The following is a 57671-nucleotide window of genomic DNA, read 5'->3' as shown; positions in this document are numbered from 1 at the left end:
GCTTATCTGTTTCTTCTGCAAAAGCTTGGAATGGAGATGCGATAAGTCCAATAAGTAAAACGGTAATAAATCCGATCACCGGAAAGCGTGTAAGCTTAGCCAATAGTATTCCACTCCTCTTTTAAAACTGTCAGACGTGGCGGCGTCTGTTGTTCCTTTTCTAATGCTACGGAAACAGCAGAGGGAAGGGAATAGACGAAACTGTTTGTTTCTTATGCAGGGGTTTTCCAGCCTAATACCCTAACAAAAGGGTATAACTAGGAAAAGTACAGTGCTAAAAACGGGCATTTGTAATCGTGCCGTAATGGGAATATATTCTTTCGGGTTCCTAAGCCTACATTTTGGGTAATTCTGGCGTTGATACACTGTCTGCCTATATGTACCCATTTATATCGTCATTTTAGATAATATTTTTATTTCATTAGCAGACATTAAGGTTTGACTACATATAGTTTAGGGTATAAACTGAATTGGTATAGGGGGTAAACCATTTTGGATAAATTGAAAGAAGCAATTGATCTCTTCAATGAGGTGTCATTCATGGCAACCGAATTGTTCCATAAGAAAGGCTCTGCATATGACGTGTTCAAGGAGGTATCGCCACAGCAGGTTGGTTTGATAAAAATCTTGAGCTTGTATGGAGCTTCTTCGCCTGGTCACTTGGCTATCGTGCAGCAAGTACATAAGAGTGCGATTTCCAATCGTCTGAAAAAACTGCATGAGAAGGGCTGGGTAGAATGGGTCGATTCAGAAGGGGATAAGCGGACGAAGCTTGTGCAAATTACAGAGAATGGGGAAGAGATCCTGAAACAAGCGGAGGAAGCCATCTATGATAGGTTCTGCGGGCTTTTCGAGCATATTAAGGATGAAGATGTAGAAGCATTCATCCGGATTTTTACAGATGTAAAAGAACAGCTTAAAAAAGGGGAGAAGGAAAATTGAGGACAATCATTCGTTTCAAATGGGTCATCGCGATTGCAGTTATCCTGCTCGCGGTTGGATTGACGATTTTTTCGCCGAATCTGACCCAGCTGGCATCAGATAAAGGGCAGACACAGCTTCCGGAAGATGCGGTTTCCATACGCGCTAGCGATATATTAGAAGATGCCGGGGAAAATAGTAATTCCATAAGTGTCGTGTTCGAGCTTGACGAGGCCTTGGATCAAGATAGCGAGGACATGATTCAGGGAGTCATCGACAAAGTCGAACAAATCGACGGTGTCAGGGAGATTACTACACCGCTGACAGATAATCAAGAGATACAGGATCAAATGACATCCGAAGACAAAAAGACGGTCATGATGCCGGTAACGGTCGAAGGATCGGATGAAGAAGTGGAAAGGATAGCAGATGAGATTTATGAGGCGGTACCTGAAGATGCTACGGCATATGTAACGGGTGCATCACTGATCAACCAAGATTTTGCCAATACATCTGAAGAAGGTTTGAAGAAGACAGAGCTGATTACAGTTTTCATTATCGTAGCTTTGCTCTTGATCGTGTTCCGTTCGATCGTGACTCCATTCGTTCCATTGATCACAGTAGGTATTACATACTTGATCAGCCAGGGAATTCTGGCTATTTTAGTGGACACGTTGGACTTCCCGATTTCAACGTTCACCCAGACGTTCCTGGTTGCGATTTTATTCGGTATCGGTACTGACTATTGCATTCTGCTGCTCAGCCGTTTCCGGGAGGAGCTTGCTAATGGGCATGATAAAGTCGAAGCTACCATTACGGCATATCGGACAGCTGGACGTACACTATTCATCAGTGCTATTGCAGTGTTTGTAGGATTTGCATCTATCTTCTTTGCGAAGTTTGCTATCTTCCAATCTGCAGTGGGAGTTGCTGTAGGGGTCGCGGTTTTATTGATCGTCCTTGTGACAGTACTGCCGCTGTTCATGGTAACGCTTGGTGAGAAATTATTTTGGCCTTCCAAAAAAGCTGCCTCTCACGGAGACAACAAACTATGGCATTTCCTTGGACGCCACTCTGTTGCAAGACCGGTGCTGTTCCTGGCAATCACAGCAGCAATCACAGTGCCGTTCGTGCTCACGTATGATGAACAAGTTTCCTTTAACTCAACGGAAGAAATCAGCAGTGATTATAGTTCCATCAAAGGGCTTAATGCTATCGGAGACGCTATCGGAAAAGGAGAAGCTATGCCGATACAGGTTGTCATCAATGATGATGAAAACCTGACAACAGCAAACACGCTGCCATACCTTGATAATTTGAGTGATGCAATCAGCAAGATTGATGGTGTGGAAAAGGTCCGCACAGCAACACAGCCAACGGGTGAGAAGATCGATGATTTGTATGTAGATTCCCAAACTGGTCAAATTGCGGATGGCATCAATGATGCTGTTGATGGAATCGGAGAAGTGCAGGATGGCCTGACGCAGGTACAGGATGGACTGAACCAAATTTCTGGGCAGGCAGGCGGTGCTGGTTCATCCAGCGGTGGCGGCCTATCTGATGCAACAGAAGGTCTTGGCCAAATCAATACTGCATTGCAGCAAGTAACTGGCCAATTACAGCAAACAGGCAATATCCAGCAAGCATCTGCTCAGCTCGCAGGTATCAGCGAGCAGCTCGCACAGATACAATCAGGTCTGGAACAAGCTGATACGCAGCTGCAAGGTCAGCAGGAGCAGGTTGGTACATTGACTGAAACGCTGCAGCAGCTTGCAGATGGCGTCGGCTCTGCAAACGAAGGGCTGACACAAGTATCAGATGGACTGACAACTGCATCTGATACATTGCGTGATATCAGCGACAGCGAGACAGTCCGCGAGACTGGTATGTATATTCCGGAGGATGCCTTGGAGGGTGACTTCCAGGAAAGTATCGATACGTATGCCTTCCGTGATGGAGAAGGTGTAACACTTGATGTTGTATTGGATGCAGATCCATATTCCGAGGAAGCGATTCAAACATTGCAAACAATCAAGGACCGTGTCGATGCAGAAGTGAAGGACACACCTTATGAAAATGCAGAGATCGTTTATGGAGGAGTGACAAGCACCAACGCCGACCTGGAGGGTCTATCTACCTCCGACCTTTCACGGACAATGGTCATCATGATGATCGGATTATTCATCATCCTGACTATACTGTTCCGTTCTATGGTCATTCCGGCTTACATGATTGGATCCTTGCTGCTAACCTATTATACAGCTATCTCTATTACTGAATTGATCTTTGTCAACGGTTTGGATTATGCGGGTGTGAGTTGGGCTGTCCCATTCTTCAGCTTCGTTATCTTGATATCGCTTGGAGTGGATTACTCGATCTTCCTGCTCGACCGCTTCACAGAAGAAGCGCGTGGTGATTTGCAGGCAGGCATGATTCACTCGATGAAGAAAATGGGTGGAGTTATCATTACCGCAGCTATAATCCTGGCGGGTACATTCGCTGCCATGATGCCATCTGGTGTCTTGACGCTTCTGGAAGTTGCGACAGTCATAATCATCGGTCTGTTATTGTATGGACTTGTGATACTGCCGCTGCTTATCCCGGCAGTAGCTACGACACTTGGTGAGCTGAACTGGTGGCCGTTCAAACGGAGACGCAGAGAAGAAGATAAATAATTAATGAAAGGAGTGCGCTTGGAGGCGTACTCCTTTTTCTATGGACAAGTTTCCATAGCCTGCTGCATATAGTAGCAAGGAATGGAGGTATGCTGATGAAACGAAGCCTTGGATTGCGTCTCGCTCTGGCGGGGACAATGGTGATAGCTGGCCTGCTCTTTTTCTTCACTGACCGATCCACCCACCCTGTCCCCTATAATGATGTCCACGAAGAGATGATTCGTCATGCATTGGAGGAAGTGAACGATACAGCAGTTGAGGAGCTGGCTGTTTATGATACGTACGAAGTGCTTGGAGTTGGTTTTCAGCCGGAAGGCATTATCACCTTGCGCATCCAGAACGAGGGAGAGGAAGTTGATCACGGAATGCATTCTGTTTGGGAAGATGTGAAGGGAGAAGCTGCGGAGGTCGTGGAGGCTCATGACTTAGAGGATGATATCAACCGGGAAATTGAATTGGAGATCAGCTTGATAGGACCGGAAGGCACTGTTTTGCACACACATTAAGCATGCACGGGAGGCATGCTTTTTTCTTTTGCTTAAAACTGGCAGCTAATGGGTATATAAAAGCAAGAACATAAAACATAAGTTGGAAGGAGTGAGATGTATGAAGATAGCAGGCTATTTTGGATTTTTCATCCTGGCGCTTGTCTTCCTACTAATCTTTGCATTTACAACCAATACGCTATTTCTTCTGCTCACTATTCTTTCAGGTGTAGTTGGGGCATTTTTCTTATTCCGTGAATTGAGAACAAGAGAAAAGAAAGAACCAAGAGAACGAGACTATAACCGCAAGGGGAGATAACAATGGGACATGTCATCAAAACAGAATCAGGATATAACATTTTCGCAGAAGATATTGGCGCAGGCATCCCAGTTGTCTTTCTTCATGGTTGGCCGGTAAATCACAAGATGTTCGAGTATCAAATGAATGAGCTGCCGAAGCACGGTTATCGGTTTATTGGTATAGATTTGCTTGGATTCGGCAAATCAGACAAACCATGGAACACCTATACGTATGATGCACAAGCTGAAGCGGTGCACGCAGTAATTGAGCATCTTGGACTGGATCGCTTTGTTTTGGCCGGCTTTTCGATGGGAGGTCCGATTGCTGTCCGTTATATGAATAAATACGGTCTTGCCAAAGTGGACAAATTGCTGCTATTGTCGGCTGCATTACCAGTGTTCACACAGCGCGATGCTTATCCGTTTGGCATGAAGAAAGAAGAAGCGGATGACATGATTGCGCAGCTGCAAGCAGATCGCCCGAAAACGCTGGAGGACTTCAGTGATATGTTCTTCGCACAGGAACATTCTGATCCATTCCTGGAATGGTTCTTCCACCTTGGTCTGGAAGCTAGCAGTCATGGTACGATTCAAGCAATGGAGGCGCTTCGTGATGAAGATCTGCGCGATGAGCTTGTTCATATCAGCACTCCGACATATATCTTCCATGGCCAAAGGGATAAAATCTGTCCATTCGATTTTGCTAATGAAACAATAGGCGGAATTGTTAATTCAACAATTATTCCTTTTGAAAACAGTGGTCATGGCTTGATGTTCGATGAGAAAGAAAAATTCAATCAAGAGCTGCTGCGTGTATTGCAAAGCTAAAGGAACCATAATAGAGCTGACGAATGAGTCAGCTCTATTTGTCATGGGCAGGAGGAGAAGCTAATGGATGGATTGGTTACGGTTATAGGGCTGGCAGTTGTGATTATTCTTGTTGGAATAGCTATTTTCTACAATACGGGGGCACGTAAACGTCCCATGCAGAATTCAGATCGCCACCGGGAGCAGCTGAAGCTGCAGTATGACACATTAAAAGTGCGCCCGACAGAAATAGTGGATAAAGAGCATTTCAACAGGATGAAACGAGCATTGGATTTTGACTATTTAGAAAAAGTTAACGATGCCTTTCGGAAAGAACATTACGATTGGAGCCAGAAAAAAATCAATATGCATTTCCGGGGATTATTCCGGTTCTTTATGCTTGCATCCATTTTTCGCAGCAAAGAATTATTTGGTAAGGAAATCCATCGTTTATGGGAAGTAATGCGCCAGTTTGAAGACGAATACAAACAGTTTTGTATGGATTTCTTTGAAGGGGAAATTACCGAAGATGCTTCTGAACGAGGTGAGCGGCACGCTGAAGAAAGAGAACGTTTCGAGATCAAATATTTACTGCTGTTCCAATTGGGGGAGCAGACGCCAACCATCTGGGGAGAATTCTTCCAATATGGTGATGGGAAGGAGTTTATCGATTATATCCGGACGCATACCCTCGAGCAAGTAAAACAAGAGTATATGGCGGAAAATATAACGCCTGATGCAGAAAGGACATTCGAAAACTTATATAACCATATTAAATGGGGGATGGAGGCGGATGTGGAGGAACTTCGTCAGCATCAGCCGGAGCCAGAAGGCAAAGCAGAGGACAAGGAGATGGATGTGAGTTTCCTTTACTTCCTCAGTTTAAGAGGGGAAACGACAGAAGAGGAGGAAGAGGATTTGTCGGTGTATACCGGTAAAGGCAGTGGCTTTTATGCTACGAATGAATCCTTCGGTAAGATGCAAAAGCAATAATCCCGGGCATATATTTAGAATCCAAACTCACGCAAAATCTTTCCTTAACAATTTTGTGCAGGTTTGGATTCTTTGCTGAGTAAACGCTTTTATCGCCATCATTCTTTCATACTACCTTCTGCCGATCGTGAATAAGCTAGTCCTGAAGGGGGCTTGGTTTATGCATCATTACCGGAGAATCAAACGAAAGCAACTGATAGCCATATGCCTGCTTATTATGCTGCTGCTTTGTCTGTTTGCTCTTTTACTGAAAAACGCTTCGCCCAATCAGGCGAAAAAGACTGTGGAAGACTTTTATACATTGGAACAGAAGGGCGAATTTTCTGCCTCATGGGGTTTGCTGCATAAGGATTTGCAGGCACGTTTTCCGCTTAAGGATTATGTAACGGATCGTTCCCATGTATTTATGAGTCATTTTGGTGCAGATACTTTTTCGTTTGAAATAGAAAAGGGGGAAAAGCAGAAGAAATTGCGGGCAGAACCGAAAGGCCATACCTATAAGGATGTCTATTCCTATACAGTCCAACAGAATTATCAAGGAAAGTACGGGCGATTTTCCTTTGTGCAGTATGTCTACGTGACAAAGGAAAAGGGAGAATGGCGTATTCTATGGGATTATCGAAATCAAAGTTGATAATCTGCCAGTTTTTGACGCAGCAGATGGTTGAATAACAGAGGCTGCTCCACTGGAAAACCATGTCCGATGTCGGCGATTAGAAGGCTGGTGCAATAGGGATTTTCATTTGTTAGTTTAGCTGCAGATCTTTTCATGATTTTTTTCTCCTTTTCACCTACTGTTACAAGAATGTCGGTTTTAATATTAGGGAAATTTTCAGGAATGGAAAACTGCATATTTTCTTCAAGCATTTTAATAACAGCCATGATCTTTCTCATCTCTTATTGTAAGCATAGCGCAGTACTGACAATCTTTCTCGAAAGGCGTATGATGGAGAAAAAAGAGAAACGGAGAGACAGGATGAAAGCAATACTTTTTGACTTGGATGGGACAATTCATGACAGGCATACTACATTACGGCGGTTTTTAACAGATCAATTCCAGCGTTTTCAATCTGAGCTGCATGGTGTCAGTGAATCAGATTTTACAGCAGCTTTTCTGAAATTGGATGAAAACGGTTATGTGGAGAAACCGATTGTGTATAAAGAGCTGTTAAGCCGCTTTTCCTTGAATCCAAACATGGAGCCTGTATTGACAGCTGATTACTTTGATAGGGTAGCGCAGTTCGCAGTCGCATTTCCGGATGCGCTTGAGACTTTGCAGGAATTGAGTATGTCTTATACATTGGGTGTCGTCACGAACGGACCAGCTCTGCTTCAGCAGCAGGTGATCGAACAGCTTGGCCTGTACTGGCATTGCCAAAGCTTGATCATTTCCGAAGCGGTCGGCTTGCGAAAGCCGGATCCGGCAATCTTTGAGATGGCGCTGCTCGAGGTTGAGGCAGCAGCATCAGAAGCTGTTTTTGTTGGTGATCATGCAGAAGTGGATATTGCAGGCAGCAAAAATGCAGGCTTGCAGCCGGTTTTCTTTGGCGGGAAGCTGGAAGGTGTGCCTAGTTTTTCAGATTGGCGTGTGCTCCCAGCTCTGCTTGCTAACTGGAATCGGTCTGAAAGGAAAATTAATGGGGACTATACTATAATGGACATGGACTAAGCATTTACATAAAGGGGAGATTGGATGGCTGAGAACGTAATACAAAAGGATTACAAACTGATCGCACTGGATATGGATGGTACAATGCTCAACCCGAGCGAAGAGGTATCGGATGCGAATAGACAGGCGATACAACGAGCACAGGAGGAAGGCGTCCATGTCATCTTGAGCACAGGCCGAGGCATTCGGACATGTAAGCCTTATGCGGATGATCTTGGGCTGCAATCCTTTCTGGTGACAGTAAACGGCAGTGAAATCTGGACTGCTGATGGCGAGCTGCTCGAGCGTGTGTTGATCGAGGATGATCTGATCAAAAAAATGAAACGCCTGGCTGATGAGTATGACACGCATTATTGGGCAGTCAGCACAGAGCATGTATTCCGCGGTAATTTCCCTGCCAATATGGAAGAATACGATTGGCTGAAATTCGGCTTTGATACATTCGATGATGAAAAGCGGGAAGCGATTGTCAAAGCACTTTCGGATAAAAATGAACTGGAGCTTTCCAACTCCAGTCCGACAAATATCGAGGTCAATGCAGTGGGAATAAACAAAGCAGAAGCAGTGCAAAAGGTATGCGACAGGCTAGGTATCAAAATGGAGCAGGTAATTGCCATGGGCGACAGCCTCAATGACATTAAGATGATCGAAGCTGTTGGTTGCGGCGTGGCGATGGGCAATGCCCAGGATGCAGTCAAGGAAGTCGCAAACTATCAGACTGATACAAATGAAGCTGATGGGGTAGCAAAAGCGATCCATCATCTGCTAGGATGGTCATAAGCCCGGTATCCCGGGCTTCTTACATAAGGGGGGATTCTGAATGAAGACAGATCATTTGTATTACCCATATCATTCTCAGCGAATGACGACTATTGCAAGACAGGGAATGGTAGCCACATCGCAGCCGCTTGCTGCACAAGCAGGACTGGATATGCTGAAAAAGGGCGGCAATGCAGTCGATGCCGCGATTGCAACAGCAGCCATGCTGACAGTTGTGGAGCCGACTTCAAATGGAATAGGCGGTGATGCTTTTGCACTCGTTTGGATCAAGGACAAGCTGTATGGTCTTAATGCCAGCGGTCCAGCACCCCAATCCATTAGTATCGAAAAAGTGAGAGAACTTGGATACGAAGAAATGCCATTGCATGGCTTCCTCCCAGTAACTGTACCAGGCGCACCAGGCGGGTGGGCTGCCCTCAGCAAGCGCTTCGGGAAGCTCCCTTTGATCGAAGTGCTGCAGCCAGCAATCTACTATGCTGAAAACGGATTTGCGGTAACGCCGACAGTTGCGAAGCTATGGGAACGCGCATACCAAAAGTTCAGCACATCATGTACAGAAGCTATGTACACTGGCTGGTTTGATACATTCGCTCCAAATGGAGAGTATCCGAAAATAGGTGACATATGGCGATCTCCTGATCATGCTGAAACACTGCGCCAAATAGCACGTACAGATGCTGCTGCTTTTTATGAAGGAGAGCTAGCTGCTAAAATGACGGAATTTTCTGCTGATAATGGCGGCTTCCTGACGAAAGAGGATTTGGCAGCTTACGAGCCGGAATGGGTTGAACCAATTTCGGTGAATTACCGTGGTTACGATGTGTGGGAAATTCCACCGAACGGCCAAGGGCTGGTTGCTCTTTCTGCTTTAAATATTTTGAAAGGATTCTCTTTCCAGGAAAAAGAATCGATTGATACGTATCATAAGCAAATGGAAGCGATGAAGCTCGCATTCGCTGATGGTCATGCATACATAACGGAAGAGCAGCATATGCCTGTCACTGTGGAGGAATTGCTGTCAGATGCTTATGCGGCCAAAAGACGGGCCGAAATCGGAGAGACAGCACAAGAACCAGAGGCGGGCGAACCGAAAGCAGGCGGAACAGTGTATTTGGCAACGGCAGACAGCGATGGAAATATGGTTTCCTTCATTCAAAGCAACTACCATGGCTTCGGTTCCGGACTTGTTGTACCAGGTACAGGTATAGCGCTGCAAAACCGCGGACATAATTTCAGTCTCGATCCTGAGCACGCCAATAGTTTGCAAGGCGGGAAGAAGACTTTCCACACAATCATCCCAGGCTTTTTGACAAAAGACGATCAAGCGATCGGTCCGTTTGGTGTAATGGGTGGATTCATGCAGCCGCAGGGGCATGCCCAGGTGGTCATGAATATGCTTGATTTCGGGCTCAACCCACAAACAGCTCTGGATGCTCCACGCTGGCAGTGGATCAAAGGCAGAACATTCCACGTGGAAGCCGATTTCCCGAAGCATATTGCAGAGGCACTGATACGAAAAGGGCATGATATCGAGGTCAAAGCGGATAGATCCACATTCGGACGCGGACAAGTCATTTGGCGCGACCCGGAGAACGGAACATTATATGGAGGAACAGAAGCGAGAGCTGATGGCAGTATCGCTTCGTATTAGAGAGGTTGAACAACATGATCTACTGGCAATTATTTATGGCATTTTTCCGTGTCGGCATCCTTGGTTACGGCGGGGGACCTGCATCGATCCCGCTTGTGGAAAAGGAAGTCGTCAAACAGTATAAGTGGATGGACGATGAGGAATTCGGTAACACTCTGGCACTTGGCAACAGTTTGCCTGGTCCGATAGCAACGAAGCTTGCAGGCTACATCGGCTATCGAGTGGGCGGCTGGATCGGTATGATCAGCGCATTAATCGCAACCGTCATTCCGACAGTCGTGCTGCTCATCGCTTTATTTTATTTTGTCGATGCATTGAGCGACCAGCCTTGGCTCAGCGGAATGACAACAGCCGTTATCCCTGTAGTTGGGGTCATGCTGGCAGTGATGACATTGGATTTTCTGAAAAAATCCCGTAATGGGTTGAAGAGCTGGCAGATCGTTGCGTTGTTAGCTGCATCCGTCGTGCTGATTGAACTGCTTCATATCCATCCAGCTTTCCTTATCCTGGCGCTTCTCCTGTTTGCACTTGTCAAACCGGAGAAAAGGAAGGAGGAGGATAAAGCATGATTTATTGGCAAATATTCCTTGCCTTCTTCATTCCTGGAATCGTCGGATATGGCGGCGGTCCAGCTACCATTCCCCTCATCGAAAATGAAGTAGTGGACAGATATGGCTGGATGACAACAGCTGATTACAGCCAGATGCTGGCACTGGCCAACGCACTTCCCGGTCCGATTGCCACGAAGCTGGCAGGGGTGATCGGCTTCCAGCAAGCCGGGGTCCTGGGTGCGGCAATTGGCTTATTCGCTACAGTAGCGCCTTCGCTCATCTTAATGATTGGATTGTTAAGTATTTTAGCGAAGTTCAAGGATTCTCCCCGTGTTAAGCGAATGACAGCATATATCCGGCCGACAATCGCTGTGCTGCTGGCAGGGATGGCAATCAGCTTTTTCCGCACATCCTATGAAAGTGCAGGCTGGATACATACAATCATTTTGGTTGTGTTAAGCTATTTGCTCATGGAGAGATGGAAGGTGCATCCTGCCTTTGTGATCCTTGGCGCTTTGGTGTATGGTGCCCTGCTTCTCGGATGAGATCCTGCAGATTTTTTGCAGGATCTTTTTCTCTGGGCAGGAGATGGAAGGAAAAGGGCTAATGTAATTAGTAAAATAAAATTCACTGCATAATCTAGTAGGGAACCGGGTAGCTACTTAACAAGGGAATAGGATAAAAAAACAAGAAGGAGCATCTTATGCGCGTTACCATTTGGAACGAATACCGTCATGAGAAGGAAAACGACCAGGTGAGAAGCATCTATCCCCGAGGCATTCATGGAGCAATTGCCGAATTCCTGGAGGAAGCAGGCTTTGCTGTACAAACCAGGACACTTGATGATTCGGAGCAAGGATTGGACCAAGCGACGCTGGAAAAAACGGATGTCCTTATCTGGTGGGCTCATAAGGCGCATGATGAAGTAAATGACGATGCTATCGAGCGAGTGAAGCAGCGTGTTCTGGCAGGTATGGGACTGATTGTCCTTCATTCCGGCCACTTCTCCAAAATATTCCGTAACCTGATGGGCACAACATGTGACCTGAAATGGAGACAGGATGGCGAGAAGGAACGCATTTGGGTGGTTCAGCCAAGTCACCCGATCACGAGGGGACTTGGGGAGTATTTCGAGCTTCCGGAAGAAGAAATGTACGGCGAGCATTTCGATATACCAGAACCAGACCATACGCTGTTCATCAGCTGGTTTGAAGGCGGCGAAGTTTTCCGCAGCGGCTGCACGTATAATCGAGGAAAAGGGAAAATCTTCTATTTCCGACCCGGTCATGAAACGTACCCGACTTACCATGATAAAAATGTGCAGACTGTTATCCGAAATGCTTGCGAGTGGGCAGCAGCACCATCAGCTGTCGTCCCGCACTATGGAAAGTCAGAAGCCTTGGAGCCGATACTGCGCCTAGCGAAGAAGTGAGTATAAAGCCGTCTTAAGTCGACGGCTTTTACATAAAACAGATACAAAATAGAGGAGGAGAAATAGATGCGTGCAATCGGAATATACAAAAACAAATCCGTGGATCAGTCTGACAGCTTTATTGAAGAACAGGTGGATAAGCCCACTGCATCAGGTGGGGATGTGCTTGTCCAAGTGAAGGCTGTCAGCGTCAATCCAGTTGATACAAAACAGCGCAAGCTGAAAGAGGACGATGGTACATTCCGCATTCTTGGCTTCGATGCAGCAGGAATCATCGAGGAAGTCGGAGAGGATGTAGAGGGGTTCCAGCCTGGAGATGAAGTCTATTATGCTGGATCTGTTGCCCGTCAAGGATCCAATAGTGAGTACCAGCTTGTCGACCATAAAGTCATTGCCAAAAAACCGGCAAATCTTAGCTTTGCAGAAGCAGCGGCTTTGCCATTGACAGCACTGACAGCGTGGGAAGCTATGTTTGAGAAGATGCATATCCCGCTGGACGTGGAAGCGAATAAAGACAAAACGATCTTGCTGGTCAATGCAGCCGGCGGTGTTGGGTCGATTGCTTCACAGTTCGCACAATTATATGGATTGAATGTAGTCGGAACTGCTTCACGGGAAGAGACGATTACATGGGCCAAGCAGCATGGTACCGAACGGGTGATCAATCATCATGAACGCTTCCATCCGCAGCTGGAAAAGTTGGGAATAGATAGTGTCGACTATGTTTTTTGTATGCATCAGCTGGACAAGGCATGGGATGATATTATCGAAGTCGTGAAACCAGAAGGTATCATCTGTGCCATCACAGGCCCGGTTGAGGATATCAAACTGACGGATCTTACGTCCAAGAGCCTGACACTTGTCTGGGAGTATATGTTCACACGCACGCTCCATCAAACACCTAGCAGATATAAACAAGGAGAAATATTGTCCAAAGTGGCAGAACTGATCGAGGACGAACGCATACGTACAACGAAGGCACAAGAGCTCGATGGCCTTACCGTCGAAAATCTGCAGGAAGCGCATAAACGATTGGAAGATGGCAGTATGATCGGAAAACTCGTCATTTCTGTATGACAGAGGCAGGCTTCATGCCTGTCTTTGTTCTGTTTCCTGCCAAACTTGTTGTATAATACTACTAAGACATATATGGTGGAGAGGTGAACCGATGTTACATAAAGTGGCTGTTATAACTAGCGGTGGAGATTCACCGGGTATGAATGCCGCTATAAGGGCAATCGTCAAGGCGGCAAACTATCATGATATTGAAGTTTATGGTGTGGAAGGCGGTTACCAAGGTCTGATTGAAGACAAATTATCTATCATCCGCACACCTGATGTAGAGACGATCGCCAATAAAGGCGGAACGATCCTGAAAACGTCACGCTCGCTTGCTTTCATGGATGAGTCTGGCAGAAAGCAGGCAGTGGAAGTGCTTCGCAACTATGGTATTGCTGATGTAATCGTCATCGGCGGGGAAGGTTCACTTCAAGGTGCACAAAAGCTGCATGAATTGGGCATCCGAGTCATCGGCATTCCGGGAACGATTGACAATGATCTGGATTACACCGACTACTCTATCGGTTTCGATACAACATTGAATACAGTGCTCAGCTCCATCGGACGAATCAAGGATACTGGTCTATCGCATAACAAGACGACCATCGTGGAAGTAATGGGCAGACATTGCGGCGATCTGGCATTGTTCACTGCTGTAGCAGGAGAAGGAGATATCATTTCCACGCCTGAATATAAACTTAGCTTCGAACAGATTTGTGAGAAGCTCCAAGACAAAATTTCCAAGGGCAGGAATGATAATATCATTGTTGTCACGGAACGGATGTATGATTTGGATGAACTCCAGAAATTCATCGAAGAACAGATGAATATCGAAGTACGTACAACAGTCCTTGGATTCATTCAGCGCGGCGGTGAGCCTTCTGCATTTGACAGGATTCTTGCAAACAAAATGGGTGTCAAAGCGGTGAATATGCTGATGGAAGGGCAGTCTGGCTATGCAATCGGAATCAAAGCCAATCAGCTGATCGAGAAGGATTTGCGTACGATGCTCGATGAGAAAACTGATAAACAAGCAAATTATGATTTGCTTGATATGCTATTGCATACGATATAAGTAAGCCAAACGGAACACGCCTGAGACAGGCGTGTTTTTTCTTTGGCGAAACTTGTATATACAATATTATTGAAAGCGTTTGCAATATTATGATAAACTTTTTATAACTTCTGCAGAAAAGACAAAATTTAGGGGGATAGGCTTAATCTTACAAAAAGGAGGGAATGAGATAACCGCACTAAAGAAAGCGTTTACCAAAATGCGAGGAGGAGCTGTGATGAAGCGAAGCTTTCTGATGGTTGCCTTACTTGCCGGCATTGGGCTGGCAGGCTGCTCGGCCGTGACGAGCGGAGATGGTGCGAGTGATGACAGAGTCCAGATTACATACGCGAGGGGGACGGACACGACTGGTGCCACGGATATACTGGTCGAAGCATTCGAAAAGGAGCACCCGGACATTGATGTGGTGGTGAGGGAAATGCCATCTGATACTGGGGAATCCCATAACCAGTATGTGACAATGTTCAGCGGCAGAAGCCCGGAGATTGATGTATTTGATGCAGACATTGTCTGGTCTGCAGAGTTCGGCCAGGCAAACTATGTGCTGCCGCTCGACCGATTGATTGAACGGGATCAGGTGGATATGGACGCTTACTTCCCGGCTACGGTAGAGGCAGGCAGATATAACGGCAGACAGTATGCTATGCCTGGTTATGCAGATGCAGGATTGCTTTATTATCGGACGGACATAACCGATCAAGTGCCTAAAACCTGGGATGAGCTGGAACAATTAGCCCAAGAGAATATGGGGAAGGAAGGTACCGAATTCGGCTATCTTATGCAAGCAGCTCAGTATGAGGGCATCGTGACCAATGCCATTGAGTATATTTACTCCTACGGCGGTCAGGTATTGGATGCTAATGGAAACGTTGTTATTAACAGCCCTGAAGCAATTGAAGGCTTGCAGAAGATGATCGACATAACGAATAGTGATTTTGTTCCGAACAATATACTTAACTTCCAGGAAATCGACACAGAGTCTTCTTTCAATGAAGGAAATGCCGTCTATGCAAGGAACTGGCCATATTTGAATGATACTGCGAATGATCCGGAGATATCAAAGGTGGCAGGGAATGTCGGCATTGCTACGCTTCCGGCCGGAAGTGAAGGAGCTGCGTCATCACTTGGAGGATGGATGCGGATGATCAACCGCTACTCCGATGAAGTAGAAGCGTCTTGGACTTTCGTGAAATGGATGAGCGGAGAAGAAGGGCAGAAGATCAGCGCACTCGAAGGGGGTAAAGCTCCGACATTGGAAGCTTTGTATGACGATAAAGAGATCACGGATGTCAGTGCCGTCCTTGCAAGCGAGGATTTCTACGATTCGCTTCAGAATGCGATACCGCGTCCGATTACGCCAATTTATCCAGAAATCTCCGATATCATGCAAATCGAGCTTTCCCGTGCGATGGCAGGAGATATTACTGCTGAGGAAGCGGTAGAGCGTATGGAGACGAAAATGCAAGCTGCGTTGGAATCCGTAACCAATTAAAGGAGCTGAGTGTATGAAGCAACCGAAAAAAAGACGGTTTCAGCTGAGTGAACGGCAGCTTGGTTACGCGATGGTCGCACCGTCTATCATCCTTATTGCCGTCATCATCATTTGGCCGATTATGTTGTCAGCATGGAACAGCTTGTTCGATTACCGCTTGAATGACCCAGCCAAAGCAGAGCGGATTTCATCCTTGAGCATCAATCTCGAGACCTATGCCGATAACCGATATCTCGTTTACGACACCATGGAAGATGTCAGAGAAGCGATGCCGGATGCGGGCGGGGTATTGGATGATATCACAACAGCATTGGATGAACAGCATGAAACATTATTGAATACCGATGAAGGACTTGCAGACCGGTATGAAGAAGTCAACACTATGCTGGAAAATTTCCAGCCTGTAAACGATGAGGAGCTCCGGCTGACAGAGGTGCCCGAGGAGTGGGCGGATGGCTTTGCCAACATGTTGGATGAGCAGACAGCCGCTGTCCAGGCTTTGCGGGAAGGTGCTCCTCAGGAAGCTGTCCAGCCGCTGACGGACCTGGAATCCCAGCTTTCGAATACGCAAGGTTCGATTCTTGAGCCGAACTTTGTCGGGTTAAAGAATTATACAACTTACCTTGGTGATGGACGTACATGGACGGCGATGCTTAACACGTTATTGTTCACCGTCGTTACTGTAGGTGTCGAACTTGCCATTGGGTTAGCTGTGGCTTTACTGATCAACCGTGTGTTCATTGGGCGTGGGCTTGTCCGCGCTGCTGTACTCGTGCCATGGGCGATTCCGACAGCGGTAGCGGCAATGATGTGGACCTTCCTGTTTGATGGCCAGTCCGGTATCATGGCTCATTATATGGCTCAGTTCGGTCTCATTGATGACCCAGGTGCACTGCTTTCGACTGGGGCGGGCGGTATGTTCTCAATCATGTTTGCAGACATTTGGAAAACGACACCGTATATGGCACTTTTACTTTTAGCTGGCTTGCAGACCATTCCTCGCTCGCTCTATGAAGCAGCGGAAGTGGACGGGGCAAATAAATTCCAGCAGTTCATCTCCATTACTCTGCCGATGATCCGTTCGGCAATCCTGGTTGCAGTCTTATTCCGCGCATTGGATGCTTTCCGTGTGTTCGACCTTATCTACGTCCTTACTGGCGGAGGTCCAGCCAACTCGACGGAATCCATCAGCGTCTATGCTTACAAACTGCTGTTTGAACAGCAGAATTTCGGTGCAGGTTCTGCTTTGAGTGTAATTGTATTCTTGAGTGTCGCATTGCTCAGTACGATTTTCATCAAGCTGATCGGCTCGGATTTGTTCAGCGGAAGGCTAAAACAATAGGACGGAGGAGGAGAATAGTATGGTAAAACGTGCTGGCGTCGGCTTCTACATTTTTTTGATTATCTTTGTATTCCTGGTCATGTTCCCGTTTATTTGGGTGTTCCTGACATCAATTAAACCACAGGGAGAAATTTTTTCCTCCTTCCAATGGTTCTCAAGCAATATGACATTGGATAACTATGCATCGGCATTGGAAACCAGGCCGTTGCTTATGTACATGCTGAATAGCTTTGTTGTGGCAACGCTCACCACGATCATCTCCATCATTGTCGCATCATTCACAGCCTATGCGGTCACACGGCTGCCGATCCGCTTCAAAGGATTAATTCTAGGGTTGGTACTTGCTGCATCCATGTTTCCGCAAATCGCAGTCCTATCACCGATCTTCAACTTTGTCACCGATGCAGGCTTGCGCAACAGCTATCTTGGTCTGGTAATCCCGTACATTACGATCAGTTTGCCACTGGCAATCTGGATTCTATCGACATTTTTCATCAAAATTCCGCTTGCATTGGAAGAATCAGCGAAGCTGGATGGAGCTACTCCGTTCCAGACATTCCGCAAAATCATCTTCCCGCTGGCAGCACCAGGCGTGTTTACGACAGCCATTCTTGTCTTTATTGCTGCCTGGAATGAATATCTATTTGCCTTGACGATCAACACCGATGATCGCTGGCGCACGATACCAGTCGGTATCTCTTTCTATCAAAGTCAATACACCGTTCCGTGGGGAGATATCACTGCTGCAACCGTTATCGTGACGATCCCGATCGTTGTTCTCGTACTCTTGTTCCAGCGTCGTATCGTCGCTGGTCTTACAAGCGGATCTGTCAAAGAATAATAAACTTGGAGGTACTGCTGGATAATGAAAACCTTACGCGTAGGAGTAGTCGGACTAGGAAGTATTGCACGTAATCGCCATTTGCCGGAGCTTGAAAACAACCCAAATACTGAAATCACTGCTGTTTGTGATGTGGTGCCGAGCCGGTCGGAGGAAATCGCCAAAGAATATAACGCAACAGCATATACCGAATATGAAGAGCTGATCGAGGATCCGCGAATCGATGCCGTTATCGTTTGTGCTGCCAACCATTTGCACGCACCGGTATCGATCGCTGCTCTGCAAGCGGGGAAACATGTGCTTTGTGAAAAGCCGATGGCAACGACATTGGAGGAAGCGGATGACATGATCGCAGCACAAAAGGCAAGCGGCAAGCTTCTGCTCATAGCACATAATCAGTGCTTTGTCCCATCTCATCAAAAGGCGCGGGAGATGATTCAAAACGGCGAGCTTGGCAAGATCTACAGCTTCCGGACGACATTCGGTCACGGAGGCCCGGAACAGTGGAGTATTGATGGAAAAAACAGCTGGTTCTTTGATAAAGACAAAGCTTATATCGGAGCGCTTGGTGATCTGGGCGTGCATAAATCCCATTTGATTGAATTCCTTCTCGATGAACCGATTCACGAAGTAGCGGCATTTGTCGATACGTTGGCAAAGCCTTATGCAGACGTGGATGATAATGCAGTTGCGGTATTACGTACAAAGTCAGGAATCATCGGGACACTTACGGCCAGCTGGTCGTATGTAGCGGAAGAAGACAATTCTACGATTATTTATGGCGAGAAAGGGGTCATCCGACTCGAGGAAAGCCCTGAATACAGTTTGGTTGTCGAGTATCATAACGGAAATCGCAGTAATCATTCACTTGGAGCCATTCAAACGAATGATTCCCAGACGCAATCGAATTCTGGCGTCGTGGACGCGTTTGCCAGCTGTGTACTCGAAAACAATTCCACATGCCCAATTACGGCAGAAAAAGGCCGATCCGCGCTAGCTGTCATCTTGGCAGCCTTGGATTCCAATGGCACGAAAAAAATAATTTCGCTTGCACCAGAGGCAGTAGAGAAAGGGGAACAAGCATGAAACTAGGCGTTTTTACGGTTCTGTTCCAGGAGCTTTCACTCGAGGATATGCTTGCGCGCGTGAAACAAGCAGGATTGGATACAGTGGAAATAGGCACCGGCGGCTATCCGGGAAATGCGCATTGCCCGATTGATGAGCTGCTGCAGAGTGAGGATGCGTTGAAGCAATACCAAGCAGCATTTGAGAAATACGGCGTTACGATCGGAGCTTTCAGCTGCCATGGCAACCCTATATCACCAGACAAGACATTTGCCGAAGAATCAGATTGGACTCTGCGCAAGACGATCAAGCTTGCTGCAAAAATGGGTGTTCCGGTTGTAAACTGTTTTTCCGGCGTGGCAGGTTCTGAAGAGAGTGCAACGAAGCCGAATTGGCCGGTCACCGCTTGGCCGACTGAATATGGCGATGTGCTGAACTGGCAATGGGAACAGAAGCTTGTTCCTTACTGGAAGGAGCTTGGCTCATTTGCAGAGGAGCATCAAGTCAAAATTGCGCTGGAATTGCACGGCGGCTTCCTCGTTCACACACCGTATACAATGCTCAAGCTTCGAGAGCTGACGAGTGATGCTATCGGAGCAAACTTTGATCCAAGTCATATGTGGTGGCAGGGAATCGACCCAACCGCTGCCATTAAGATACTCGGAAAAGCCGGCGCAATCCATCATTTCCATGCCAAAGATACGTATATCGACCCTGAAAATGTGAACATGTATGGCCTGACTGACATGCAGCCGTACAGCAATATCAAACAGCGGGCATGGAACTTCCGCACAGTCGGGCTCGGACACGGTCAAGAGGAATGGAATAAGATGATCAGTGCGCTGCGCACATATGACTATGACTATGTCATCAGCATTGAGCATGAAGACTCGTTGATGTCGATTGAAGAAGGCTTCCAGCGAGCTGTCGATAATTTGAAAAATGTCGTGATAAATGAACCTGCCACTACGATGTGGTGGTCGTAAGATTTGAGAGCACCTGCCATATTGGCAGGTGCTCTTTTTTTTTGTTAGATACGCTAACATCTCCTAAAAACCGCGGTTTGTCAGGGTTTCTAACAAATATACATAATATTAATAATTTTCTAAAAACTATCTTGACTTGCTTCTTCAGCCTGTATATTATTAGACCTAACTTCGAGGCGGCACGTACATAATCTTACAAACGCTGAAGGAAGCAAAGGGGGAAGACAGATGAGGAAGCAAGTAATAGCTTTAGCTATGACAAGTACATTGGCACTTGGTTTTTTGGCGGCATGCGGTAATACGGATTCGGCATCGGGCGGAGGAAGCAGCGAGACGGTGAAGATTGCGCTTCAAGCACCAATGTCCGGCGGCAGTGCGACATTAGGAGAAGCGATCAAAAATGGAGCTGCTATGGCGGTGGAAGAGGAAAAAGCTGCTTTCGAGGAAGCAGGTTTCAGTCTGGAACTAGTGGAATACGATGACCAAGGTGATCCGCAGAAAGGGGTTTCCAACGCGCAGATCATCGGTTCCGATCAAGATGTGTACGGTGTCGTGGCTCATTTGAACTCTGGAGTTTTCATACCTTCAAGCGAAGTGTATGAACGTTATAATATCCCTTCTGTATCGCCGGCTTCAACAGCAACGGATGTAACCGATCGTGGATTGAAATCGGTCAACCGGATTGTAGCGCGAGATGATTTCCAAGGACCAGCTGGTGCTGAATATGCAGTCCAGGAAATCGGTGCAAAGAAAATCTTTGTCATCAATGATAAGACAGCTTATGGGCAAGGCTTGGCAACTGCTTTTGCTGAGGCAGCTGCAGAAGAGGGTGCCGAAATCGTCGGGGAGGCCGGAATCACTGTCGGAGAGAAAGATTTCAATGGTGTGCTGAATCAAGTATCAGCGGCTGATCCGGATCTTGTCTATTTTGGCGGCCTGTACTCAGAGGGTGGATTGCTGATCAAGCAGGCACGTGATAACGGTATCGATGCAGCCTTTATGGGTGGTGACGGAATGGATTCTTCCACACTTGTCGAGATTGCTGGGGACACAGTCAGCAATGTTTATCTGACTTCGGTAGCCGGCGATTCAAGTGCGACTGAATTTGCTAAAAACTATGAAGAAGAATATGGAGCCAAACCGGAATCCTTCTCCATCTATGGCTATGATTCAGCCAAGGTGCTGATGGAAGGCATACTGGATGCAGCTGAGGAGAACGGAGGCAAGCTTCCTGCCAAAGATAAAGTCGCAGCTGCTGTACGTGCAGTCGATGATTATGAAGGGGAGATGACTCAGGTCAGCTTTGACGATAAAGGCGATAACGAATTCGCAAAAATATTCATTTACAAATTCGATGAAGCAAGCTATCCAGCCAAAATCCAAGGCGAAATTTCACAGTAAGAAGTGAAAAGGATATGGTCACGGAACCATATCCTTTTTCATTACAGAAAGAAAGGAGTTGGGATGATGACACAGGTTTGGGATACACTTCCGCAAGTGCTGATTGATGGCCTGACGCTTGGCGCTATCTACGCGATCATAGCTCTCGGGTATACGATGGTTTACGGCATTTTGGAACTTATCAACTTTGCTCACGGAGAAATCTTCATGGCAGGAGCTTTTATCGGAACAGCCGTACTGATCGGCTTGACTGGTCTTGGCTGGGTTGCTGTCATGCCAGCGATATTCGTTTTGCTTCTTGTTTTAGTAATTACAGGAGGGCTAACCGGTATGCTCGGCATGGGTATCGAACGACTTGCATACCGCCCGCTCCGAAAAGCATCGAAACTGATTACATTGATTACAGCAATCGGCGTTTCCTTTCTGCTGCAGGACATTGTCCGCTTTATCACAGAGACACAGCAGAATAACTATATCGTCAATACACCATCGCTATTCCCAGGCAGTTTATCGCTTGGCGGCTTGAACATTCGCTATTCTTTCCTCGTCGTCATCGTCGTTGCGATTTTGATGATGATCGCATTGGAGTTTTTCGTTAATCGGACAAAGTGGGGACTGGCCATGCGTGCTGTAGCGCAGGATCAGGATACCGCTTCCCTGATGAGTGTGAATGTAAATAAAGTTATCAGCGTCACCTTCTTTGTCGGATCAGCTTTAGGCGGTGCAACGGGAGTATTGTTCGCCATTCATTATGGCACGATCGACCCGTATATCGGCTTTATCCTTGGATTGAAGGCCTTCACTGCGGCGGTTTTGGGCGGAATCGGAAATATCCGCGGTGCCATGGCTGGCGGTATGCTGCTTGGACTATTGGAAATGTTCGCAGCTGCAAATCTTTCAGCAATAACTGCGGGCGTCCTTAGCTCCGAGTACAAAGATGTGTTTGCTTTCGCCATCCTTATCCTCGTATTGATATTCCGGCCAGAAGGCTTGTTCGGCAGAGCCGCAATCGAGAAAGTGTAGGTGACATATGAAAAAAATCCTGGAACAAATTCGTGGGAAAAAGTGGCTGCAGCTCGGGCTCTTAGTCGGCTATATCGCACTCACTTCCCTTAGCTTGATCTTGGCACAGCGTTCGGTCGCGGCATTTTTGCTGCTGCTGTTATCGTTTTTGCTCTTGTACTATACCAAGCTGCCGAACTGGTCAAAGTGGGCAATCGGTCTTGCCATCATGTTCTTCATCCTGCCATTTTCTGCGATGCAGGGACCTGCTTATCAGGAATACATGGATGTAGCAACGCTTGTCGGTATATATGTCAGCATGGCACTTGGTTTGAATATCGTCGTCGGAATGGCGGGTTTATTGGATCTTGGTTTTGTGGCCTTCTTTGCCGTCGGGGCTTATACATACGGTATTTTCGCCACAGCACAGGCGTCCAACTTCATGCCGTTCGGTACGTATCCGTTATCGGGGAACAGCTTCTGGATCTTCATCATCATCGGCTGTTTCGTTGCTGCGCTGTTCGGTGTGCTGCTTGGAATCCCGGTGCTGCGGGTGAAAGGTGATTATCTGGCCATTGTTACACTGGGGTTCGGGGAAATCATCCGGATCGTTTTCAATAACATGGACCAGCCAGTCAATATTACGAATGGTGCACTAGGTTTGTCTTCGATCGCACCACCTAAGATTTTCGGTATCGAGCTGCTTTATTCCAACCAGATTTATTTTGTCGTTTTGTTCATTTTGCTTTTCGTCATTTTCGCAGTCCGGAGTCTGGAGCATTCTAAGCTGGGCCGTTCCTGGAAAGCTGTTCGTGAAAATGAAATTGCAGCTCAAGCGATGGGCATCCCGCTTGTAAAAACGAAGCTGATGGCTTTCGCAATCGGCGCATCATTCTCTGGTATGATGGGCGTGGTTTTTGCTGCCAAGCAAGCATTCATTGACCCAACCAGTTTCACGATGCTGCAATCGATCAATATTCTTGTCATGGTTCTGCTCGGAGGGATGGGGAGTGTGCCCGGTGTCATCCTCGGTGCTGCCGTCGTGACCATCCTGAATGCCCAAGTGCTGAATGAACTGACGATGTGGTTCAACAGCTTAAGCACCGCAGGCATCATCACCTTGCCGGATGCCATGTCACCGGTGAAAATGCAGCGCTTCTTCTTTGGCGCATTGCTCATATTGTTTGCATTGTATCGATCGAAAGGCCTGATACCGGCAAAGAATGTCGTATATGATAAACGCAAATTTTTATCTGAGAAGGGCATGAAGAAACGACTGCAATCCGTTGGTGCACCAAAGGAGGATGAACATGGCAATACTGGAAGTTGAAAAACTGACCAAAACATTCGGAGGATTGACTGCCAATAAGGAAATCAGCCTACGGGCCGAAGCCAATAAGATAACAGCTGTAATCGGTCCGAACGGCGCTGGCAAGACAACTTTTTTTAATATGATTACTGGTGTTTATAAACCAACATCCGGTAGCATCAAGCTGCGCGGGGAGTCAATCGGTGGTCTAAAACCACATGCGGTTGCTAAAAAAGGAATCTCCCGCACATTCCAGAATATCCGCCTGTTCGGCCCAATCACGGTTTTGGAAAATGTACTAGTCGGTATGCATACACATTTAAGGGCAGGTATTTTCGGGACGATCTTTCATTTGCCAGGAGTGGATAAGGAAGAACGAATAGCCGAACGGGAAGCATATCGGCTGCTGGAATATGTCGGACTGGAAGAGCATTACAATGATGAAGCTGCCAGCTTGTCATATGGCAGTCAGCGACGTTTGGAAATTGCCAGGGCGCTTGCGACGAAGCCGTCCGTCCTGCTGCTCGATGAACCTGCTGCCGGTATGAACCCAAAAGAGACGGCGGACTTGACAGGTCTTATCCAAAAAATCAAACAAGAGATGGATATGACGATCATCTTGATTGAGCATGATATGAAGCTCGTCATGGAAATCTCGGATTATATTTATGTACTGGACCATGGAGAATTGATTGCAGAAGGACTGCCAGCCCAAGTACGTCATGATAAAAAGGTCATCGAGGCGTATTTGGGTAAGGGAGCGGCCGAGGAACAGGAGGCGGAAGGATGAGCTATCTGGAGCTGAAACAAGTGACTGCTTTTTACGGCGCAATCCAAGCACTGAAGCAAATTGACCTGACGGTAGAGGAAGGGGAAATCGTTACGCTGATCGGCAGTAACGGAGCCGGCAAATCTACTACTCTGAAAACTATCAGCGGACTCATGCCAGTAAAGGAAGGTTCTGTCATGTATAAGGGCCAAGATATCACCTCCCGAAAAGCCCACCAGACGACGAAGCTTGGTGTAGCGCATGTACCGGAAGGAAGAAGGATCTTCCCGAAGCTGACGGTGAAGGAAAATCTGCAGATTGGCGCATTCGGGATAAAAGATAAAAAGCTGATTGAACAAAGGATGGAGAAGGTATTCGGCTATTTCCCGCGAGTAAAGGAACGGCTTCATCAGCTCGGCGGTACGATGAGCGGCGGCGAGCAGCAAATGCTAGCCATCGGCCGGGCGCTGATGATGGAACCTGACCTGCTCATGCTCGACGAACCATCGATGGGCTTAGCCCCAATCATTGTCGAACAGATTTTCCACATCATCAAAGAGCTCAACGACGACGGTATGACCATCCTGCTCGTCGAACAAAACGCCTTCCAAGCACTCAAAGTCGCCCACCGCGGCTACGTCCTCCAAACCGGCAGCATCTGGCGCAGCGGCAAAGGCCAGACACTGCTGGCGGATCCGACGATTACGGAAGCGTATTTGGCATAGGAAAGACTCGCCGGGAGGCGGGTCTTTTGTTATGAATTTATTGTCTTTTACACTATAGGATTTAAACTTCACTTTTATGACCACGTAGATTTATACTTCATAAATTATGTAACTATTTATATATACTAACCACACAATCTACTGAAGATAATTATTGTTCCTTATTATTTATCTTCTTCATACTGAAAAATTTTGAACGTACAAATAATGCAATGGCGCAAGTCCCATAAAGATACACAGCCATCATTACGAGGGGTTCAATTAAATAAGGTAAATCTTCCTGTGGAATCACGAAGAAGATAGCGGTTATGAAACAGATAGTACTGGCTAATCCTATTAAAGTGCTGTATAAAAGCAATGAAAAGCGTACTGCTTTATTTAAATCTTTCTTATTTAAAGGCATAATTTGAAAGCTCCTGATCTAAAGGGATCCTTTTCTGCAGACTTAGTAGATTACAACAGTCTGTCATTCGATGTACCGAACCATACAGAGGAAATTTAACATTACTATAAGGATGGTAACAAATAGTGGACGCTGTTATAAACAGGAAAAAGTTACTAAAGATTGAAAAGTCTAAATTATGTAAGCGACTTTCAATATCCACATTATCTATTCCCTTAACCATGCGCAGGAAAAAATATGTAAATAATTCTCACAAAACACTTCATGAAATTTTATTTTAGTAATATAATCTAAATATGAATTAAAATTTTAAATGTGAAAGCAGGTGATCCTGACAGTGAAGGGCGGTTTAACACTGCTTCGAGAAAGCTTACCTTCGATCAAGCCCTCTGAAAAGAATGCAGCCAACTACATACTTGCTCATCCATCTGAAGTGGTAAAGCTTTCAGTGCAGGAACTGGCAGGGAAAAGCGGGTCCAGTGAGGCGGCCGTTATCCGTCTTTGTAAATCAATCGGTGTGACAGGATACCGGGAACTGAAGCTGAAGATTGCGGGAGATTTGCAAAATGAAAGCGGTAACAAAAATGTGTTTGGTGAGATCAAGCCGAATGATTCTGTTGCACACTTAATTGAGGCGATTGCCGAGAAGCATACACAATCGATTAGCCAGACGATGCAGGTAAATGAAGCAGCAGCAATCGAGCAAGCAGTATCTATGATTTCCAGAGCAAGGAAAATTGATTTTTATGGAGTTGGAGCTTCCTATCTTGTCGCACAGGATGGTGAGCAGAAATTTGGCCGGATTGGCAAATGGTGCACGGCTTACAGTGATGCACATCAGCAGTTGGCTTCAGCAGCAAATCTGACGTATGGAGATGTTGCTTTTGCAATCAGTTACTCCGGAGAAACAGAACAGCTGCTACCTGTCTTAAAACAGGCGAAGGAAGCAGGAGCTACGACAATTGTAATGACAAAGTTAGGTCCTAACCGTCTGCAGGAGCTGGCTGACCTTCAGCTGTTCACAGTGGCAAAAGAAGCCCGCATCCGCAGTGCGGCTACTAGCTCTCGGATCGTGCAAATGTACTTGATGGATATCATTTACACAGCAGTGGCGGGACAAGATTATGATCATACGATCGAGGCATTGGAAAAATCACGGCAGGCAATTCAGCAAGCATTCCAAACAGAGCAAAAGTGAGGGGAAACAATGCTAGATAAACTGACGACAGAAAAGCGCAACGAAAGTACGATGAAGCTGGATCAGCTTTCCACTAAGGAAGTACTGCAGCTGATGAATAAGGAAGATAGAACAGTACCGGACGCGGTCGAGGCAGCGCTGCCGGAAATTGAAGCAGCAGTGAAACAAGTGATCTCTACATTTCAGGCTGGCGGCAGGCTCATTTACACTGGTGCAGGTACAAGCGGCAGGCTTGGTATTTTGGATGCAGTAGAGTGTCCGCCGACTTTCAGTACACCCGATGACATGGTGCAAGGTCTGCTGGCAGGAGGAATGTCCGCTTTTCGAAAGGCAAAAGAGGGAGCGGAGGATAATCCAGAGCTTGGTGCAAGAGAGCTGGAGGAGATTGGATTAACAGCAAAAGATACCGTAATAGGGATTGCTGCAAGCGGCAGAACACCGTATGTGATCGGGGCGCTGGATTATGCTGCCGCCGTAGGTGCAGCAACCGTCAGCATTGCTTGTAATAAAAATGCAGCTATTTCTAAACATGCGAAAATCAGCATTGAGGTAGAAACAGGGCCGGAAATACTGACAGGCTCGACAAGACTGAAGGCTGGAACAGCGCAAAAGCTGGTGCTCAATATGATTTCCACTGCCAGTATGGTAGGTGTCGGAAAAGTATATAAAAATTTGATGGTCGATGTGAAGCCGACGAATGACAAACTGCAGGAGCGTGCCAAACGTATCATCATGGAAGCAACTGGTGCGAACTATGATGCAGCTGAGAAGATTTTTGATCTAGCAGACGGTCAGGTGAAGACAGCGATTGTCATGCTGCTGCTTGATGTAACAAAAGAGGAGGCAGAGTCGAAGCTTCTTAATGCAGAGGGATTTGTCCGTTCAGCGATAAAAGCGTAAAGGGGAGAATCAGAATGGCGAAGATGAAGCAATTGGCAGAAGACATTCTCCGCGAAGTTGGCGGAGAGCAGAACGTCGTTTCATTGACACATTGTATGACACGAGTGCGTTTACGGGTTAAGAATGATAACAAGGTGAATTTTGATGCTCTGAAACGAATTGACGGCGTCATGGGCGTAGTGGCAGATGATACGATTCAAATCGTAGTCGGACCAGGTACTGTAAACAAAGTCTCTGATGAAATCAGCCGAATCACCGGTCTCGGTGTCGGGGAAGAAGCTGCGGAAATTGACAATCTAACTTTCGAGGAAAAGGCCCAACTCAAACGGGAGAACATGAAGGAAAAGAATAAAACGCCGATCAAATTCCTATTAAAGCGTATCGGTAATATATTCATTCCGCTTATCCCTGGGTTGATTGCTTCCGGTATCATCAATGGAGGCGTCAGCTTCGCTGTCAATGCTGGTGCGGATCCTACGCTTAGTATCATCCAGATCCTGCAGCTGATTGGCGGCAGTTTGTTCAGTTTCCTAGCGATACTAGTCGGTTGGAATACAGCGAAGGAATTCGGCGGATCTCCGGTACTAGGTGCCATTGCCGGTATGATTTTGTTCAACCCAGCGCTGGCGAATATTACCTTATTCGGTGAAGCGCTCGTTCCGGGCCGAGGCGGATTATTCGGCGTCATCTTTGCAGCTTGGCTGATGAGTTTCATTGAGAAACGTGTAAGAAAATTCATGCCTAATAGTATTGATATTATTTTTACCCCTATCTTAACTGTTCTGTTTGTCGGCGTTGCATCTTTGCTAGTCATTATGCCGGTTGCCGGTGTGCTGTCAGATGGCATTACTACCGGAATCAACGCTATCCTTGATGTTGGTGGTGTCGTAGCAGGTGCCTTGCTGGCTGGATTCTTCCTCCCGCTCGTCATGGTTGGTTTGCATCATGGATTGACACCGATTCATATGGAGCTGATCCAGACGTTCACCTTTACAGCATTGCTTCCAGTATTGGCGATGGCTGGCGGTGGACAGGTCGGAGCTTCTATTGCTGTCTTCGTCAAAACGCGCAATAAACGTCTGCGGAATATTATCAAAGGTGCCTTGCCAGCCGGATTCCTTGGTATCGGTGAACCGCTATTGTACGGGGTAACCTTGCCGCTCGGACGTCCGTTCTTAACAGCTTGTCTTGGTGCCGCTGTCGGTGGAGCTACGCAGGCATTGTTTGCGACAGGGGCGACTTCAATCGGTGTTTCCGGACTTTCTTTAACGCCGCTCATCGCAGAAGGAAAGTACCTGCAGTATTTGATTGGTATATTTGTCGCTTATATTGCCGGTTTCGTGTTTACGTACTTCTTCGGGTTTAAGGAAGACATGGCAAAGGATATATAACTATAAAAGGGCGTCTTTAGGACGCCTTTTTTGTACATAGGAGGGATAAGGGTGTTAGGGATATCTGTGTATTTGCAGGAACGGATAGAGGAAGAAAAAATCAGGCGATTTCATGCAGCTGGCTTCCGGAGTTTGTTTACATCGCTTCACATCCCGGAGGAAGATGCCTCCGCTTATCGAACAAAACTGCAGCTTCTTGGTTCCATTGCTTCTGCCCTGGATATGGAGTTGATTGCGGATATTTCAACGGCTTCGATGGAAAAGCTCGATTTGGACTGGGATACTGCAGAAACGGTATTGGATTGGGGACTGACAGGTTTACGGATAGATTACGGGATTGAGGATGATGTTATTGTCCGCTTATCTCAAAAGATGAAGGTCGCTTTGAATGCTAGTACACTTACAAAAGGCCAGCTAGAGCGACTTATTCAACTGGGGCTGCGTACTACCCACACAGAAGTTTGGCATAATTTTTATCCTCGGCCGGAAACAGGGCTTGCACTCGGTGATTTTCTGACGAAGAATCAGCTGTTTCAATCATATGGCTTGAAGGTGCAAGCATTCGTACCAGGCGACCGTAATCTTCGAGGACCGCTTCATTTAGGATTGCCAACATTGGAACAGCATCGTATGTATGGAACGTATGCAGCCTTCACCGAACTGAAAGTGTACAATGTGGACAAAATCCTGATTGGAGATCCAGATGTGACAGATGGGGCTTTGATGCAGCTGAAGGATGCATCAACTACGATTACACTTCGTGCGCAACCTTATGGGGAATTAACGGAAGCGCATCATTTACTGGAAAAAGGGACACATAATCGTCCGGATCGGGCTCGGGATGTAATCCGATCAGAGGAGTCCCGGATGAGCGGGATGTTCGAGGATGCAGATGTGCCACCTTTCAACTGTATCGAACGAAACGAAGGCAGCATAACCATCGATAACGATCTGTATATGCGTTACAAAGGTGAAATCCAAATCACTAGGAGAAGCTTGCCGCAAGACGATAAAGTCAATGTGATCGGACAGGTTGTATCAGAGGATGTGCCGCTTTTGAATTATATTGAAGGCAGCAGGCATTTTAAGATCATATGGGTATAAAAAAAGTAGGCGAGGAAAATCCTCAGCCTACTTTTACTTCTTCAGAACCGCCATTGTTCAAGTACTCTTTATTCAAATTGAATTTGCCTTCCCATTTGGAAACGACGATAACAGCAAGACTGTTACCCACAACGTTTACCACAGTACGTCCCATATCAAGGATACGGTCGATACCAGCGATGAAAGCAAGTCCTTCGACTGGCAATCCTACAGAGCTCAATGTTGCAAGCAATACGACAAAGCTTGTCCCAGGTACCGCTGCGATACCTTTGGATGTAACGATCAGCAATGCCATGATTCCGAGCTGCTCCCAGATAGTCAAATCGATACCATACATCTGTGCGATGAATAGAGACGCAAGTGCCTGGTACATGGTTGATCCATCCAAGTTGAATGTGTAACCAGTCGGCAGTACGAAGGAAACAATGGATTTTGGTGCACCCATGCGTTCCATTTTATACATGACACGAGGCAATACTGTTTCACCACTGGAAGTGGAGAATGCAAGCAATAGCTCATCTTTCAATACTTTCAGCATCTTGAACAAGTTGATGCCTACAATCTTAGCAATGATAGTGAAAATGACAAGGATGAAGAATGCCATCGCACCATATGTTACAAGTGCAAGTTTACCTAATGGAACTAAAGACGAAATACCAAATTTCGAAACGGTAACACCGATAAGTCCGAATACACCGATTGGCGCTAATTTCATAACAAGGTTCGTTACCCAGAACATGGTCTGACTGACGCCTTCGAAGAAGTTCAGTACAGGCTGTCCTTTTTGACCGATGGCTGCTACACCAAGGCCGAATAGAGCGGAGAAGAATACGATAGCGAGCATATCGCCCTCACCGATTGCTTGGAAGACGTTCGTCGGGATGATTTCAAGAATCGTATCCACGATAGTTCGATCTTCTTGTGTCTCGGCAGTCTCTTCATACTGAGAAATGCTTGTTGTTTCTAGCTCGGAACGGTTGATACCTTCGCCGGGCTGGAAGACATTCGCAAAAGTAAGGCCGATTGCTAATGCAATGATTGTAACGATTTCGAAGTAGACGAGTGTTTTAAATCCAAGTCTACCAACCGATTTACCATCACCAGTACCTGCAACACCAACAATGATAGAGGCGATAACGATTGGTATAACAATCATCTTGATCGCGCGTAAGAATAAATCGCCAAGAGGCTGTAGAATACTAACGGCAGTTTCATTGCCGTAGAAGATTGAACCAACAATAACACCTAGCACTAAACCAATTAAAATCTGGTAGGCTAGTCCAATTTTAAAACGCTTCATGTTGTACCCCCACGTTGTAAGATTAATAAATCCATAAGTGTAATAATAGCATAGCTTACTAGAATCATGTCAACTTTCCTGACAAGGAAAGGAAGGACACAGATGTGCCCTCCCCTGGCGAATCAGAATAAATTGATTAATTCGTTGACCATTAATGCACCGAATAACAAAATACTGATCCCCAATACGCCATTTGTGATCCAGCCATTCCTGTAATCTGGTTCAACGCGCTTCGAGTTGAGCAGCCATATGAGTGTAATTGCCAGGAACGGCATGAGCAATGCTCCCAGTGCTCCTTGAATCAATACAAGTCCGACCGGTTCGCCGAAGAATAACAACAGCATTGGCGGAAATGTAAGCCAAACAAGATAAAAACGATAAGCAGGATCTTTTTCGGAGACAGGTTTGTCTTCTGACTGCCCTTTTTTTCGAATGGTACGGATGAAATCCGCAAACAAGTATGGAACGCCATTCCATACACCGATTAACGAGGAGAATGCAGCTGACCATGCACCGATCATAAACATCCAGGAAACAACCCCGTTGAATTCCTCTCCAAGCATGCCGGACAGTGTGATTAAGCCTTCTTCTCCATTAATCTGGATATTGGAGCTGTGCAAGAACTCTGCCCCGATGACCATCAAGGAAAGTGTGAAGATGGCAGTTACGATGTAGGCGACGCTGTTGTCGACGCGCATCATAGAAACCCAAGCTTTTCCTTGCCACTTCTTCTCCTGCAGCCAGTAGCCATAGGAAGCCATCGTAATCGTTCCTCCGACGCCGCCTATCAGACCCATGACAAGCAAGAAGCTTCCAGCATCCATTTTCGGTATGACAATACCTTGAACGATATTCCCGATATCAGGAAGCAAGATAACTGCAGTTCCTACTACTGTGACAAACATGATACCGATGAAGAAGAGCATCACTTTCTCGAACAGCATGTATTTACCTGTCCAGATCAAGGCAAATCCTGCGAGAAGATGGACGATGGCCCATGCCCAAAGCGGCATGATCGGAAACATCGAACGCATCATCAATGCACTCGTGGATCCTGCTGCGGCACCATAAAGGATGCCCCAGATAATTGCGTAGACACCGAAATAGCCGGTTGCCCATTTACCAAGGGAGTGCCAGCCTTGCAGGATGGTCTTGCCAGTTGCGAGATGCCATCTGCCGACCCCCTCGGTGAGGAAATATTTGATGATAGAACCTAAAATGATTGCCCAGCCGAGCATCATGCCGAAGCCTGATCCGGCTACAAGAGCTGCGATAAGATCGCCTGTTCCGACGCCCGTTGCTGCGGTGACGAAGCCAGGTCCGACATTGCGGAGCTTCTGGCCGAAGGTTTTCGGAGGAGTAGGACTGGCGGGCGCCAACGATTTGTTTTCGTTTTCCATACACGTACCCCCTTCGCTACTGTGATTGTAAACATAAAAGACAGGTGTTGGCAAGATAAATTTGTAAGGCAAAAAATCCTTGATGATTACAAAAGGAATGATAGAATAATGATTGAGTCAGAGAAACCTAGATATATCAACAATTTTGAGTCAACAAACAGGATGGAAAAAGAGATTTTGTGATTTTTATAGGTTAGTACTTGTCAGACAAAAAAGGAGAAGAAGTATACAACATGAAAAAGGAGAAGGTGGCGCATCGTATTGCGGCTGAAATATTGGAACAAATAGTGGAAGGAGATATCAAACCGGGACACAAACTGCCAACGGAGAAGAAGCTCTGTGAAAAATATGGCGTTAGCCGTGCTTCCATACGGGAAGCATTGAGCGAGTTGAAAGCACAAGGTGCCGTTACATCAAAGCAAGGCGGCGGCACGTACGTGGAACAAGCATTTCATGGTGAATTCTTCCACCAAGTGATGGTAGATGAATCGAATCTTGCCAGCTTCCGCTATCTTTTCGAAATGCGGAAGATTCTTGAGCCGGAAGCAGCCATGCTGGCAGCAGAACGACGTACGGAGAAAGAATTGGATGAAATGCGCTCTGCACTTGAACTAATGAAGCAAGTCGATGTTGACAGTGTTGGATCTACTAAAGGGAGAAATGCTGATTTTGCTTTCCACCTTGCTGTGATGAAAGCGACACATAACCCGGTCATGATTCAGACCTTTGCCAATCTGGACACTGTCTATAAGAAAGCATTGGCGTTGTCATTTGAAGAAAAACAAGATCTTTTACGAAATAAGCAAATCATTTACAAGGAACATGAGAATATCTATGAAGCTATCCAGGCAGGGGAAGCAGAGCTAGCTCGTCTGCAGTGCTTGATTCATCTGCGGAATGTCGAGAAGAAGCTAACCCCTGAAGACTAATAAGGGGCGATACAGATGTATGATATAGCTATTGTTGGAGGCGGTATCGTTGGTTTGGCCACTGCCTATGCGATATTGCAGGAAGCACCTGATAAGAGAATTGCTATCCTGGAAAAGGAGACAGAGCTGGCGATGCATCAAACCGGCCATAACAGTGGCGTGATCCATTCGGGCATCTATTACAAACCTGGCAGCTTCAAGGCTGCTTTTGCAAAGCAGGGAAGTGAGAGCCTGCTTGCCTTCTGTCAGGAAGCAGACATTGAAGTTGAGCAATGCGGTAAGGTAATCGTTGCGACCAAAGAAGCAGAGCTGGAACAATTGGATCAGCTGTATCGCCGAGGTCTGGCTAACGGACTTTCTATTGAGAAAATAGATAGTGATCAGTTACAGCAAATCGAACCTTACGCGAATGGCATTGCGGCTATTCGTGTCCCGCAGGCAGGTATTGTGGATTATAAGCAAGTTTGTCATGTGCTGGCAGAACGAATTCAGTCAAGGGGCGGTACGATCCTGCTTGGCAGTGAAGTGGTGCAGATTGAGGAAAAGCTGTACCAAGCAGTCGTACACACAAAAGCAGGTTCGCTTCAAGCAAGCTATGTCATCAACTGTGCAGGTCTGCACAGTGACCGAATCGCGAAAGCGGCTGGTTACATGACTGACACGAAAATCGTTCCGTTCCGCGGAGAATATTATGAGCTTAAACCGCAAGCTAGGCACTATGTCAAACACTTGATTTATCCTGTGCCCGATCCGGCATTCCCATTTCTAGGTGTCCATTTTACCCGGATGATCGGCGGTGGAGTAGAAGCAGGGCCGAATGCAGTGCTCGGTTTTAAACGGGAGGCATACCGAAAGACAGATATCTCCTTTGCAGATGTGGCTGATACACTGCGCTTTCCGGGGTTTTGGAAGCTTGCCGGAAAGTATTACCGGCAGGGAGCGGCGGAGTACTTCCGATCCTTCTTTAAAAGTCAGTTCGTGAAAAGTCTTCAGGAGCTTATTCCTGCTATCGAAGCAGATGATCTGGAAGCTGCCCCGGCTGGTGTTCGTGCACAGGCGTTGCAGCATGATGGAGGGTTGGTGGATGATTTTCAGCTGGTCCGCGGAAAGCGTACACTGCATGTATGCAATGCGCCGTCCCCAGCAGCGACAGCTTCGCTGGAAATAGGTAAATATATTTGGAAACAAGTGAAATAGAAAACCGAGCAGTCCAGGCTGCTCGGTTTATTCTGTTTCCACAGGTACTGCTGTCCAGACAAAGCGTTCTGGAGCATCGCCTACATAAGAAAACGGGTAGCATGTAGTTACAGTTAAAACTTCTTCTGGAGCAGTTGGAACGATAACAGTCAAATCATCTTTATCGACGATTTTCGTATTCTCAACTTTATAGGTGAAAGAGCCGTACGGCATTTCAACTACAAAGGTATCGCCTACTTTCACTTCCCCCATATTGCGAAAGACTGTATCGCGGTGGCCGGATAAGACAATTTGGTCATTTTGGAGCGGGTAGGCAGTTCCTTTATAATGGCCTACACCTTTGTCAAGGTCATCTGCATCTGTACCTTCAACGATCGGCAAATCTGCATCCAGCTTCGGTACATGCAGCACACCAACAACATCGCCCTGGCCTGGTTCGAAGCTGCTGGCTTCCTCTTCTGCTTGCTCAGGTGTCAGCTTCTCTGCTGCATGAGCTTCGTGAAGCATCGATTTCGCATCGGACAGGGAATCTTTCTGTGCCTTTGCGGTCGTATACCATTCAAATCCTCCATATCCTACCAACAAAAGCCCGGCAACGACTAGTATGACAGCGAATCGTTTCATATGTTCTCCTTTATGTACAAGCTTGTATATTATCTAAACTATATTATATATAAATATTTTCCAGCGCGGAAGCTGTTTCGTGTAAAGGTTTAGTAAAGTGAAGCAGAGGATGAGCTGCCTTTGTATGTGCTGTTATGATATAATCGAATCTTATTCAGAAAAAGGGAGGGGAGAAGATGAGTTTGAAAAAATGGGTCTATGGTATGCTGCCGCTGGCTTGCATCATCATCATCTTCCTATTTTCCGCCACCCCTTACCAGGAGCAGGACATCAAGCCGATGCTTGCTTCCCACATTGATTTAAGTCCGCTTGAACCATTCCTGTCCCCTATCAAATTCACCTATCATGGACAGGAAGTCAGTGTCCAGGCGGTAGGAGTATACTCTGTCGTGGAATTCTTCATAAGGAAAGCAGCTCATTTTGGTGTCTATTTCTGCCTTGCAATTCTTGCATTTACGGCGCTTTATAAGGGATTTGGTTTGAAATATCGCTTGTCACTGCGAATAGCATTGGTGATTTCGATCCTATATGCCTGCTTCGATGAATTTCATCAAAGCCTGACACCCGGCAGGACACCATATGTTGGAGATGTGGTCATCGATACAATCGGTGCATGTGTGGGACTGCTTGTGGTAATTATCAGCAGAAATCTGTATCAGATCTACTGGAAACGATCATAACTGCTACAAAATCCTCATTTATGGCAAAAATAGACATCCTTTTGCAAAAAATGTGGTATATTCACTATGATTCACACGATTCAGATTACGTACATAACGTATTGTATCGATTTATCAAACGAGGTGACATAGTGAAAGAGCAGGAAATATACAAGAGCATCCTAGTAAAGCTGATCTCCCAGACAGAAAACAAACAGATCAACAATATGGAAGACATGATGACAAAGCTAATTCAAGAACTACAATCATATCGAACAGTAAGCCAAAGTTAAAAGAGCAGTGTTCCGGAATCCGGCGCTGCTCTTTTTGTGTGCCCTTAACGGTAGAAGCTGCTTGTGAACGTGTACTTATCCGCACGATACGTGCTTGTTACATACTCGAAGGGCTGGCCATCGTCCAGATAGGACAAGCGATGGATGCGCAGGACGGCATCGCCGGGTGTTACTTTCAATAAGTCGGCCAAATACTCGTCCGCTAAATCAGCTTCAATTTCCTGTTCGGCGCGATGAAGTGTCAGCCCCATTTCCCTTTCTAAATAAGCGTAGAAGCTCTCCTCCAGCTTATTCTCTGTCAGATCCTTAGCCATTTCCAGAGGGGAAGTTATAGTTTCGACAGCAATCGGTTCCTGATCTGCCGATCGTAAACGTTTGATTCTGATCGCTGAGGAACCAATTTCTTTTTGCAACTTGTCTGCAGCCAGGCTGCTCAATTTTATTTCCTTCCATTCCAATATACTGCTCGAAGCAGTGAGTCCGCGGGCTTGCATATCTTCACTGAAACTTGTCAATTTTGATAAAGATTGATGATAAGGACGAACTTTCACGAAAAGACCTTTGTTTCGCCTTCTTTCCAGCAGTCCATCTTCTATCAAGGCTTGCATTGCATGCCTAACTGTCATTCGGCTTATACCTAAAGACTCGGTATAATGCCTTTCAGGCGGCAGCATCTCCCCAGGAAGCAAGCTGCCCGACTCGATGCGCTCACGGATCGCCTGCTCCAGCTGAAAATAAAGCGGAATGGGTGAATTTTTATCGATCATGTGGGTGCTCCTCTGTCGTTATATTTTGCTTAGTATACCATGCCAATTTTTAATTGTATACACATTGTCTATATGGTTAGACAATGTGTATACCTTGTGCTAAGCTATTGATACTATCAAGGAAAGAAGGAATCTTGCTATGGGTGACATCTTGCTTCGGAATGTCCGAATATGCCTGCCAGAAAAGCTGGTAACGGGTTATATCGGCATAACGAATGGGGAAATAGTAGAAATAGGAGAAGATAAGCCATCTCTGCAGTATGATCAGGAAGTTGATGGGAAATATCAATATGCACTGCCTGGCTTTATCGATGGGCATATTCATGGGGCTGCAGGAGCAGACACGATGGATGCGACACAGGAAAGTCTGCACAAGATGGCTACCTGGCTGCCGAATGAAGGAACAACTGCCTTCCTGGCTACTACCATCACCCAGGAAAAAGAGGCAATTGAGACTGCGCTGGAACAAGTGCGTTTGTATATACATCAAGCGGGAGAAGCTGAACTGATCGGTGTACATCTGGAAGGTCCGTTTGTCAATCCGGTAAAAGCAGGAGCACAGCCGCTTGCACACATTTGTAAGCCTGATACAGACCTCTTCCAGAAGTGGCAGAAGCTATCAGGGAATAAAATCAAGGTAGTGACGCTTGCGCCAGAGTACGACAAAGACTATAAGCTGACGCAGCTGCTTGCTTCGGAGCAGATCACAGTATCAGCAGGACATACGGATGCCTCTTTTGAGCAGATAAAGGAAGCAGCTGAACAGGGCATTACGCAGCTGACTCATTTGTGCAATCAGATGAATGGCATCCACCACCGTGATATAGGAGCTGTCGGTGCTGGTTTTTTACTGCCAGCGCTTATGTCCGAGCTGATAGCGGATGGTATTCACGTAGCCCCTGAAATGCTTCGATTGATTTACCAGAATGTTGGTTCTGACCGGTTGATTCTCATTACAGATTCCTTACGCGGAAAAGGGCTGGAAGACGGTACTTATGATCTTGGCGGGCAAGCTGTTACCGTGAAGGATGGTAAAGCTTTGCTTCCTGATGGGACTCTTGCCGGCAGTATGCTGCAAATGAAGGATGCTATACGGAATATGGCTGCATATGTAAATGTCTCTGTTGCTGATATTGCCAAGATGACGGCAGAGAATCCAGCCAAGCAGTATGGTATTTATGACAGAAAAGGTTCACTCGAAATAGGCAAGGACGCCGATATCGTTCTGCTGGATGACCAGCTGACATTGCAAGCAACCTATTGCAGGGGGAACTTGGCTTATCACAAGGAGGAAGAATCATGCTGACAATGGAAAAAGCAAAGGATTATAACGAGCTTAGCAGAATGGCTGCCGAGCGTATTGCTGAGAAGCTTTCTAAAAAACCTGATGCTGTGCTTGGGCTTGCAACCGGATCAACACCGGAAGGCATGTATGACGCACTTATCGAGATGTATAATCAAAAACGTATCTCTTTTGCAGAAGCTGAAACTTTCAATCTGGATGAATATGTAGGACTCCAGTCAAATGACGAGAATAGCTATGCACATTATATGAACCAGCATCTGTTCCGCCATATTGACCTGTCTCCAGAAAAAGCGCATCTCCCGGATGGTAGAGCAGATGATATGGATGCAGCGTGTCAGGCTTATGAGGAGCTGATTGAAAAAGCAGGCGGTATTGATTTACAGGTGATCGGCATTGGTTTGAATGGGCATATCGGTTTCAATGAACCACATACACCGTTTGAGCAGCGGACCCATGTGGTGGAGCTGGACAAGACGACCAGAAATGCGAACGCCCGCTTTTTCCCCAGCTTAGAAGCTGTTCCGACACATGCCATCACGATGGGTATCCAAAATATAATGGAAAGTAAAGAATTGCTGCTGCTTGTGGCAGGCGAACAAAAAGCTTCTGTATTGGAAAGGCTAGTATACGGTGATAAAACCGAAGCATTCCCTGCATCCATCATTAAAGAGCATCCCAATGTCACCATCATCGCGGATCAGGGTGCACTAAGCGGTTTGAAGGCAGCGGACTATCATACAGGAGATTGATTTCCCGGGTAATATTTTGTCGAAAAAAAGATGTGTAGAAGTCGCGCTGACTTTTACACATCTTCTTCTATATATTCTTGACCGCCAAATGTTATTTCTGCCTGTGCATTTGTCATGTCTGTAACATTTGCTTGGAACTCCTCTTCCTGTCCAGATCGCAAGGCGACGTGCAGCACGACGCGGTCAGCATAATCAATGGTTCGCAATGTATAGGCAGATTGCCGCAGTTCGTTTTCGACTTTCCCGAGAAGTGTATAGTCGATATGAATCTCTGCAAGCTGCATGAGCTGCCGTTTTACGACACCGATTTCGTCGATCGATTGGGCAGCAGATCCGGAATAAGCACGAATCAGACCGCCAGCTCCAAGCTTAATGCCGCCAAAATACCTCGTGACGACAACAGCAGTATCCTTCAAGCCCTTCTTTTTCAATACTTCCAAAATCGGCACACCAGCAGTTCCGCTCGGTTCGCCATCATCACTTGCCTTTTGAATCAGGTCGTGTTCGCCGATCATATAGGCTGAGCAGTTATGGGTGGCGTCTTTATGCTCTTTCTTGATTTTCTGAACGAAGCTGATTGCTTCTTCTTCCGTCTCAACGCGCTTCACGTGACCGATAAAACGGGATTTTTGGATGACAATTTCGTGTGAACCTTCCGATTTTACGGTAAAATAAGTTGTAAGCATCTTGCATTTTACCTCCTTGAGCACTCATTATATAAAGATAGCAGAAAACATGACGAATTACATAGAAAAGTATCCCGCAAACCCCATAAAGCAGTTGGGTAATTCGAATGATATAGCATACAAGATTGGAGAAATGAAATGGGTAAAAAAATCGAAGACAAAGCGCTCGACCGGATCATCAATGAGATGGTGGAAGCTGTCGAGAACAGCAAGGATGAGATTTTTTACATAGGGGAAGAGTCACGCATGGAATATGAGCAGCTTCTTGCTGATCTGCAGCTCACAAAGGAAAAAGTGGGTGATATGATCAAGGAAGGAGATCAGCTGGAGCAGAAAGTCCGCTATTCCAAAATGCGTTTGTCTGATGTGAGCCGTGATTTTGATCGTTATTCGGAAGAAGAGATCCGGGAAGTGTACGAGCAGACCCATAAGCTGCAGATTGAGCTACGCATGTCCCGTGAAAAGGAAAAGCTTCTGCGTGAACGCCGTGATGAGATTCAGCGCCGATTGCAGGGGCTGGAACTGAAGATGAAGCGTGCAGAAGGTCTGGTAGGCAAGATCAGTGTGGTCCTCAATTATTTGAATGACGATTTCAAACAAGTTTCCCAGCTCATTATCGATGCGAAGGAGAAGCAGGAATTCGGTTTGAAAATCATTGAAGCACAAGAGGAAGAACGTCGCAGGCTCTCCAGGGAAATGCATGACGGCCCAGCTCAAATGCTTGCGAATATCCTGCTCAGATCCGAACTTGTTGACCGTACTTTCCGAGAAAGGAGTACAGAGGAAGCGCTGCTCGAGATCCAGAATATGCGTAAGATGGTCCGCAGCTCTCTGTACGAAGTGCGCCGCATCATTTATGACCTTCGCCCGATGGCGCTGGATGATCTCGGTTTGCTGCCTACGATTAGGAAGTACTTGGCCAATATCGAAGAATTCAATAACATCCATATTGATTTCACAGCATTAAAGGCAGAAAAGCGTCTGGATCCGAAGTATGAGGTGGCATTGTTCCGTCTTACCCAGGAAGCAGTCCAGAATGCAGTCAAGCATGCAGAACCAAGTACAATCAAGGTCCGCCTGGAAGTAATGCAGGACTTGGTAGTTATTAGCATTATTGATGATGGAAAGGGCTTCGATGTTACAGTGAAGAAAGAGAACTCATTCGGAATTATCGGGATGCGCGAGCGTGTTGAGATGCTGAATGGTTCCATTGCCTTCCATTCCGAAATCGGAAAAGGGACCCGAGTCCTAATCAAGGTACCACTTACAGAAGGATAAAAAGAAGGATATAAGTGGCGGTAATCAGGTAATTATGCTTATAATTAGAAGCATGTAATGTCAACCGCTTAGACGGGACTTGTTAACGCACTTATATTGACAACTTACTCATAATTTCTAAGAGCACACAGCAAAAGATGAAAATGACAAGAACTTGTAGGAGGAGCGAACACATGAGTACTGGAATATTATTGATTGACGACCATAAGCTATTTCGAGAGGGTGTCAAACGCATCCTGGAATTCGAACCGGCTTTCCAGGTTGTAGCAGAAGGAGACGACGGGTCAGAGGCACTTGAGCTTGTTGAAAAGTTCAATCCTGACGTCGTACTGATGGACATTAATATGCCGACTACAAACGGTGTACAAGCAACAGCTGACTTGATCAAACACCGTCCAGATATCAACGTCATCATACTTTCGATCCATGATGATGAAAACTACGTAACACATGCTTTGAAAACTGGCGCACAAGGGTATTTGCTGAAAGAAATGGATGCAGATTCTCTGATTGATGCCATCAAGGTCGTCAGTGAAGGCGGATCCTATTTGCATCCGAAAGTCACTCATAATCTTGTGAAGGAATACCGACGCCTTTCAGAGGAAAGCAACTCATCCATTTCCAGCAAAATCGGCGAACACCGCCGTCCATTGCATCTGCTTACACGCCGGGAATGTGAAGTTCTGCAGCTGCTTGCTGACGGAAAGAGCAACCGCGGCGTAGCGGAAGCACTGTATATCAGTGAAAAAACAGTCAAGAACCACGTTAGTAATATCTTGCAAAAAATGAATGTCAATGACCGTACACAAGCAGTTGTAACAGCAATCCGCAACGGCTGGGTCGAAGTATTGTAAGGTGAAAGTCCGGGTGATAAAGCCCGGGCTTTTTTTGTTTTTCTGATGGAGAGCTAGGACAAAACTGTGATTTCAGACTGGGAATCTGCAAATCACTTTAGTATGGCATGAGATGAATTCCTAATTGATGGATGCAAAAAGGACAGGCATAGGGTAAGATAGAAGGCAGAAATCGTTAGATAGAAGGCAGAAAAACGTAAGGGAGACCGATAGCATGAATATTGCTGTAATGACAGATAGTACAGCATATCTTACGCCAGAACAGCGAGAAGCATTTGACATACATATGATCCCATTGCAGGTCGTTTTCGACGATGCAACGTATGAGGAAGAAGTGGATATCACTGCTGAGGAATTCTATGACAAGATAAAGCAGCAAAAGGCATTGCCTAAGACATCCCAGCCAGTCGTAGGTAAAGTGATCGAGAAGCTGGAGGAGCTGAGCGAATCCTATGATGCCGTTATCAGTGTGCATCTTTCCAGTGGAATCAGCGGTACGTACCAAAGCATGGTGGCAGCCGACGATATGGTAGAAGGAATCGACGTCCATGCGTATGATTCCGAACTGAGCTGTATGGCCCAAGGCTACTATGCATTGGAAGCAGCACGTATGGTGAAACAAGGCGCAAGCGTTGAAGATATTCTTAAGCGTTTGGATGAAATGAAAGAAACGATGATAGCGTATTTCATTGTTGATGATTTGTCCAATCTGCAACGCGGCGGACGCTTGAATGGAGCGCAAGCCATTATCGGCAGTCTGCTCCAGGTAAAACCGGTTCTTCATTTTGAGGATAAAAAGATCGTGCCGTTTGAAAAGATCCGGACGAAGAAGAAAGCAATCAGCCGAATCAAGGCATTATTCGATGAGCAAGCTGCAGGTGGTGCAAAAATGAAGGCCTGCATCATTCACGGCAATCGACCTGAGGAAGCAGAAAGTCTGCGTCAGGAATGGGCGGCCGAATACCCAAATGCAGAAATAGAAGTATCTTATTTCGGCCCGGTTATCGCCACCCATCTTGGCGAAGGTGCCATTGGATTTTTGTGGTACAAAGTGTAAGGGGGGATAGTTTCTCTCCCCTTTTTTTATAGAAAGGAGCAAGTAAATGGAACTTGATCCAAAACGCTATGCCGGTAAACGATTATTAAGCCGTGAAATTCCACTCTCAGCTAATGCCCTTCAGGAAGCTCTCCAACAACATCACTTCAAACAAATTCCATCAATACGAAAAGAAAAAAACAGCTTATATTGTAATCGGTGCAATGCGACACAGCCTCATCTGCAAAGTATTAACTGTCAGATCTGTGGCAGTATCCATCTTTACTGCAGGAACTGCATTCAAATGGGAAGAGTAAGTGCCTGTGAACATCTCTATGAATGGACTGGCCCGGACCCTGAGTGGCCCTCTCATGATAATCCTTGTGCTTGGGAAGGAGAACTGACCAGGTATCAGCAGCTTGCCGCAGATGCAATTGATTTGGCGATGAAGCAGAATGGGAAGCTGCTGGTACATGCTGTCTGCGGTGCGGGTAAAACGGAGATGCTATTCCAAGGGATTACGATCTCGCTCCAACAGGGCAAACGAATTTGTCTTGCGACACCGCGAGCGGATGTGGTCAGGGAATTGCTGCCGCGATTCCAACAGGCATTCCCAACTGTCACTGTTCAAGCATTATATGGCAGCAGTCCGGATAAAACGGGTGACGGTCAGCTCATCCTGGCGACCACGCATCAGCTGCTGCGGTTTTATCAGGCTTTTGATGTACTCATCATTGACGAGATCGATGCTTTTCCATATCATGTTGACCCGATGCTCCATATCGCCTCGGAAAAAGCCAAGAAATCGACATGTGCCTCCATTTTCCTCACTGCAACACCACGGCAAAAAGAAAAGCGGCAAATCTCTGCCCAAACCCTCCCTCATGTTTTCGTTCCCGTACGCTTTCATGGGCAGCCTCTTCCAGTACCTGCATCAAAGCTTTGCTTTGGTTTGCAGAAACAATTACGAAAAGGGAATTTTCCGAAAGGGCTGCTGCATTGGATCAACAATCGCAGTAATCCGACAAGGCAGGTACTGATTTTTCTTCCTACCGTCGTACTTGCTGATAGACTGCAAGAAGAGGCAAAGGAAGTGCTTCGTCCATCCGCACAAAAAATCCTGTCAAAAAGAGATGCAGAAACACTAATAAGAACTGTCCATGCTGCCGATAAAGACAGAGAGGCAAAAGTGCAGGCATTCCGAAATCGTGATATAGCCGTTATCCTAACGACAACCATTCTTGAACGAGGTGTGACGTTTCCTTCTGTGGATGTAGCAATTTTGGATGCTGGTCATGATGTTTTTGATGAGGCAGCATTGGTGCAGATTGCAGGCCGTGCCGGCAGAAGTCCAGCTGATCCGACAGGAGAGGTTGTCTTCTTTCATGAAGGAAGAAGCGATGCTATGGATAAGGCAGTGCGGTCCATCACCGACATGAATCGAAGGGCAAAGCGGCTATGAGTCTATGTGTAGGATGCGGAGAATCGTACGCTTCCCGTCCCAGCTGGTCCACTTTCTTTTGGCCGGAGCGGATATCACTCCTTTGTTTGGATTGTGAAGTGTCTTTTCACAGACTGGAAGAGCCAGGTTGCACAAGTTGCATGAAACAGACGACTTCTAGTACTTGTTCAGATTGTCTCGAGTGGGAGAAAACGAGCTATCAGACTATGCTGGAGAGGAATGTTTCTTTGTACTGCTATGAGCCATTTATGCAGGATTATATAGCAAGATGGAAATATCGCGGCGATTATGTGCTGGGAAAAGTGTTTGAAGCCGAATTTCGGAAACTCTATCTTCAGCATTTCAGGGAGTCCAAGTATGAGGTAGTTCCTATTCCATTAAGCGCAGAGCGGATGGCGGAGAGAGGCTTCAATCAAGCGGAAGAGCTGGCAGCTTTTACACGGGCCAAGCGGAAGAATGCACTAGGAAGAAAGCATGGAGAAAAGCAATCCAAGCGTAGCCGATTGCACAGAGTGACAGCTGATAATCCGTTTTATTTACTATCGGAACCACCCCGATTCGCTGTTTTGATCGATGATATTTATACAACAGGAACAACGCTTCGGCATGCTGCGCAGGTTTTGAAGGAAAATGGTACCGAATTTGTAGCGGCCTGTACGTTAATCAGGGGGTAACTTTCCCATATGCCAAATGTCGTGTGAACCGCGGGTTTATTATATTATCATGCTATAATTATACTAATCAGGTCACTTACGAGTGTACCTATTATACTAGGAGGAGGGCGTTAGCCTATGTTAGAACTAGCAAATTGCGTCCGCTGCGGAAGCGTATTCGCGCGAGATTACCGAGATATTTGTCCGAATTGCCATCGAGAGGAAGAGCGTTCCTTCCAAATGGTCTACCAGTATCTGCGCAAACGTGAAAATCGCCAAGCAACCATCCAGCAAATTACAGAAGTCACAACCGTACCAGAATCACTGATCATCAAATTTGTCCGTGAAAAACGATTGCAGCCAAGTCAATTCCCGATGCTGTCATATTCTTGCCGCAACTGTTCCAATCAAATTACAGAAGGCGAAATTTGCACAGATTGCAAAGATCAAATGCGCAAAGATCTGGACGTTGCTCGCGAATTGGATGAGAAACGTGTAGCTGCTGCAGGTGTTAAAGAGCAGCGTGTCTATTACAATGCAAATCGTTCTGTGAAATAATTCATTAAATCGCTTAACATTTCCCCGATGTTGACCGATACTATCTGTAAGAGTGTTAAGAAGTTGGAAAGGGGTGTAGATCTTTGAAAATTCAAGGTCCGAACCAATCCGGTTTCAATCCGTACACAAAACAGCTCAAGCAGCAGGCAGATTTGCAAAAAGCAAGTCAGCGCCAGGATAAATTGGAGATCTCCTCAGAGGCGAAACGCCTTCAGGAAGGCGACAAAATCCAGGCTAGCCGCCAGAGCCATGTGGAACAGATAAAAGCCGCAGTACAAAATGGCGAATATAAAGTCGATGCAGAGAAAACCGCTAAGAAAATGATGGATTTTTGGTCATAAGACCAAGGAGGAGCAACCATGGCTTTACAAGCTTTATTAGAAACGATTGAAAAACTGCATAAATTGCATCGGAGTCTTCTTGAAATCAGCCGGCTGAAAACAGATCATCTGAAATCAAACGACATGGAAAGCCTGCAGAAGCAGCTGCTTGCAGAAAAGAAGCATGTGCAAGCTGTCGCCCAGATTGAGAAATTGCGAATTCAGCAAACAGAATCATGGGCTGTTGCATCTGGACTTCCGGTGCCGTCTACTGTTTCGGAGCTTTTGGAACTGATTACAGATCAGAAGTCAGCCCTTCAGTTTGAACAACAACTGATCGGCCTTACGGAGACGGTGACAGAGCTAAAGAAGCAGGAAGCGCTCAATCAGCAGCTGCTGGAGCAGTCGATGCAATTCTTGCAGATTTCACTGGATATGCTTGCTCCCTCCATCCAATCATTGAATTATGGTACACCTAACCAGGATCAGCAGCGACCGCAGAATCGCGCCTTGTTTGACTCCAAAGCATAACACAGATACGGAAAAGCTATCGGTAAAAGGGGAATATACATGGGATCAACATTCCAAGGATTAGAAATCGCACGCTCAGCGCTTTTTGCGCAGCAGACGGCGTTATATACGACAAGCAATAATATTGCGAATGCAAATACAGAAGGCTATACAAGACAGCGCGTTAACTTCGAACAAATCTCCCCATATCCAGCCGCAGGACTAAATCGTCCACAAATAGCCGGACAACAGGGAACAGGGGTCCAAGCAGGCTCAATCGAACGTATCCGAAACAGCTACCTGGATGCGCAATACCGTTCGCAGACTGGAACTTCTGCTTACTGGAGCATGAAATCCGAAGCATTGAACCGGATGGAAGGGATTATTAACGAGCCGTCTGATTCGGGCTTATCTGCTGTTTTGGATGATTTTTGGAGCTCCTTACAGGATCTTTCGGCTACACCAGATGAATCAGGAGCCCGTTCTGTTGCCTTAGAAAAAGGTAAGGCAGTAGCAGAGACGTTCAATTATATCTCTGACAGCCTTACGAATGTTCGTGGCGACCTACGTGACCAAATTGATAATGTGTCCGTGAAGAGCATCAACTCTTATATGAACCAAATCAATGAATTGAACAAACAGATCGCCGAAATGGAACCGCACGGTATGGTGACAAATGATTTGTATGATAAACGAGATGTACTGATAGATGAGCTTTCCTCGATGGTCAACATCAAAGTGGAATACCAGGAATCAGGCGGCTTAGCTCCAACAGCAGCTCAAGGTATTGCTAAAATCACATTGGTTGATGAACAGGGTGCAGCACAAGCAGTATTGGTTGATCCTGACACGAAAACCTATCAGCCTTTGTCAGTCCAGTATGGTCAAGATGAGAACGGCATGCAGGCTGTTGAAAGTATTACTTTTGGAGATACAGAGATTTCTGTAGAGGATTTTACTTCCAAAGGGGAGCTTAAGGGCCTGATGGATTCATACGGATATCTGGAAGATGGTTCTATTAAAGGTACATATCCGGAAATGATGCAAAACCTTGATAAAATGGCGTTCAACTTTGCACAGGCAATCAATGCAGTGCAGCAGACTGGCTATACAAAAGGTGGCACCCTCTCTGGAATTGATTTCTTTGACGCAGGTGGATCGCAGTACGGAGCTGCAGCAAATATCAGCTTGTCCGATGAGATAGATGGCAATCCTGATCTAATAGCAGTAAGTGCAGACGGTACTTCCGGTAATGGCGAAAATGCGAAGAAGCTCTCCGAAGCGATGCGTTCCCCATTAGAAGGACTAGGTAACACTTCCGTCAGCAGTTTCTATGAAGGTATGATCGGTACATTGGGCGTGAACGCACAAGAAGCAAAGAGACAAGCAACTAACTCTACTTCGTTAGTCGATCAAGCTGATTTGCAGCGTCAATCTGTTTCCAGTGTGTCACTAGATGAAGAAATGACCAACATGATCAAGTTCCAGCATGCTTATAATGCTGCTGCCCGCAGCATGACAGCTGTAGACGAAATGCTCGATACAATCATCAACAACATGGGATTAGTAGGGAGGTAAGTGAAACATGCGTATAACACAAAGTATGATGTCCAACAGTATGCTGCGTAATCTGAGCAACAGTTACAGCGACTTGAATAAGTATTCTGAACAGCTTTCATCAGGTAAGAAAATCACAAGGCCTTCTGATGATCCCGTTGTTGCGACAAAGGGTATGAGTTATCGAACTGAAGTACGTGATGTAGCACAGTACAAGCGAAACCTATCAGAGGCCCAGACTTGGATTGATAACTCTGATTCTGCTCTGAGCAACGCTACAAGTGCGCTGCAGCGACTTCGCGAATTGGCTGTCCAAGCGAGCAATGGTACATATGAAGAGGGACAGCGAAGTAATATTGCAGAGGAAGTTGATCAGCTTAAAGAACAGCTGGCAACAATTGCAAATACACAAGTAAATGAGAAATATATTTTTAATGGATCCGCCACTAATACTGCTCCAGTTACGATTAATGAGGATGGTAGTACTACTGTAGATTTTAATTCTAATGCAGTTAATCTGACTTTATCCAAAGGTGTTGATGTTAAAATCAATGTCGATGGAGGTGCAGTATTCGGGAATAAATTATTCGATGACTTAAGTAATTTCTCTGCAGCACTCCGCTCAGATGGTTCTGATGAAGACTTAGATCAGTATATTGGACTAATAGACGAGAATATCAATAATCTTGTCAACGAACGAGCAGATATAGGTGCGCGGATGAATCGGATGGATCTTGTAGAATCCCGCTTGGGTGATCAGGAGCTGTCAGCCACAGAATTGATGTCCAATAACGAGGATGCCGAAATGGAAGAAGTTATAATGAATCTTACTTCCCAGGAAGCAGTTCATCGAGCGGCGATGTCAGCAGGTGCGCGAATTATTCAACCAACCCTTATGGACTTTCTACGATAAAAATAGATAAAGCTCTGCCAGTAGGCGGGGCTTTTTGTATAGAAAGGAGTAATACTTATGCAAATGCCTCAAGTGCGATTACAATCTCAGCAGGCTAAGATCAGTATTAATACAACCGATGCGACAGTGAATATTCAACAGCCTGAAGCAGAACAAACGATTCGTCAGCCACAAGCTGAAATTACGATGCATACAACACCATCCAAGCTTACGATTGATCAGACACAAGCGTGGAATGATATGGACTTGAAGTCTGTCTTTAAACGGATAGAGGATTTTGCGGAGCTTGGCAAGAAATCTAACTTGGAAGGCATCGCGCGCCGTGTCCAGGAAGGTAAGGAAATGATGGAAATTGAAAAAGGCGGAGATCCGATTGTGGCCCAAGCAAAACGGATAGATGATCGGAAACTGAAGGATTTCGCAATTGGGTGGATCCCTTCCCGATTTTCTGTAAAGATCGATTATCAGCCTTCTGATTTGAATATCGATGTGAAGATCCACTCTCCGGAAATAAAGAATACACCGAATAAACCGCAGTTTGCCTATGAGCGAGGCCAGGTGGATACAGGTATCATGCAATACCAGTCGCTTAAAGTAGACTTCGAAAACTTAAAATTCTATGGTGTTAATGGGTTCGAGATAAACATATAAGGAGTTTAGAAATGAATATTGAAACAAAATATTTTGGAAATATGTCAGTAGATGAAAATAAAGTGATTCACTTCGAGAAAGGGTTACCAGGATTCCAGGATGAAAAGATGTTTGTGTTGATTGATTTTCCTGACAACCCTGTATTTCAGATCCTGCAAAGTACTGAAACAGCCCATGTTGCATTTGTAGTGGCTAGTCCATATCATTTCCGTAAGGAATATACATTTGACTTAGGAGATCAAACGAAAGACGAGCTGGCAATCACAACTCCGGATCAAGTAAAGATTTTATCTATACTCACATTACGGAAGCCTTTTGAGAAGAGCACGATTAATCTATTAGCACCGATTATTATCAATGTAGATGCATTGAAAGGGCAGCAAATCATTCTTACGGATGATTTCTCCTCCCGTACACCTTTGCAATCTGAGAAAGCGAGGGCGGAATAATGCTTGTTCTGACAAGAAAAGTTGGAGAGTCTGTTAAGATTGGTGACGATATTGAAATAAAAGTCCTGAGCATCGATGGAGAACAGATCAAGCTTGGTATAGATGCTCCTAGAGAGATAGCTATACATCGTAAAGAAGTTTATCTATCGATTGAACAAGAAAATAGTGCTGCTGCAGACACTTCTGTCGATTTACTTAAATTCTTAAAAAAAGAATAAAGAAAAAGCTAAACATATGCTGAAATCCTCCGATATAAATAGTACAGCAAAGGTAAGCACGGGCGGCCGACCGCTGCGAACCAATAAAACCACAAGGATGTGGGCTGTACTTACACTCAAGGAGGAATTTTTAAAATGAGAATCAATCATAATATCGCTGCTCTTAACACTTACAACAAACTAAGTGCTAACTCTGCTGCAACACAAGGATCTTTGGAAAAACTATCTTCAGGTCTTAAAATCAACAAAGCTGGAGACGATGCTGCAGGTCTAGCAATCTCCGAAAAAATGCGCGGACAGATCCGTGGTCTTGACATGGCTTCCAAAAACGCACAAGACGGTATCTCTTTGATCCAAACTGCTGAGGGTGCTTTGAACGAAACTCACTCTATCCTACAGCGTATGCGTGAATTGGCTACACAGTCTGCCAACGACACTAACACTGATACAGACCGTGCAGAGCTTCAAAAAGAAGTGGATCAGTTGGCTCAAGAGATCACTCGTATCTCTACAGACACTGAATTCAACACGAAGAAACTAATCAACGGTGATGTAGCTGCAACTGCAATGACATTCCATATCGGTGCTAACCAAGATCAAAACATTGAACTTACAATTGCTGACATGGGTGCTTCTGCACTAGGCGTAGAAGGTGATTCTGCTACTGCTGGTATCAACATCTCTTCTCAAAGTGATGCTAACGCTGCGATTTCTACAATCAACGCTGCAATCGAAACAGTTTCTGCTGAGCGCTCTAAACTTGGTGCTTACCAAAACCGTTTGGATCACACAATCAACAACTTGCAAACATCTTCAGAAAACCTAACAGCTTCTGAATCTCGTATTCGTGACGTTGACATGGCTTCTGAAATGATGGAATTCACTAAAAACAATATCCTTTCTCAAGCTGCACAGTCTATGCTTGCACAAGCTAACCAGCAGCCACAAGGTGTATTGCAACTTCTTCAGTAATTTCATTATAGGCGAATCTTTTTTCGCCTATAAAAATACTGGTCCAATTTTTTGGACCAGTATTTTTATAGATTGAGGTGGTGTTAATTTTGAAAAAACCAATTGTTTCTCTTTGTATGATTGTAAAGAATGAAGAGAAAGTGATAAAACGTTGTTTAGATTCAGTTGTGGATTTAGTAGAAGATATTGTTATTGTCGATACGGGCTCTACTGACAGTACAATCGAAATAATTAAAGAGTATGAAAATGTACGTCTATTTTACTTTGAGTGGAATAATAGCTTTGCTGATGCAAGGAATTTTGCTGCTAGTCATGCTCTAGGTGAATGGATTCTTGTATTAGACGCAGATGAATTTCTTGAGGCAACAAATGCTCGCGCTGTAATCGAAGATTTGAAAAATAGTAAAGATGATGTGTATGCAATAAATATAGTTAATTTCGTGGGTGACAATGGGAATCGAATTGTTGAAAATAAACATGTGAGATTGTATAAGAATTCCGGTGCTTATGAATATACCAGAGCTATACATGAACAAATAACACATAAAGAAAATAAGAATATCACTGTTAAATTATCTGATCTAATCGCATATCACTCTGGTTACATGGAAGAAGTAGTGAAAACAAAGCAAAAGACAAATAGAAACAAGAAATTAATAAATCTACAACTTAAGAGAGAAAAAAGTGGTTTCGACTATTATAATCTTGGTAACGAGTTGAAGATAGAAAAGAAATACGAACAAGCACTTGATGCTTTTGTAACTGCATACAAGAAAAAAGAAGATCCTTTTATAAATTGGGTTCCTATATGTTTGCTTAATATTACAGAAACATTGATTTTGTTGGATAGACATAATGATGCGCTTAATGTACTCCAAGATGCGATAAGAATATATCAAGATGCAGCAGATTTCCTATATATTAAAGGTTCTATTTATATAGCCCAAGGTAGACTTGAAGATGCAAAGCAGGTTTTCACGCTAATATTAAGTGAAAAATCAACGTTTAAAACTGTTGTGAAGAGTTCAGATGCAATTGAATATCTACCATCTTTAAGGTTAGGTAAAATTTACGAACTCGAAAAAGATATGGAGAAGGCTGTAGCTTATTATTCCAAAGCCTTGAATATAAATAACCGCTGCTTTGACTCACTCACAAGCCTTTTGAAGATACTTGCAATTCATACTTCTGCAAAAGAAACATTTGAGATCACAAAACCCTATCTAGAATTCCATCTATATGATGTCATACGTTTTCTTCTAAATGAAGGTCTATATGAACTTGTCAGGGAAATTGCAAACAATGTAAAAATGGATAAAGACGTTTTAGACATTTTAGAAGTGAAAATATCTGCAATTAGATTTTCTGGACTTGAAAATGATTGGCTGAAAAACGACGAACCAAAACTTGCTAAGGCTTTACAACTTAAATTTATCGATGCAGGGGATATCTATTTATTGCATCGCTTAGAACCTTCCCAAAACTTAAAACATGTATATAGAAATATCATACTAAATTCAGTATTAGGTTTCCTGATCGATGACAATTTTAATAAAGACGAACTGAAAAAAGAAGATTATACTTTAGAATTTAGTTATATGATTAAGAAATTAATCAAGTACGAAAATTACGAAATTGCTAATGAGTTGCTGGAACAAATTTCTTTATTCTCTCCATCAATATATGCAAAGCTTGGAGGAATATTGTTCGAATTATCACAGCAAGATCTCGCTATGATTTTATATGAAAAATCGGAAGAACATACTTTAGAAAGACAAGACTATCTAAATATAATTACATGGTTAAAGGCGCACGATAATTTGGAAGAAGCTAATAGAATAGCTAAAGAAGCGTTAAAAAAATATAATGATAATTACCTGTTTTATAAGCAGTTAATTGAAACTGACGCGGATCCTGAGCCATATGTGATGAAAGCTTTAGATTTATTCAAGGATAGTATGTGGCTTGAAGAGAAACTATTAGGAATTTAAAAAAGCGCACCTTATATAAGGTGTCTTTTTTATGATTTAAAAGAGAGAAAGAGGCGAATATGATGCTAATTGATATCGTTTTAGGATATGCAGAAGGAAAAGGCGGTTTAGAGGACGTATTGACTACTGTTGTAAGTGGTCTTGTGAGAAAAGGGAATAGAGTGCGTGTATTACAAACACATCCCCCGCAATTTAAAGCTTGGGCAGAAACAATACCCGAAATATATTATTATGGCCAGGGTGGAAAGGTCGGGGAAGAAACTGTCTCTTCTATGCAAGCTGGTTATACAAACTTCTTGAAGAGCGCGGAACTGCCGGATGTAGTCATAGCCACACATGCTCCCATATTAAGCTACATTTGCAGGTCGGCTATTGCCCGCTTTAAGCCTGATACTCCTGTAGTATCTTGGCTTCATGGACCCCCGGCTTATTTTGGAGGAGGAAGATTTCTGAAGTATAGCGATACGCATTTTGCAATTTCTTCAAGTATTGGACGCACAATAAAAGACTTTACTGAGGAACAGCCGATCTATTTAGTGAACAACCCTGTAGACATAGAACAAAAAGAAATAATTCGTCCTGAGGAATTGAAGATTATATTCATAGGTAGATTGAGTAATAAGGAAAAAAGACTAGATTTATTATTAGGGGCGCTAGCGGGTGTTCATGATGAATGGGATCTAACTTGTATTGGAGATGGTCCTGATAAGAATATGCTTTATAATTTAGCAGATGAATTGCATATTAATGATAAGATAACATGGTTAGGATGGAAGGATGCTCCCTGGGACGAGATAGATGAAGCCTCGGTTTTGGTTTTGCCATCTGATTTTGAGGGGTTTGGATTAGTGTTGGTAGAAGCGCTCTCCCGCGGCGTGGCGGTTATCTCAACTGATTGTGATGGGCCCATGGATATAGTTAAGAATGGTATTAACGGATGGATTGTTCCCAAAGGGGATAAAAATAGAATAAAAGACCTTCTTAACGATATACAATCTGGAAAAGTTAAGCTGCCTGATCCACAGGTGTGTATCGATTCAGTTATAGAATACGAAGCTGAGAGAGTGGTAGAGAGAATGGATGATATTCTCCAAAGTCTAACAACTAATGATTTTATTGTGAATGAAAAAATTGTTAGTGAGAGTCATGTAGAAGATGAAGTTACTTGTAAATTCATAACTGCGGATATTTATCCTGCTCTAGAAGAACACTTATCAGCGAATGGCATCCATTGGTATGACTTGAAAATCAATGCTATTAATTATTCTTACACAAGAGCAATCGTTCGTTTTAGCTATCAAAAAGACAGGCATGATAATATAGAAGAAATCAGAGTGAAAATTGTGAACGATAATGGAACTTGGCAGGTAAAACGAATCTTTTAATATAAAGGAGTATTTACCATGATCATTGATTTTGCCTTTATATACGCTGATGGCAACGGCCACCTGGAACAGATTATAACCAAGACTGCAAGTCTGCTGACTAAACGTGGTCACCACGTGCGTGTGTTCCAATCCTATCGACCAGAGGATACAGAATGGGAGTCATCATTGCCGGAAATCCACTACTATGGAGAGAAGAGCGGTCTGGAATATGAGAATCCAGATTCTTTAATCGAAGGGTATACAAATAGCTTGCGGCATCATGGCAAGCCGGACGTGATAGTAGCAGTACGTGCACCGCTGATGAATTATGTATGCCGAACAGCAGTAGCGCAGTTGTATGGTCCGTTACCGAGAATCTATTCTTGGCTGCAGGGAGCACCAGAGGAATATGGATATGAAGAGGCGCTGAAATTTAGTGATCGTCACTTAGTGATGAATGAACAGCTGGAGGAAGCTGTGCAACGCTATTCTTTTCAGGATCAGTGGCTGCATTTGATCGGAGAGCCAATTATACAGGGGAAGCCTGCTGTGATACCTCGTCCAGAAGATAAAGTCCATTTCTTTTTTGTCGGAGAGTTAACTTTGTTTGATAATTATTTCGAACAGGTTTTTACCACTTTCAGGAGCATACAGGACAATGTGGCCCTAACGATAATCGGTGATGGACCGGATAAGGCAGCTATACAGCAATTGGCTCAGCGGATTGGGGTAGAGGAAATAATTGTTTGGAAAGATAGTGCTGCGGACTTTTGGTCACTCCTAGAATCTGCGACAGCTTTAATGTTAAATGGCAGCTATCCCGAATCGAATCAGATGAAAATAGAAGCGCTGGCAAGAGGCGTTGTTCCTATCAACCTGGGTTCTCATGGGTCGATGCCTACACTTGAAGATGTGCCAGCCATTGCAGAAGGTAAATATGAACTGCCTACTCCTGAAGCTTGTCAGGCTATGGTTCAGCCGTACTACATTGAATCGGTAATTGATCAATTGGAAACTGCCCTGAAAGAGGAGAGCTCTGCAGAAATTCCGATGCAGGCGATACATGACCCGCAATATCTTTATTATAAAGTGCTTAATGATATCCTGGCTTGCGCGATTGAAGGGACAGAGTTGGTTGTTCAATCAGAGGAAGAGATTGACTACTTAGCCAGCTTTTTTACCCAGCGATATATAAGCGAGGAGTTCAAGCCTGTAGATGCAGATGTAACAAGGCAGGTTGCATATCCAAAAGTAGAATCTGTCGATTATCATTATAAAAGGGCCTCGGTACGTTTACTTCTCATCCAAATGTGGAAGGAGCAAAATCGGTCCGAGAAAATCTATTGCCGGCTTGAGTTAATAAATAAAGCTGGAACGTGGAAAATTGATCAGCTGCATCGGGAGGCGCCTTTCCGTACAGAGGAACAATCCGTATCTACAACTGGTCGTAAAAAGCTAGTCATGGTAGCGCGTAATAGCAGTGGTTCGAACACGTATGCTTTAGCGAAGCATATTCCGGAATCCATTCATGATACATTTGATGTTGAACTGCTGCAGCAGCAGGAGACACAGGAGTTTCAGGAGAAAGTCAAGGCTGCCGAAGTGCTGGTTATTACCGAGGCGAATATAAAGCATAATAAAAAGCTTTACAATCCTAATCAGCTGATCATAGACACTTGGCATGGCTTTCCGCTTAAAGCAATGGGATTCCAGGACAAAAATGAACAGAGCAAGCATGTGTTGGCGGATCGTTGGGGAAGCATCAATTATGTGTGTTCGTATTCTGAGTTCTTCAGTAACTTAATGATCCGCTGTTTTAAATTGAATCCAGAGCATATCCAGCTGACGGGTGCACCACGTAATGATCTGATGCTGCAACGGCCTGATATGCACTTTCTAAGAGAAGAATTCGATATAGACCCAAGTGAAAGCCGGATGATTTTCTTCATGCCGACGTATCGGCAAGTGGCGCACAATGACCGAGCTGATACAAACCTTAATCGAGATAATCTTTTTGGGATGGAAAGTTTCGATAATGATCAGTTTTACGATTTCTTAGAGAGAGAAAATTTGGAGCTGATTGTAAAGCTGCATCCAGCTGAAGAAAAGCTATTCTTGAATCATTTCGAGATGCAGACACGTGTGCATTTGCTTACAGATGAGATGCTGACTCGTTATGGAATGGATTTATATGAAATTATGCCGCTCGCAGATATGCTGATTACGGATTATTCCTCCATTTATTTTGATTATTTATTATTGGATAAGCCAATTATCTTTTCACCTGTTGATCTTCAATCGTATCAGCAGAATCGTGGATTCATTCTCGATTCTTATACGAACTGGACACCTGGACCAAAGGTGACGACGCAGGAGGCACTGCAGGATGCTTTGTCGACCTTCTTAGAGAACCCTTCTTGGTATAGCGCTGAACGGAAACAGATTCGAGACCAAGTGCATCACTACCAAGACAGCAAGTCTTCTGAAAGAGTATGGCAATTTATCCAGGAGAAAATTTCAGCTTATACCCAGCCAGTATAAAACCGCCTTTTCAGGGGCGGTTTTTTATTGTTATAAAAAAGATACATTTTTTAAAAAAAAGATGTTTTGAAACTCAGCTATATGGGTACAGGGTGGGGTCTATTC

Annotated in this window: 59 protein-coding genes (1 of these 59 running past the window's edge); 51 read left to right on the top strand and 8 right to left on the bottom strand. The window is 45.2% G+C overall.

The features are described from left to right. Positions 1-103, bottom strand: the 5' end (the start) of a protein-coding gene (locus CHH91_RS14655) for a beta-glucosidase (RefSeq protein ID WP_286160797.1). Its footprint begins 2546 nt before the window's first position; the window shows 103 of its 2649 coding nt (coding positions 1-103); the start codon lies at positions 101-103; the stop codon falls past the left edge of the window. Positions 104-492: 389 nt separating this feature from the next. Between CHH91_RS14655 and CHH91_RS14650 the strand changes: the two genes are divergently transcribed. The 7 genes from CHH91_RS14650 to CHH91_RS14620 all read left to right on the top strand — a co-directional run bounded on the left by CHH91_RS14650 (position 493) and on the right by CHH91_RS14620 (position 6815). After that, positions 493-942, top strand: a complete 450-nt coding sequence (locus tag CHH91_RS14650; RefSeq protein ID WP_095224194.1) for a MarR family winged helix-turn-helix transcriptional regulator — start codon at positions 493-495, stop codon at positions 940-942. Then, on the top strand, positions 939-3596 hold the full coding sequence (locus CHH91_RS14645; protein ID WP_095224193.1) for an MMPL family transporter: 2658 nt from the start codon (positions 939-941) through the stop codon (positions 3594-3596). The genes CHH91_RS14650 and CHH91_RS14645 overlap by 4 nt, the downstream gene beginning before the upstream one ends. Positions 3597-3691: 95 nt before the next feature. Further along, positions 3692-4102, top strand: a complete 411-nt coding sequence (locus CHH91_RS14640; protein WP_095224192.1) for a hypothetical protein — start codon at positions 3692-3694, stop codon at positions 4100-4102. Between the two features lie 100 nt (positions 4103-4202). Then, on the top strand, positions 4203-4400 hold the full coding sequence (locus CHH91_RS14635) for a hypothetical protein (protein WP_095224191.1): 198 nt from the start codon (positions 4203-4205) through the stop codon (positions 4398-4400). A gap of 2 nt (positions 4401-4402) precedes the next feature. After that, positions 4403-5209 carry an alpha/beta fold hydrolase gene (locus tag CHH91_RS14630; RefSeq protein ID WP_095224190.1) on the top strand — a complete coding sequence of 269 codons (807 nt, stop codon included), beginning with the start codon at positions 4403-4405 and terminating at the stop codon, positions 5207-5209. Between the two features lie 63 nt (positions 5210-5272). Beyond that, positions 5273-6181 (top strand): hypothetical protein, encoded by a 909-nt coding sequence (locus CHH91_RS14625; protein WP_095224189.1) that lies wholly within the window; start codon positions 5273-5275, stop codon positions 6179-6181. Between the two features lie 160 nt (positions 6182-6341). Then, positions 6342-6815 (top strand): hypothetical protein, encoded by a 474-nt coding sequence (locus CHH91_RS14620; RefSeq protein ID WP_286160796.1) that lies wholly within the window; start codon positions 6342-6344, stop codon positions 6813-6815. Here CHH91_RS14620 and CHH91_RS20635 read toward each other — a convergent pair. Then, positions 6806-7063 (bottom strand): alpha/beta fold hydrolase, encoded by a 258-nt coding sequence (locus CHH91_RS20635; RefSeq protein ID WP_176465804.1) that lies wholly within the window; start codon positions 7061-7063, stop codon positions 6806-6808. The two genes, CHH91_RS14620 and CHH91_RS20635, sit on opposite strands and share 10 nt — an antisense overlap. Before the next feature lie 94 nt (positions 7064-7157). Here CHH91_RS20635 and CHH91_RS14615 point away from each other — a divergent pair, with 94 nt between their 5' ends. The 18 genes from CHH91_RS14615 (at position 7158) to CHH91_RS14530 (ending at position 25330) form a co-directional block, all read left to right on the top strand. After that, the gene (locus tag CHH91_RS14615; RefSeq protein ID WP_176465803.1) at positions 7158-7850 is read left to right on the top strand and encodes an HAD family hydrolase; all 693 of its coding nucleotides are present in this window, start codon (positions 7158-7160) and stop codon (positions 7848-7850) included. A gap of 24 nt (positions 7851-7874) precedes the next feature. After that, on the top strand, positions 7875-8630 hold the full coding sequence (locus CHH91_RS14610; protein ID WP_095224187.1) for a Cof-type HAD-IIB family hydrolase: 756 nt from the start codon (positions 7875-7877) through the stop codon (positions 8628-8630). 40 nt (positions 8631-8670) lie between these two features. Next, positions 8671-10281, top strand: a complete 1611-nt coding sequence (gene ggt, locus CHH91_RS14605; RefSeq protein ID WP_095224186.1) for a gamma-glutamyltransferase — start codon at positions 8671-8673, stop codon at positions 10279-10281. A 14-nt stretch (positions 10282-10295) separates the two neighbouring features. Next, a complete protein-coding gene (locus CHH91_RS14600) occupies positions 10296-10850 on the top strand; it encodes a chromate transporter (protein WP_095224185.1) in 555 nt (184 codons plus the stop codon). Next, a complete protein-coding gene (locus CHH91_RS14595) occupies positions 10847-11377 on the top strand; it encodes a chromate transporter (RefSeq protein ID WP_095224184.1) in 531 nt (176 codons plus the stop codon). Before CHH91_RS14600 ends, CHH91_RS14595 begins: the two co-directional genes overlap by 4 nt. Positions 11378-11535: 158 nt before the next feature. Then, entirely contained in the window at positions 11536-12264 is a 729-nt protein-coding gene (locus CHH91_RS14590) for a ThuA domain-containing protein (RefSeq protein ID WP_095224183.1), read from the top strand. Between the two features lie 66 nt (positions 12265-12330). Further along, positions 12331-13341 carry a zinc-binding alcohol dehydrogenase family protein gene (locus CHH91_RS14585; RefSeq protein ID WP_095224182.1) on the top strand — a complete coding sequence of 337 codons (1011 nt, stop codon included), beginning with the start codon at positions 12331-12333 and terminating at the stop codon, positions 13339-13341. A 91-nt stretch (positions 13342-13432) separates the two neighbouring features. Continuing rightward, positions 13433-14398 (top strand): 6-phosphofructokinase, encoded by a 966-nt coding sequence (gene pfkA, locus CHH91_RS14580; protein ID WP_095224181.1) that lies wholly within the window; start codon positions 13433-13435, stop codon positions 14396-14398. A 217-nt stretch (positions 14399-14615) separates the two neighbouring features. Further along, the gene (locus CHH91_RS14575; protein ID WP_095224180.1) at positions 14616-15890 is read left to right on the top strand and encodes an ABC transporter substrate-binding protein; all 1275 of its coding nucleotides are present in this window, start codon (positions 14616-14618) and stop codon (positions 15888-15890) included. A 13-nt stretch (positions 15891-15903) separates the two neighbouring features. After that, positions 15904-17232, top strand: a complete 1329-nt coding sequence (locus CHH91_RS14570; RefSeq protein WP_095224179.1) for a carbohydrate ABC transporter permease — start codon at positions 15904-15906, stop codon at positions 17230-17232. 19 nt (positions 17233-17251) lie between these two features. Continuing rightward, positions 17252-18073: a carbohydrate ABC transporter permease gene (locus CHH91_RS14565; RefSeq protein ID WP_095224178.1), complete on the top strand. Its 822-nt coding sequence runs from the start codon at positions 17252-17254 to the stop codon at positions 18071-18073. 24 nt (positions 18074-18097) lie between these two features. Beyond that, positions 18098-19159, top strand: a complete 1062-nt coding sequence (locus CHH91_RS14560; RefSeq protein WP_095224177.1) for a Gfo/Idh/MocA family protein — start codon at positions 18098-18100, stop codon at positions 19157-19159. Then, the gene (locus CHH91_RS14555) at positions 19156-20124 is read left to right on the top strand and encodes a sugar phosphate isomerase/epimerase family protein (protein WP_095224176.1); all 969 of its coding nucleotides are present in this window, start codon (positions 19156-19158) and stop codon (positions 20122-20124) included. Before CHH91_RS14560 ends, CHH91_RS14555 begins: the two co-directional genes overlap by 4 nt. Positions 20125-20352: 228 nt before the next feature. Beyond that, positions 20353-21525, top strand: coding sequence for a branched-chain amino acid ABC transporter substrate-binding protein (locus CHH91_RS14550; RefSeq protein ID WP_095224175.1), 1173 nt, complete (start codon positions 20353-20355; stop codon positions 21523-21525). 63 nt (positions 21526-21588) lie between these two features. Beyond that, on the top strand, positions 21589-22548 hold the full coding sequence (locus CHH91_RS14545) for a branched-chain amino acid ABC transporter permease (RefSeq protein ID WP_095224174.1): 960 nt from the start codon (positions 21589-21591) through the stop codon (positions 22546-22548). 7 nt (positions 22549-22555) lie between these two features. Next, positions 22556-23857: a branched-chain amino acid ABC transporter permease gene (locus CHH91_RS14540; RefSeq protein WP_095224173.1), complete on the top strand. Its 1302-nt coding sequence runs from the start codon at positions 22556-22558 to the stop codon at positions 23855-23857. Beyond that, positions 23838-24626, top strand: coding sequence for an ABC transporter ATP-binding protein (locus tag CHH91_RS14535; protein WP_095224172.1), 789 nt, complete (start codon positions 23838-23840; stop codon positions 24624-24626). The genes CHH91_RS14540 and CHH91_RS14535 overlap by 20 nt, the downstream gene beginning before the upstream one ends. Then, positions 24623-25330, top strand: a complete 708-nt coding sequence (locus CHH91_RS14530; RefSeq protein WP_095224171.1) for an ABC transporter ATP-binding protein — start codon at positions 24623-24625, stop codon at positions 25328-25330. Before CHH91_RS14535 ends, CHH91_RS14530 begins: the two co-directional genes overlap by 4 nt. Positions 25331-25481: 151 nt before the next feature. Here the strand turns inward: CHH91_RS14530 and CHH91_RS14525 are convergent, their stop codons facing one another. Next, positions 25482-25733 carry a hypothetical protein gene (locus CHH91_RS14525; RefSeq protein WP_095224170.1) on the bottom strand — a complete coding sequence of 84 codons (252 nt, stop codon included), beginning with the start codon at positions 25731-25733 and terminating at the stop codon, positions 25482-25484. Positions 25734-26070: 337 nt separating this feature from the next. Here CHH91_RS14525 and CHH91_RS14520 point away from each other — a divergent pair, with 337 nt between their 5' ends. From CHH91_RS14520 to CHH91_RS14505, 4 genes are read left to right on the top strand one after another with little or no spacing between them, the layout of a single operon-like run. Further along, entirely contained in the window at positions 26071-26931 is an 861-nt protein-coding gene (locus tag CHH91_RS14520) for a MurR/RpiR family transcriptional regulator (RefSeq protein ID WP_095224169.1), read from the top strand. 9 nt (positions 26932-26940) lie between these two features. Further along, positions 26941-27831, top strand: a complete 891-nt coding sequence (gene murQ / locus CHH91_RS14515) for an N-acetylmuramic acid 6-phosphate etherase (RefSeq protein ID WP_095224168.1) — start codon at positions 26941-26943, stop codon at positions 27829-27831. 14 nt (positions 27832-27845) lie between these two features. Continuing rightward, positions 27846-29222 carry a PTS transporter subunit EIIC gene (locus CHH91_RS14510; RefSeq protein WP_095224167.1) on the top strand — a complete coding sequence of 459 codons (1377 nt, stop codon included), beginning with the start codon at positions 27846-27848 and terminating at the stop codon, positions 29220-29222. A gap of 51 nt (positions 29223-29273) precedes the next feature. Next, complete coding sequence (locus CHH91_RS14505; RefSeq protein ID WP_095224166.1) at positions 29274-30326, top strand: DUF871 domain-containing protein; 1053 nt, start codon at positions 29274-29276, stop codon at positions 30324-30326. 22 nt (positions 30327-30348) lie between these two features. Here the strand turns inward: CHH91_RS14505 and CHH91_RS14500 are convergent, their stop codons facing one another. Beyond that, positions 30349-31626 (bottom strand): cation:dicarboxylate symporter family transporter, encoded by a 1278-nt coding sequence (locus tag CHH91_RS14500; protein WP_095224165.1) that lies wholly within the window; start codon positions 31624-31626, stop codon positions 30349-30351. A gap of 122 nt (positions 31627-31748) precedes the next feature. Beyond that, a complete protein-coding gene (locus tag CHH91_RS14495; protein ID WP_095224164.1) occupies positions 31749-33026 on the bottom strand; it encodes an Nramp family divalent metal transporter in 1278 nt (425 codons plus the stop codon). A gap of 233 nt (positions 33027-33259) precedes the next feature. Here CHH91_RS14495 and CHH91_RS14490 point away from each other — a divergent pair, with 233 nt between their 5' ends. Further along, the gene (locus CHH91_RS14490) at positions 33260-33955 is read left to right on the top strand and encodes a FadR/GntR family transcriptional regulator (protein WP_095224163.1); all 696 of its coding nucleotides are present in this window, start codon (positions 33260-33262) and stop codon (positions 33953-33955) included. Positions 33956-33970: 15 nt separating this feature from the next. After that, positions 33971-35152 (top strand): L-2-hydroxyglutarate oxidase, encoded by a 1182-nt coding sequence (gene lhgO, locus CHH91_RS14485; RefSeq protein WP_095224162.1) that lies wholly within the window; start codon positions 33971-33973, stop codon positions 35150-35152. A 27-nt stretch (positions 35153-35179) separates the two neighbouring features. Here the strand turns inward: lhgO and CHH91_RS14480 are convergent, their stop codons facing one another. After that, positions 35180-35776 (bottom strand): class D sortase, encoded by a 597-nt coding sequence (locus tag CHH91_RS14480; protein WP_095224161.1) that lies wholly within the window; start codon positions 35774-35776, stop codon positions 35180-35182. Between the two features lie 176 nt (positions 35777-35952). Between CHH91_RS14480 and CHH91_RS14475 the strand changes: the two genes are divergently transcribed. Then, on the top strand, positions 35953-36456 hold the full coding sequence (locus CHH91_RS14475; protein WP_286160795.1) for a VanZ family protein: 504 nt from the start codon (positions 35953-35955) through the stop codon (positions 36454-36456). A gap of 316 nt (positions 36457-36772) precedes the next feature. On the opposite strand, the gene CHH91_RS14465 is transcribed toward CHH91_RS14475, so the two are convergent. Beyond that, the gene (locus CHH91_RS14465) at positions 36773-37495 is read right to left on the bottom strand and encodes a GntR family transcriptional regulator (RefSeq protein WP_095224159.1); all 723 of its coding nucleotides are present in this window, start codon (positions 37493-37495) and stop codon (positions 36773-36775) included. A 139-nt stretch (positions 37496-37634) separates the two neighbouring features. Between CHH91_RS14465 and nagA the strand changes: the two genes are divergently transcribed. Both nagA and nagB read left to right on the top strand, forming a co-directional pair. Then, the gene (gene nagA, locus CHH91_RS14460; RefSeq protein WP_095224158.1) at positions 37635-38801 is read left to right on the top strand and encodes an N-acetylglucosamine-6-phosphate deacetylase; all 1167 of its coding nucleotides are present in this window, start codon (positions 37635-37637) and stop codon (positions 38799-38801) included. Continuing rightward, entirely contained in the window at positions 38795-39550 is a 756-nt protein-coding gene (nagB, locus tag CHH91_RS14455) for a glucosamine-6-phosphate deaminase (RefSeq protein WP_095224157.1), read from the top strand. Before nagA ends, nagB begins: the two co-directional genes overlap by 7 nt. 53 nt (positions 39551-39603) lie before the next feature. Here the strand turns inward: nagB and CHH91_RS14450 are convergent, their stop codons facing one another. Next, positions 39604-40236 (bottom strand): YigZ family protein, encoded by a 633-nt coding sequence (locus CHH91_RS14450; protein ID WP_095224156.1) that lies wholly within the window; start codon positions 40234-40236, stop codon positions 39604-39606. 138 nt (positions 40237-40374) lie between these two features. On the opposite strand from CHH91_RS14450, the gene CHH91_RS14445 reads away from it, so the two are divergent. The 17 genes from CHH91_RS14445 (at position 40375) to CHH91_RS14365 (ending at position 57566) form a co-directional block, all read left to right on the top strand. Then, a complete protein-coding gene (locus CHH91_RS14445) occupies positions 40375-41514 on the top strand; it encodes a sensor histidine kinase (protein WP_095224155.1) in 1140 nt (379 codons plus the stop codon). 173 nt (positions 41515-41687) lie between these two features. Beyond that, positions 41688-42368 carry a response regulator gene (locus CHH91_RS14440; RefSeq protein WP_038564508.1) on the top strand — a complete coding sequence of 227 codons (681 nt, stop codon included), beginning with the start codon at positions 41688-41690 and terminating at the stop codon, positions 42366-42368. A 214-nt stretch (positions 42369-42582) separates the two neighbouring features. Beyond that, the gene (locus CHH91_RS14435; protein ID WP_095224154.1) at positions 42583-43425 is read left to right on the top strand and encodes a DegV family protein; all 843 of its coding nucleotides are present in this window, start codon (positions 42583-42585) and stop codon (positions 43423-43425) included. A gap of 283 nt (positions 43426-43708) precedes the next feature. Continuing rightward, the gene (locus CHH91_RS14430) at positions 43709-44866 is read left to right on the top strand and encodes an ATP-dependent helicase ComFA (RefSeq protein ID WP_286160794.1); all 1158 of its coding nucleotides are present in this window, start codon (positions 43709-43711) and stop codon (positions 44864-44866) included. Between the two features lie 140 nt (positions 44867-45006). Continuing rightward, entirely contained in the window at positions 45007-45540 is a 534-nt protein-coding gene (locus tag CHH91_RS14425; RefSeq protein ID WP_176465802.1) for a ComF family protein, read from the top strand. A 117-nt stretch (positions 45541-45657) separates the two neighbouring features. After that, positions 45658-46077 carry a TIGR03826 family flagellar region protein gene (locus tag CHH91_RS14420; RefSeq protein ID WP_095224151.1) on the top strand — a complete coding sequence of 140 codons (420 nt, stop codon included), beginning with the start codon at positions 45658-45660 and terminating at the stop codon, positions 46075-46077. An 83-nt stretch (positions 46078-46160) separates the two neighbouring features. Beyond that, on the top strand, positions 46161-46418 hold the full coding sequence (flgM, locus tag CHH91_RS14415) for a flagellar biosynthesis anti-sigma factor FlgM (RefSeq protein ID WP_095224150.1): 258 nt from the start codon (positions 46161-46163) through the stop codon (positions 46416-46418). 18 nt (positions 46419-46436) lie between these two features. Further along, positions 46437-46928, top strand: coding sequence for a flagellar protein FlgN (locus CHH91_RS14410; RefSeq protein WP_095224149.1), 492 nt, complete (start codon positions 46437-46439; stop codon positions 46926-46928). Positions 46929-46967: 39 nt separating this feature from the next. Continuing rightward, positions 46968-48485: a flagellar hook-associated protein FlgK gene (gene flgK / locus CHH91_RS14405; RefSeq protein WP_095224148.1), complete on the top strand. Its 1518-nt coding sequence runs from the start codon at positions 46968-46970 to the stop codon at positions 48483-48485. 7 nt (positions 48486-48492) lie between these two features. Next, positions 48493-49377, top strand: a complete 885-nt coding sequence (flgL, locus tag CHH91_RS14400) for a flagellar hook-associated protein FlgL (RefSeq protein ID WP_095224147.1) — start codon at positions 48493-48495, stop codon at positions 49375-49377. 57 nt (positions 49378-49434) lie between these two features. Then, positions 49435-50028 (top strand): DUF6470 family protein, encoded by a 594-nt coding sequence (locus tag CHH91_RS14395; RefSeq protein WP_095224146.1) that lies wholly within the window; start codon positions 49435-49437, stop codon positions 50026-50028. A gap of 11 nt (positions 50029-50039) precedes the next feature. Beyond that, positions 50040-50477 (top strand): flagellar assembly protein FliW, encoded by a 438-nt coding sequence (fliW, locus tag CHH91_RS14390; RefSeq protein ID WP_095224145.1) that lies wholly within the window; start codon positions 50040-50042, stop codon positions 50475-50477. Continuing rightward, positions 50477-50695, top strand: a complete 219-nt coding sequence (gene csrA, locus CHH91_RS14385; RefSeq protein WP_095224144.1) for a carbon storage regulator CsrA — start codon at positions 50477-50479, stop codon at positions 50693-50695. Before fliW ends, csrA begins: the two co-directional genes overlap by 1 nt. Positions 50696-50830: 135 nt before the next feature. After that, complete coding sequence (hag, locus tag CHH91_RS14380) at positions 50831-51667, top strand: flagellin Hag (RefSeq protein WP_095224143.1); 837 nt, start codon at positions 50831-50833, stop codon at positions 51665-51667. Positions 51668-51756: 89 nt separating this feature from the next. Next, positions 51757-53658 carry a glycosyltransferase gene (locus CHH91_RS14375; protein ID WP_095224142.1) on the top strand — a complete coding sequence of 634 codons (1902 nt, stop codon included), beginning with the start codon at positions 51757-51759 and terminating at the stop codon, positions 53656-53658. Positions 53659-53717: 59 nt separating this feature from the next. Then, a complete protein-coding gene (locus CHH91_RS14370) occupies positions 53718-55043 on the top strand; it encodes a glycosyltransferase (RefSeq protein ID WP_095224141.1) in 1326 nt (441 codons plus the stop codon). Between the two features lie 18 nt (positions 55044-55061). Continuing rightward, positions 55062-57566: a CDP-glycerol glycerophosphotransferase family protein gene (locus tag CHH91_RS14365; protein ID WP_095224140.1), complete on the top strand. Its 2505-nt coding sequence runs from the start codon at positions 55062-55064 to the stop codon at positions 57564-57566. Positions 57567-57671 lie beyond the last annotated feature (105 nt).

It is taken from the genome of Virgibacillus sp. 7505 (genome assembly GCF_002272135.1).
Lineage (GTDB): Bacteria > Bacillota > Bacilli > Bacillales > Amphibacillaceae > Terribacillus.
This window is presented reverse-complemented; position numbering and strand designations above follow the sequence as displayed.

What these genes read in the sequence shown, in the direction of transcription:
- CHH91_RS14490 (WP_095224163.1), top strand. Translation starts at nt 33,260, where the DNA reads ATGAAAAAGGAGAAGGTGGCGCATCGTATTGCGGCTGAAATATTGGAA.
- CHH91_RS14620 (WP_286160796.1), top strand. Translation starts at nt 6,342, where the DNA reads ATGCATCATTACCGGAGAATCAAACGAAAGCAACTGATAGCCATATGC.
- CHH91_RS14465 (WP_095224159.1), bottom strand. Translation starts at nt 37,495, where the DNA reads ATGATCGATAAAAATTCACCCATTCCGCTTTATTTTCAGCTGGAGCAG.
- flgK (WP_095224148.1), top strand. Translation starts at nt 46,968, where the DNA reads ATGGGATCAACATTCCAAGGATTAGAAATCGCACGCTCAGCGCTTTTT.
- pfkA (WP_095224181.1), top strand. Translation starts at nt 13,433, where the DNA reads ATGTTACATAAAGTGGCTGTTATAACTAGCGGTGGAGATTCACCGGGT.
- hag (WP_095224143.1), top strand. Translation starts at nt 50,831, where the DNA reads ATGAGAATCAATCATAATATCGCTGCTCTTAACACTTACAACAAACTA.
- CHH91_RS14395 (WP_095224146.1), top strand. Translation starts at nt 49,435, where the DNA reads ATGCAAATGCCTCAAGTGCGATTACAATCTCAGCAGGCTAAGATCAGT.
- CHH91_RS14625 (WP_095224189.1), top strand. Translation starts at nt 5,273, where the DNA reads ATGGATGGATTGGTTACGGTTATAGGGCTGGCAGTTGTGATTATTCTT.
- CHH91_RS14495 (WP_095224164.1), bottom strand. Translation starts at nt 33,026, where the DNA reads ATGGAAAACGAAAACAAATCGTTGGCGCCCGCCAGTCCTACTCCTCCG.
- CHH91_RS14370 (WP_095224141.1), top strand. Translation starts at nt 53,718, where the DNA reads ATGATGCTAATTGATATCGTTTTAGGATATGCAGAAGGAAAAGGCGGT.
- CHH91_RS14475 (WP_286160795.1), top strand. Translation starts at nt 35,953, where the DNA reads ATGAGTTTGAAAAAATGGGTCTATGGTATGCTGCCGCTGGCTTGCATC.
- CHH91_RS14430 (WP_286160794.1), top strand. Translation starts at nt 43,709, where the DNA reads ATGGGAAGAGTAAGTGCCTGTGAACATCTCTATGAATGGACTGGCCCG.
- CHH91_RS14630 (WP_095224190.1), top strand. Translation starts at nt 4,403, where the DNA reads ATGGGACATGTCATCAAAACAGAATCAGGATATAACATTTTCGCAGAA.
- CHH91_RS14550 (WP_095224175.1), top strand. Translation starts at nt 20,353, where the DNA reads ATGAGGAAGCAAGTAATAGCTTTAGCTATGACAAGTACATTGGCACTT.
- CHH91_RS14600 (WP_095224185.1), top strand. Translation starts at nt 10,296, where the DNA reads ATGATCTACTGGCAATTATTTATGGCATTTTTCCGTGTCGGCATCCTT.
- CHH91_RS14425 (WP_176465802.1), top strand. Translation starts at nt 45,007, where the DNA reads ATGAAACAGACGACTTCTAGTACTTGTTCAGATTGTCTCGAGTGGGAG.
- lhgO (WP_095224162.1), top strand. Translation starts at nt 33,971, where the DNA reads ATGTATGATATAGCTATTGTTGGAGGCGGTATCGTTGGTTTGGCCACT.
- CHH91_RS14535 (WP_095224172.1), top strand. Translation starts at nt 23,838, where the DNA reads ATGGCAATACTGGAAGTTGAAAAACTGACCAAAACATTCGGAGGATTG.
- CHH91_RS14640 (WP_095224192.1), top strand. Translation starts at nt 3,692, where the DNA reads ATGAAACGAAGCCTTGGATTGCGTCTCGCTCTGGCGGGGACAATGGTG.
- CHH91_RS14450 (WP_095224156.1), bottom strand. Translation starts at nt 40,236, where the DNA reads ATGCTTACAACTTATTTTACCGTAAAATCGGAAGGTTCACACGAAATT.
- CHH91_RS14615 (WP_176465803.1), top strand. Translation starts at nt 7,158, where the DNA reads ATGAAAGCAATACTTTTTGACTTGGATGGGACAATTCATGACAGGCAT.
- CHH91_RS14445 (WP_095224155.1), top strand. Translation starts at nt 40,375, where the DNA reads ATGGGTAAAAAAATCGAAGACAAAGCGCTCGACCGGATCATCAATGAG.
- CHH91_RS14440 (WP_038564508.1), top strand. Translation starts at nt 41,688, where the DNA reads ATGAGTACTGGAATATTATTGATTGACGACCATAAGCTATTTCGAGAG.
- CHH91_RS14530 (WP_095224171.1), top strand. Translation starts at nt 24,623, where the DNA reads ATGAGCTATCTGGAGCTGAAACAAGTGACTGCTTTTTACGGCGCAATC.
- CHH91_RS14585 (WP_095224182.1), top strand. Translation starts at nt 12,331, where the DNA reads ATGCGTGCAATCGGAATATACAAAAACAAATCCGTGGATCAGTCTGAC.
- CHH91_RS14500 (WP_095224165.1), bottom strand. Translation starts at nt 31,626, where the DNA reads ATGAAGCGTTTTAAAATTGGACTAGCCTACCAGATTTTAATTGGTTTA.
- CHH91_RS14540 (WP_095224173.1), top strand. Translation starts at nt 22,556, where the DNA reads ATGAAAAAAATCCTGGAACAAATTCGTGGGAAAAAGTGGCTGCAGCTC.
- CHH91_RS14365 (WP_095224140.1), top strand. Translation starts at nt 55,062, where the DNA reads ATGATCATTGATTTTGCCTTTATATACGCTGATGGCAACGGCCACCTG.
- CHH91_RS14560 (WP_095224177.1), top strand. Translation starts at nt 18,098, where the DNA reads ATGAAAACCTTACGCGTAGGAGTAGTCGGACTAGGAAGTATTGCACGT.
- CHH91_RS14610 (WP_095224187.1), top strand. Translation starts at nt 7,875, where the DNA reads ATGGCTGAGAACGTAATACAAAAGGATTACAAACTGATCGCACTGGAT.
- CHH91_RS14635 (WP_095224191.1), top strand. Translation starts at nt 4,203, where the DNA reads ATGAAGATAGCAGGCTATTTTGGATTTTTCATCCTGGCGCTTGTCTTC.
- CHH91_RS14510 (WP_095224167.1), top strand. Translation starts at nt 27,846, where the DNA reads ATGGCGAAGATGAAGCAATTGGCAGAAGACATTCTCCGCGAAGTTGGC.
- CHH91_RS14420 (WP_095224151.1), top strand. Translation starts at nt 45,658, where the DNA reads ATGTTAGAACTAGCAAATTGCGTCCGCTGCGGAAGCGTATTCGCGCGA.
- flgL (WP_095224147.1), top strand. Translation starts at nt 48,493, where the DNA reads ATGCGTATAACACAAAGTATGATGTCCAACAGTATGCTGCGTAATCTG.
- CHH91_RS14570 (WP_095224179.1), top strand. Translation starts at nt 15,904, where the DNA reads ATGAAGCAACCGAAAAAAAGACGGTTTCAGCTGAGTGAACGGCAGCTT.
- CHH91_RS14590 (WP_095224183.1), top strand. Translation starts at nt 11,536, where the DNA reads ATGCGCGTTACCATTTGGAACGAATACCGTCATGAGAAGGAAAACGAC.
- csrA (WP_095224144.1), top strand. Translation starts at nt 50,477, where the DNA reads ATGCTTGTTCTGACAAGAAAAGTTGGAGAGTCTGTTAAGATTGGTGAC.
- CHH91_RS14575 (WP_095224180.1), top strand. Translation starts at nt 14,616, where the DNA reads ATGAAGCGAAGCTTTCTGATGGTTGCCTTACTTGCCGGCATTGGGCTG.
- CHH91_RS14480 (WP_095224161.1), bottom strand. Translation starts at nt 35,776, where the DNA reads ATGAAACGATTCGCTGTCATACTAGTCGTTGCCGGGCTTTTGTTGGTA.
- CHH91_RS14545 (WP_095224174.1), top strand. Translation starts at nt 21,589, where the DNA reads ATGATGACACAGGTTTGGGATACACTTCCGCAAGTGCTGATTGATGGC.
- fliW (WP_095224145.1), top strand. Translation starts at nt 50,040, where the DNA reads ATGAATATTGAAACAAAATATTTTGGAAATATGTCAGTAGATGAAAAT.
- nagA (WP_095224158.1), top strand. Translation starts at nt 37,635, where the DNA reads ATGGGTGACATCTTGCTTCGGAATGTCCGAATATGCCTGCCAGAAAAG.
- CHH91_RS14410 (WP_095224149.1), top strand. Translation starts at nt 46,437, where the DNA reads ATGGCTTTACAAGCTTTATTAGAAACGATTGAAAAACTGCATAAATTG.
- CHH91_RS20635 (WP_176465804.1), bottom strand. Translation starts at nt 7,063, where the DNA reads ATGGCTGTTATTAAAATGCTTGAAGAAAATATGCAGTTTTCCATTCCT.
- ggt (WP_095224186.1), top strand. Translation starts at nt 8,671, where the DNA reads ATGAAGACAGATCATTTGTATTACCCATATCATTCTCAGCGAATGACG.
- CHH91_RS14525 (WP_095224170.1), bottom strand. Translation starts at nt 25,733, where the DNA reads ATGCCTTTAAATAAGAAAGATTTAAATAAAGCAGTACGCTTTTCATTG.
- murQ (WP_095224168.1), top strand. Translation starts at nt 26,941, where the DNA reads ATGCTAGATAAACTGACGACAGAAAAGCGCAACGAAAGTACGATGAAG.
- nagB (WP_095224157.1), top strand. Translation starts at nt 38,795, where the DNA reads ATGCTGACAATGGAAAAAGCAAAGGATTATAACGAGCTTAGCAGAATG.
- CHH91_RS14555 (WP_095224176.1), top strand. Translation starts at nt 19,156, where the DNA reads ATGAAACTAGGCGTTTTTACGGTTCTGTTCCAGGAGCTTTCACTCGAG.
- CHH91_RS14595 (WP_095224184.1), top strand. Translation starts at nt 10,847, where the DNA reads ATGATTTATTGGCAAATATTCCTTGCCTTCTTCATTCCTGGAATCGTC.
- CHH91_RS14435 (WP_095224154.1), top strand. Translation starts at nt 42,583, where the DNA reads ATGAATATTGCTGTAATGACAGATAGTACAGCATATCTTACGCCAGAA.
- CHH91_RS14565 (WP_095224178.1), top strand. Translation starts at nt 17,252, where the DNA reads ATGGTAAAACGTGCTGGCGTCGGCTTCTACATTTTTTTGATTATCTTT.